This is a genomic window from Ramlibacter sp. 2FC (assembly GCF_005503345.1).
Classification (GTDB): Bacteria; Pseudomonadota; Gammaproteobacteria; order Burkholderiales; family Burkholderiaceae_C; genus SCMQ01.
In genome coordinates, this window is the sequence record NZ_SCMM01000025.1 from 1 (window position 1) to 55034 (window position 55034).

Annotated in this window: 53 protein-coding genes, 2 pseudogenes and 1 riboswitch (1 of these 56 running past the window's edge); of the genes and pseudogenes, 27 read left to right on the top strand and 28 right to left on the bottom strand. The window is 68.4% G+C overall.

The annotated features are described in order from the left end of the window. From FFS10_RS22990 to FFS10_RS12290, 3 genes and pseudogenes are all read left to right on the top strand, one after another. Nucleotides 1–191 (top strand): annotated as a pseudogene (locus tag FFS10_RS22990) (hypothetical protein); the annotation flags it as partial. A 59-nt stretch (nucleotides 192–250) separates the two neighbouring features. Further along, complete coding sequence (locus FFS10_RS12285; RefSeq protein WP_137894762.1) at nucleotides 251–1252, top strand: LLM class flavin-dependent oxidoreductase; 1002 nt, start codon at nucleotides 251–253, stop codon at nucleotides 1250–1252. 43 nt (nucleotides 1253–1295) lie between these two features. Next, complete coding sequence (locus FFS10_RS12290) at nucleotides 1296–2546, top strand: DEAD/DEAH box helicase (protein ID WP_137894763.1); 1251 nt, start codon at nucleotides 1296–1298, stop codon at nucleotides 2544–2546. A 23-nt stretch (nucleotides 2547–2569) separates the two neighbouring features. On the opposite strand, the gene FFS10_RS12295 is transcribed toward FFS10_RS12290, so the two are convergent. Both FFS10_RS12295 and FFS10_RS12300 read right to left on the bottom strand, forming a co-directional pair. Further along, nucleotides 2570–2929 (bottom strand): DUF6172 family protein, encoded by a 360-nt coding sequence (locus FFS10_RS12295; protein ID WP_137894764.1) that lies wholly within the window; start codon nucleotides 2927–2929, stop codon nucleotides 2570–2572. A gap of 99 nt (nucleotides 2930–3028) precedes the next feature. Continuing rightward, nucleotides 3029–3862, bottom strand: a complete 834-nt coding sequence (locus tag FFS10_RS12300; RefSeq protein ID WP_137894765.1) for an NYN domain-containing protein — start codon at nucleotides 3860–3862, stop codon at nucleotides 3029–3031. 127 nt (nucleotides 3863–3989) lie between these two features. Between FFS10_RS12300 and FFS10_RS12305 the strand changes: the two genes are divergently transcribed. Beyond that, entirely contained in the window at nucleotides 3990–4217 is a 228-nt protein-coding gene (locus tag FFS10_RS12305) for a hypothetical protein (RefSeq protein WP_137894766.1), read from the top strand. 20 nt (nucleotides 4218–4237) lie between these two features. Here FFS10_RS12305 and FFS10_RS12310 read toward each other — a convergent pair whose 3' ends face one another. Further along, nucleotides 4238–4492: a hypothetical protein gene (locus FFS10_RS12310; RefSeq protein ID WP_137894819.1), complete on the bottom strand. Its 255-nt coding sequence runs from the start codon at nucleotides 4490–4492 to the stop codon at nucleotides 4238–4240. A 46-nt stretch (nucleotides 4493–4538) separates the two neighbouring features. Between FFS10_RS12310 and FFS10_RS12315 the strand changes: the two genes are divergently transcribed. Further along, nucleotides 4539–4880 carry a toxin-antitoxin system TumE family protein gene (locus tag FFS10_RS12315; protein ID WP_249931269.1) on the top strand — a complete coding sequence of 114 codons (342 nt, stop codon included), beginning with the start codon at nucleotides 4539–4541 and terminating at the stop codon, nucleotides 4878–4880. Nucleotides 4881–4883: 3 nt separating this feature from the next. Further along, nucleotides 4884–5258, top strand: a complete 375-nt coding sequence (locus FFS10_RS12320; RefSeq protein WP_137894767.1) for an HVO_A0114 family putative DNA-binding protein — start codon at nucleotides 4884–4886, stop codon at nucleotides 5256–5258. A gap of 60 nt (nucleotides 5259–5318) precedes the next feature. Here the strand turns inward: FFS10_RS12320 and FFS10_RS12325 are convergent, their stop codons facing one another. Beyond that, nucleotides 5319–5918: a DUF2889 domain-containing protein gene (locus FFS10_RS12325; protein ID WP_137894768.1), complete on the bottom strand. Its 600-nt coding sequence runs from the start codon at nucleotides 5916–5918 to the stop codon at nucleotides 5319–5321. 182 nt (nucleotides 5919–6100) lie between these two features. On the opposite strand from FFS10_RS12325, the gene FFS10_RS12330 reads away from it, so the two are divergent. The 5 genes from FFS10_RS12330 to FFS10_RS12350 all read left to right on the top strand — a co-directional run bounded on the left by FFS10_RS12330 (nucleotide 6101) and on the right by FFS10_RS12350 (nucleotide 9506). Next, a complete protein-coding gene (locus FFS10_RS12330; RefSeq protein WP_137894769.1) occupies nucleotides 6101–6370 on the top strand; it encodes a BrnT family toxin in 270 nt (89 codons plus the stop codon). Beyond that, complete coding sequence (locus FFS10_RS12335) at nucleotides 6354–6635, top strand: BrnA antitoxin family protein (RefSeq protein WP_137894770.1); 282 nt, start codon at nucleotides 6354–6356, stop codon at nucleotides 6633–6635. Before FFS10_RS12330 ends, FFS10_RS12335 begins: the two co-directional genes overlap by 17 nt. Nucleotides 6636–6946: 311 nt before the next feature. Continuing rightward, the gene (locus tag FFS10_RS12340; RefSeq protein ID WP_137894771.1) at nucleotides 6947–8074 is read left to right on the top strand and encodes an IS110 family RNA-guided transposase; all 1128 of its coding nucleotides are present in this window, start codon (nucleotides 6947–6949) and stop codon (nucleotides 8072–8074) included. Between the two features lie 689 nt (nucleotides 8075–8763). Then, the gene (locus FFS10_RS12345) at nucleotides 8764–9108 is read left to right on the top strand and encodes a toxin-antitoxin system TumE family protein (RefSeq protein ID WP_137894772.1); all 345 of its coding nucleotides are present in this window, start codon (nucleotides 8764–8766) and stop codon (nucleotides 9106–9108) included. Then, entirely contained in the window at nucleotides 9105–9506 is a 402-nt protein-coding gene (locus tag FFS10_RS12350) for an HVO_A0114 family putative DNA-binding protein (protein WP_137894773.1), read from the top strand. The genes FFS10_RS12345 and FFS10_RS12350 overlap by 4 nt, the downstream gene beginning before the upstream one ends. A 23-nt stretch (nucleotides 9507–9529) precedes the next feature. On the opposite strand, the gene FFS10_RS23670 is transcribed toward FFS10_RS12350, so the two are convergent. Together FFS10_RS23670 and FFS10_RS12355 are read right to left on the bottom strand one after the other, a co-directional pair. Then, the gene (locus FFS10_RS23670; RefSeq protein ID WP_283957659.1) at nucleotides 9530–9664 is read right to left on the bottom strand and encodes a hypothetical protein; all 135 of its coding nucleotides are present in this window, start codon (nucleotides 9662–9664) and stop codon (nucleotides 9530–9532) included. A 338-nt stretch (nucleotides 9665–10002) separates the two neighbouring features. Then, a complete protein-coding gene (locus FFS10_RS12355) occupies nucleotides 10003–11193 on the bottom strand; it encodes an aminotransferase-like domain-containing protein (RefSeq protein WP_171016155.1) in 1191 nt (396 codons plus the stop codon). 20 nt (nucleotides 11194–11213) lie between these two features. On the opposite strand from FFS10_RS12355, the gene nth reads away from it, so the two are divergent. Both nth and FFS10_RS12365 read left to right on the top strand, forming a co-directional pair. After that, entirely contained in the window at nucleotides 11214–11852 is a 639-nt protein-coding gene (nth, locus tag FFS10_RS12360; protein ID WP_137894775.1) for an endonuclease III, read from the top strand. 152 nt (nucleotides 11853–12004) lie between these two features. Then, nucleotides 12005–13141, top strand: coding sequence for a GGDEF domain-containing protein (locus FFS10_RS12365; protein ID WP_171016153.1), 1137 nt, complete (start codon nucleotides 12005–12007; stop codon nucleotides 13139–13141). A 9-nt stretch (nucleotides 13142–13150) separates the two neighbouring features. Here the strand turns inward: FFS10_RS12365 and cobT are convergent, their stop codons facing one another. From cobT to FFS10_RS12430, 13 genes and pseudogenes are all read right to left on the bottom strand, one after another. Next, the gene (gene cobT, locus FFS10_RS12370) at nucleotides 13151–14194 is read right to left on the bottom strand and encodes a nicotinate-nucleotide--dimethylbenzimidazole phosphoribosyltransferase (protein ID WP_137894777.1); all 1044 of its coding nucleotides are present in this window, start codon (nucleotides 14192–14194) and stop codon (nucleotides 13151–13153) included. A 16-nt stretch (nucleotides 14195–14210) separates the two neighbouring features. Continuing rightward, nucleotides 14211–15686 (bottom strand): cobyric acid synthase, encoded by a 1476-nt coding sequence (locus FFS10_RS12375; protein WP_137894778.1) that lies wholly within the window; start codon nucleotides 15684–15686, stop codon nucleotides 14211–14213. Beyond that, nucleotides 15683–16693 carry an aminotransferase class I/II-fold pyridoxal phosphate-dependent enzyme gene (locus tag FFS10_RS12380; protein ID WP_137894779.1) on the bottom strand — a complete coding sequence of 337 codons (1011 nt, stop codon included), beginning with the start codon at nucleotides 16691–16693 and terminating at the stop codon, nucleotides 15683–15685. The genes FFS10_RS12375 and FFS10_RS12380 overlap by 4 nt, the downstream gene beginning before the upstream one ends. After that, nucleotides 16686–17651 (bottom strand): adenosylcobinamide-phosphate synthase CbiB, encoded by a 966-nt coding sequence (gene cbiB, locus FFS10_RS12385; protein WP_137894780.1) that lies wholly within the window; start codon nucleotides 17649–17651, stop codon nucleotides 16686–16688. Before cbiB ends, FFS10_RS12380 begins: the two co-directional genes overlap by 8 nt. Further along, on the bottom strand, nucleotides 17645–18340 hold the full coding sequence (gene bluB / locus FFS10_RS12390) for a 5,6-dimethylbenzimidazole synthase (RefSeq protein WP_137894781.1): 696 nt from the start codon (nucleotides 18338–18340) through the stop codon (nucleotides 17645–17647). The genes cbiB and bluB overlap by 7 nt, the downstream gene beginning before the upstream one ends. Beyond that, nucleotides 18340–18993 carry a cob(I)yrinic acid a,c-diamide adenosyltransferase gene (gene cobO / locus FFS10_RS12395; protein WP_137894782.1) on the bottom strand — a complete coding sequence of 218 codons (654 nt, stop codon included), beginning with the start codon at nucleotides 18991–18993 and terminating at the stop codon, nucleotides 18340–18342. The genes bluB and cobO overlap by 1 nt, the downstream gene beginning before the upstream one ends. 7 nt (nucleotides 18994–19000) lie before the next feature. Continuing rightward, nucleotides 19001–19696: pseudogene (locus FFS10_RS12400) on the bottom strand (ABC transporter ATP-binding protein); the annotation flags it as partial. Nucleotides 19697–19776: 80 nt separating this feature from the next. After that, nucleotides 19777–20859: a FecCD family ABC transporter permease gene (locus FFS10_RS12405; RefSeq protein ID WP_137894783.1), complete on the bottom strand. Its 1083-nt coding sequence runs from the start codon at nucleotides 20857–20859 to the stop codon at nucleotides 19777–19779. Then, nucleotides 20856–21746 carry an ABC transporter substrate-binding protein gene (locus FFS10_RS12410; protein ID WP_137894784.1) on the bottom strand — a complete coding sequence of 297 codons (891 nt, stop codon included), beginning with the start codon at nucleotides 21744–21746 and terminating at the stop codon, nucleotides 20856–20858. The genes FFS10_RS12405 and FFS10_RS12410 overlap by 4 nt, the downstream gene beginning before the upstream one ends. Beyond that, a complete protein-coding gene (cobU, locus tag FFS10_RS12415; protein ID WP_249931270.1) occupies nucleotides 21743–22309 on the bottom strand; it encodes a bifunctional adenosylcobinamide kinase/adenosylcobinamide-phosphate guanylyltransferase in 567 nt (188 codons plus the stop codon). The genes FFS10_RS12410 and cobU overlap by 4 nt, the downstream gene beginning before the upstream one ends. A gap of 4 nt (nucleotides 22310–22313) precedes the next feature. Further along, nucleotides 22314–23147 (bottom strand): ABC transporter substrate-binding protein, encoded by an 834-nt coding sequence (locus FFS10_RS12420; protein WP_137894786.1) that lies wholly within the window; start codon nucleotides 23145–23147, stop codon nucleotides 22314–22316. After that, complete coding sequence (locus FFS10_RS12425; RefSeq protein ID WP_137894787.1) at nucleotides 23144–24481, bottom strand: cobyrinic acid a,c-diamide synthase CobB; 1338 nt, start codon at nucleotides 24479–24481, stop codon at nucleotides 23144–23146. The genes FFS10_RS12420 and FFS10_RS12425 overlap by 4 nt, the downstream gene beginning before the upstream one ends. 10 nt (nucleotides 24482–24491) lie before the next feature. Beyond that, the gene (locus FFS10_RS12430; protein WP_137894788.1) at nucleotides 24492–26315 is read right to left on the bottom strand and encodes a TonB-dependent receptor domain-containing protein; all 1824 of its coding nucleotides are present in this window, start codon (nucleotides 26313–26315) and stop codon (nucleotides 24492–24494) included. Nucleotides 26316–26390: 75 nt separating this feature from the next. Next, nucleotides 26391–26628, bottom strand: a riboswitch (cobalamin riboswitch). Between the two features lie 50 nt (nucleotides 26629–26678). On the opposite strand from FFS10_RS12430, the gene FFS10_RS12435 reads away from it, so the two are divergent. The 3 genes from FFS10_RS12435 (at nucleotide 26679) to FFS10_RS12445 (ending at nucleotide 28330) form a co-directional block, all read left to right on the top strand. Further along, nucleotides 26679–26909, top strand: coding sequence for a DUF904 domain-containing protein (locus FFS10_RS12435; protein WP_137894789.1), 231 nt, complete (start codon nucleotides 26679–26681; stop codon nucleotides 26907–26909). Beyond that, nucleotides 26906–27232, top strand: a complete 327-nt coding sequence (locus tag FFS10_RS12440; RefSeq protein ID WP_137894790.1) for a cell division protein ZapA — start codon at nucleotides 26906–26908, stop codon at nucleotides 27230–27232. The genes FFS10_RS12435 and FFS10_RS12440 overlap by 4 nt, the downstream gene beginning before the upstream one ends. Before the next feature lie 282 nt (nucleotides 27233–27514). After that, on the top strand, nucleotides 27515–28330 hold the full coding sequence (locus FFS10_RS12445; RefSeq protein WP_137894791.1) for a sulfite exporter TauE/SafE family protein: 816 nt from the start codon (nucleotides 27515–27517) through the stop codon (nucleotides 28328–28330). 18 nt (nucleotides 28331–28348) lie between these two features. Here FFS10_RS12445 and metE read toward each other — a convergent pair whose 3' ends face one another. Continuing rightward, nucleotides 28349–30676 carry a 5-methyltetrahydropteroyltriglutamate--homocysteine S-methyltransferase gene (gene metE, locus FFS10_RS12450; protein ID WP_137894792.1) on the bottom strand — a complete coding sequence of 776 codons (2328 nt, stop codon included), beginning with the start codon at nucleotides 30674–30676 and terminating at the stop codon, nucleotides 28349–28351. Nucleotides 30677–30776: 100 nt separating this feature from the next. On the opposite strand from metE, the gene FFS10_RS12455 reads away from it, so the two are divergent. Beyond that, complete coding sequence (locus FFS10_RS12455; protein ID WP_137894793.1) at nucleotides 30777–31700, top strand: LysR family transcriptional regulator; 924 nt, start codon at nucleotides 30777–30779, stop codon at nucleotides 31698–31700. 36 nt (nucleotides 31701–31736) lie between these two features. Here the strand turns inward: FFS10_RS12455 and FFS10_RS12460 are convergent, their stop codons facing one another. The 6 genes from FFS10_RS12460 to FFS10_RS12485 form a co-directional block, all read right to left on the bottom strand. Beyond that, nucleotides 31737–36605: an NAD-glutamate dehydrogenase gene (locus tag FFS10_RS12460; protein WP_137894794.1), complete on the bottom strand. Its 4869-nt coding sequence runs from the start codon at nucleotides 36603–36605 to the stop codon at nucleotides 31737–31739. Between the two features lie 197 nt (nucleotides 36606–36802). Beyond that, a complete protein-coding gene (gene mmsB, locus FFS10_RS12465; RefSeq protein WP_137894795.1) occupies nucleotides 36803–37690 on the bottom strand; it encodes a 3-hydroxyisobutyrate dehydrogenase in 888 nt (295 codons plus the stop codon). Nucleotides 37691–37708: 18 nt separating this feature from the next. Beyond that, nucleotides 37709–38821 carry an enoyl-CoA hydratase/isomerase family protein gene (locus FFS10_RS12470; RefSeq protein WP_137894796.1) on the bottom strand — a complete coding sequence of 371 codons (1113 nt, stop codon included), beginning with the start codon at nucleotides 38819–38821 and terminating at the stop codon, nucleotides 37709–37711. 10 nt (nucleotides 38822–38831) lie between these two features. Further along, the gene (locus FFS10_RS12475; protein WP_137894797.1) at nucleotides 38832–39617 is read right to left on the bottom strand and encodes an enoyl-CoA hydratase; all 786 of its coding nucleotides are present in this window, start codon (nucleotides 39615–39617) and stop codon (nucleotides 38832–38834) included. Then, the gene (locus tag FFS10_RS12480; RefSeq protein WP_137894798.1) at nucleotides 39614–40774 is read right to left on the bottom strand and encodes an acyl-CoA dehydrogenase family protein; all 1161 of its coding nucleotides are present in this window, start codon (nucleotides 40772–40774) and stop codon (nucleotides 39614–39616) included. The genes FFS10_RS12475 and FFS10_RS12480 overlap by 4 nt, the downstream gene beginning before the upstream one ends. Nucleotides 40775–40788: 14 nt before the next feature. Further along, entirely contained in the window at nucleotides 40789–42294 is a 1506-nt protein-coding gene (locus FFS10_RS12485; RefSeq protein ID WP_137894799.1) for a CoA-acylating methylmalonate-semialdehyde dehydrogenase, read from the bottom strand. A gap of 194 nt (nucleotides 42295–42488) precedes the next feature. Between FFS10_RS12485 and FFS10_RS12490 the strand changes: the two genes are divergently transcribed. Further along, entirely contained in the window at nucleotides 42489–43934 is a 1446-nt protein-coding gene (locus FFS10_RS12490; RefSeq protein ID WP_137894800.1) for a helix-turn-helix domain-containing protein, read from the top strand. A 66-nt stretch (nucleotides 43935–44000) separates the two neighbouring features. Here FFS10_RS12490 and FFS10_RS23510 read toward each other — a convergent pair whose 3' ends face one another. After that, complete coding sequence (locus tag FFS10_RS23510) at nucleotides 44001–44303, bottom strand: DUF6537 domain-containing protein (protein WP_349654585.1); 303 nt, start codon at nucleotides 44301–44303, stop codon at nucleotides 44001–44003. Between FFS10_RS23510 and FFS10_RS23780 the strand changes: the two genes are divergently transcribed. Further along, a complete protein-coding gene (locus tag FFS10_RS23780) occupies nucleotides 44202–44669 on the top strand; it encodes an acyl-CoA dehydrogenase C-terminal domain-containing protein (RefSeq protein ID WP_349654586.1) in 468 nt (155 codons plus the stop codon). The two genes, FFS10_RS23510 and FFS10_RS23780, sit on opposite strands and share 102 nt — an antisense overlap. Before the next feature lie 21 nt (nucleotides 44670–44690). Here FFS10_RS23780 and FFS10_RS12500 read toward each other — a convergent pair whose 3' ends face one another. Further along, nucleotides 44691–45485 carry an IclR family transcriptional regulator gene (locus tag FFS10_RS12500; protein ID WP_137894801.1) on the bottom strand — a complete coding sequence of 265 codons (795 nt, stop codon included), beginning with the start codon at nucleotides 45483–45485 and terminating at the stop codon, nucleotides 44691–44693. A gap of 72 nt (nucleotides 45486–45557) precedes the next feature. Here FFS10_RS12500 and FFS10_RS12505 point away from each other — a divergent pair, with 72 nt between their 5' ends. From FFS10_RS12505 to FFS10_RS12540, 8 genes are all read left to right on the top strand, one after another. Continuing rightward, nucleotides 45558–46487, top strand: coding sequence for an SDR family NAD(P)-dependent oxidoreductase (locus FFS10_RS12505; RefSeq protein ID WP_249931275.1), 930 nt, complete (start codon nucleotides 45558–45560; stop codon nucleotides 46485–46487). Between the two features lie 31 nt (nucleotides 46488–46518). After that, complete coding sequence (locus tag FFS10_RS12510; protein ID WP_137894822.1) at nucleotides 46519–47535, top strand: TRAP transporter substrate-binding protein; 1017 nt, start codon at nucleotides 46519–46521, stop codon at nucleotides 47533–47535. A 15-nt stretch (nucleotides 47536–47550) separates the two neighbouring features. Further along, nucleotides 47551–49443 (top strand): TRAP transporter large permease, encoded by a 1893-nt coding sequence (locus FFS10_RS12515; protein WP_137894803.1) that lies wholly within the window; start codon nucleotides 47551–47553, stop codon nucleotides 49441–49443. Between the two features lie 75 nt (nucleotides 49444–49518). Next, on the top strand, nucleotides 49519–50691 hold the full coding sequence (locus tag FFS10_RS12520; RefSeq protein ID WP_137894804.1) for an acetyl-CoA acetyltransferase: 1173 nt from the start codon (nucleotides 49519–49521) through the stop codon (nucleotides 50689–50691). Further along, nucleotides 50688–52313 (top strand): acyl-CoA synthetase, encoded by a 1626-nt coding sequence (locus FFS10_RS12525; protein ID WP_137894805.1) that lies wholly within the window; start codon nucleotides 50688–50690, stop codon nucleotides 52311–52313. The genes FFS10_RS12520 and FFS10_RS12525 overlap by 4 nt, the downstream gene beginning before the upstream one ends. Further along, on the top strand, nucleotides 52300–53184 hold the full coding sequence (locus FFS10_RS12530; RefSeq protein WP_137894806.1) for a PPC domain-containing DNA-binding protein: 885 nt from the start codon (nucleotides 52300–52302) through the stop codon (nucleotides 53182–53184). The genes FFS10_RS12525 and FFS10_RS12530 overlap by 14 nt, the downstream gene beginning before the upstream one ends. Continuing rightward, a complete protein-coding gene (locus FFS10_RS12535) occupies nucleotides 53181–53708 on the top strand; it encodes a gamma carbonic anhydrase family protein (protein WP_137894807.1) in 528 nt (175 codons plus the stop codon). Before FFS10_RS12530 ends, FFS10_RS12535 begins: the two co-directional genes overlap by 4 nt. Before the next feature lie 106 nt (nucleotides 53709–53814). Next, nucleotides 53815–55034: the 5' portion of a tannase/feruloyl esterase family alpha/beta hydrolase gene (locus tag FFS10_RS12540; RefSeq protein WP_137894808.1), read on the top strand. It continues 469 nt past the right edge of the window; 1220 of the gene's 1689 nt are visible here — the first part of the coding sequence; it begins with the start codon at nucleotides 53815–53817; its stop codon lies off the right edge, out of view.

Below are 55034 nucleotides of genomic sequence, written 5' to 3' on the forward strand. Positions count from 1 at the left end.
CCCCCGAAAGCCCCGCCTCGGCGCCCGAGGAGCTAACGGCCCTGCCGCCCGCCGCGCCGGCATCCGCGCCGCTGGAGCCGCTCACGCCGTTCGAGATCACGCCCCAGAGCCCGCCGCCGGCCGAAGGCCCGGTCGTGCTGCCGCCCGCGCCGGCGCCTGTGACGCCTGCTGCGCCCACCCCGCCGCGCTGAGTAGCCAAAGACAACCCGACGCCAGCGCAAATCGGCGCGGCGCCGCACAATCGGCCCCCATGAAAGCTCTCCAAGACATTGCCTTGTCCATGCTCGACCTGGTCGCCGTGCGCGAGGGCGGCACGGTGGCCGACGCGCTGGCCATCGCGCTGCGCACCGCCCGGCACGCCGAGTCGCTCGGCTTCACCCGCTACTGGCTGGCCGAACACCACAACATGCCCGGCATCGCGAGCTCGGCCACGGCCGTGCTGGTCGGCCATGTGGCAGGCGGCACGCAACGCATCCGCGTGGGCTCGGGCGGCATCATGCTGCCCAACCACGCGCCGCTGGTGGTGGCCGAGGCCTTCGGCACCCTGGCCGAGCTCTACCCGGGCCGCATCGACCTGGGCCTGGGCCGCGCGCCCGGCACCGACCCCCTGACCATGCGCGCCCTGCGCCGCGACCGCGTCGAGACCGAGGACGATTTCCCCAGGGACGTGGCCGAGCTGCAGCAGCTGCTGGCCCCGGCCCGGCCGGGCCAGCGCCTGGTCGCCATGCCCGGCGCCGGCACCGAGGTGCCGATCTGGCTGCTGGGCTCCAGCCTGTTCTCCGCCCGGCTCGCGGCCGAACGCGGCCTGCCCTACGCCTTCGCCTCGCATTTCGCGCCGCGCCTGCTGCTGCCCGCGCTGGAGATCTACCGCAGCCAGTTCCGCCCCTCGGAAAAGCTGGCCCGGCCCCATGTGGTGATAGGCGTGCCGCTGATCGCCGCCCCCAGCGACGAGGAGGCCGACTACCTGGCCAGCAGCACCTACCAGCGCGTGCTGGGCATCGTGACCGGCCGCCGCGGGCGGCTGCAGCCCCCGGTGGAAGGCTTCATGGCGGGCCTTGCGCCGCAGGAGCGCGCCGCCATCGCCGACTTCCTCGCCATGGCCGTGATCGGCGGCCCCGCCAGCGTGCGCGCGGGCCTCACCCGCCTGGCCGAGGCCACGCAGGCGGACGAATTCATGCTGGTGTCCGACGTCTACGACCCGGCCCTGCGCCTGCGCTCGCTGGACATCGCGGCCGCCGCGCGCCAGGGCTGAGTGGCGCGGCCGTTACACTGGCCGCCCCACCGCGCCCAAGAACATGCCCTTCCTCTCCCTAGGCCTCTCCCCCGAGCTCGTGCGCGCCGCCGGCGAGCTGGGCTTTTCAGCGCCCACGCCCATACAGGCCGAAGCCATCCCCGCCATCCTGCGCGGCGCCGACCTGCTGGGCTCGGCCCAGACCGGCTCGGGCAAGACTGCCGCCTTCGCCCTGCCCCTGCTGCAGCAGCTGCTAGCGGCTTCGCCCGAGCAGCCGCCGCGCGGCGCCCGGCGCGTGCGCGCGCTGGTGCTCGTGCCCACGCGCGAGCTGGCCGCGCAGGTGGGCGAGGTGCTGCGCAGCCTGGGCCAGCACCTGGCCCAGCCGCCCAAGGTGGCCGTGGTGTTCGGCGGCGTCTCGATCAACCCGCAGATGATGGGCCTGCGCGGCGGGGCCGACCTGGTGGTCGCCACGCCCGGGCGCCTGCTCGATCTGGTCGAGCACAACGCGCTCAAGCTCGCCGCCGTCCACACCCTGGTGCTGGACGAGGCCGACCGCCTGCTGGACCTGGGCTTTGCCGACGAGCTGGCCCGCGTGCTGGCGCTACTGCCGGCCCGGCGGCAGAACCTGTTCTTCTCGGCCACCTTTCCGCCCGCCGTGCAGGCGCTGGCCGCCGGCCTGCTGCGCGAGCCGGTGCGGGTGGAGGTGGCCGCGCCCGAAGGCAGCGAGGCCACCATCGAGCAGCGCGTGATCGCGGTCGATGCCGGCCGCCGCAGCCCGCTGCTGCGCCACCTGATCCAGGACAACGACTGGGACCGCGTGCTGGTGTTCGTCGCCACCAAGTACGCCGCCGGCCTGGTGGCCGACAAGCTCTACAAGGCCGGCATCTACGCCACCGCCTTCCACGGCGACCTGAGCCAGGGCGCGCGCAAGCAGGTGCTGGCCGACTTCAAGGCGGGCCGCTGGGACGTGCTGGTCACGACCGACCTGGCGGCGCGCGGCATCGACATCGCGCAGCTGGCGGTGGTGGTGAACTACGATCTGCCCCGCTCGGCCGTGGACTACGTGCACCGCATCGGCCGCACCGGCCGCGCGGGCGAGAGCGGCCTGGCCGTGAGCTTCGTGAGCGCGGCCACCGAGGCGCATTTCCGCCTGATCGAGAAGCGCCAGCACCTCGCCCTGCCGCGCGAGCAGGTGCCCGGTTTCGAGCCCACCGAGGTGGCGGCGCCGGCAGCGCCCGGCCCGGGCGGCATCAAGGGCAAGCGCCCGAGCAAGAAGGACAAGCTGCGCGCCGCGGCGGCGGCCCAGGGCCGCTGAATGCCAGCGGCCCGGGAGGAGCTTCAGGACTCGTCGTCGAGGAAGCTGGCGGCCGATTCGGCGGAAGCCGCCTGGGCCGAAGCGCCGGCCGCCCGCTCGGGCCGCGCCTGACGGTGGCCGTGCTTGGCCAGGATCTCGACGTAGAACTGCTCGCCGCCCTCCCGGGCCACCGCGTCGATCAGGCTGATCAGCGTGGCGAGGTGAACCGGCTCGGCGGCTTCCTGCGTGGCGCCGAAGCGGCAGTCGAAATCCCAGTAGTCCACGCCCGCCGGCAGCTCGCGCCGGCGCTCGCGCTTGAGGTATTTGCGGATCTCGTGCTTGACCGCGTCCAGCACGCGGTCGCGCTGCTTGCCTTCGATGTTGAGTTTGAATGTCTTTCTCATGCCTGTCCTTCAATGGGTGCTTGCGCCCAGGATGGACGTGCTGCGAGGGGGGTGATTATGCGGCCTGAGGCTGATCCTGGCATCGGCGGCGGACGTGGATCAGCGCAGACGGACCACCTGGTCCGACTCGCCCTCCTTGACTTCCACCATCGCATCAAACGCCTTGACCATGGCCCGGAAGTTGGCGTGGCCATGTTCCTTGGGGTCAAAGGTGGAATCCAGCCGCTTGATCATGTGCCAGATGGAACCCTTGTTCACCCAGGCATCGCCCTTTGTTTCCGCCAGCAGCCGAATCGCGCGCTTGAAGATTTCGGCCGCTGGATCGGGCCGGGCAGCAGGTTCGGCCGACGGTGGCTGTGCCGCGTCGGCTGGTGCCAGTGCGGGCACCAGTGCTGCCTCAACCTCGCTTTCAATCAGGTTCTCGTAGTAGCGGAACTCGTGGCAACTCTTGGCCCAGTGGCGATTGGTGGCCTTGCGCGCGCCAACACCGATCAGCGTGCGGCCCGCGGCCTTGACTTTTTGCGACACCGGCATGAAGTCGCTGTCACCGCCCACGATGATGACGGTGCCGATGTGGCTGAAGCGGCCGATGTCTTCCATCGCATCCAGACACAGCTTGATGTCGGCCCCGTTCTTGGCAGAGCCTCCGGGTGGAAACAGCTGTATGAGCTCTACCGCGCTTTGCAGCAGAGCGTCGCGGTACCGGCCAAAATACTGCCAGTTGCAATAGGCGCGGTTGATCGCAATCGGACCGAACGATGCGGCCAGTTCAACGACGGCCTGAACGTCGACCAGCGGCTCCTGAACCTTGAATCGATTGTCTTGCTTGCTATAGGAGCCCTCCTGCCTGGACTCGCAAAGGCTTGCGTGCAAGTTCTCGAAGTCCCAATAGAGAGCAACGGACTGTTCTTCTTCGCTGTCGCGCTTGAGCATAGGGCCTCCCGGGCAATGCCGCGATCGTACCGTGCGTCAGCGGTGTGCCCGCACGTCCGTATCGCTCGCGCACCGAGCACAGCCTGTTGTGTACATTCAGGCCTTCGATTCGCAGCGGGTGAAAGCCATGGCAAAAAGCAATGAATGGGCGGGCAAGGTGCTGGCACTGGTCAAGGGCGGCAACCAGGCGGCGGCCATCGCGCAGATCAAGGTGGCGCCCAGCGTGAAGGACCTCAAGGCCTTGCAGACCGCGCTGGCCGCCGCCCAGCTGGCCGGGCGCTGGCGCGAGCTCGACGCGTCCATAGCGGACAACCTCGCCCTGCTGTCGGCGCCGCGCCTGCACCGCTCGCCCTGAGGTGGCGGCGGGCCGCGCCGTCAGTCGGGCACGAAACGCGCCTTGAACTTCGCTTCGTCCGCCGCCAGCTCGAAAGTGACGAGCTGCCCCATCTTCATGTCGGCCAGACGGCAAGCTGCGAACAGGCTGTACTTGCCCTGCAGGTGGAAGCTGGGCAGGTCGATCAGTGCGTAGGGGTGGGGCACGAAGACCTCGTGCTCGAAGATCTCCCGGTGCCGGTTGCGCGGCGAGGGGAAAAGCTTGTAGGTGTCGGTGGTGATCGTCTTTTCGGCCATCGGGGTGCGGGCATTCAAGTCAAAGCTCCGAGCATAGGGCCGAACCATGGATTGCTTGCTCGCCGTATTATTGCATTTATGCAATACATTGCTAAAATGCAATACAAATGCGCGCAGAGCCAATTGCAAGGGCCAAGGAGGTGCGGGACGACGGCTCGGTGGTGGAGAGATCGTCATCTGGCGTTTGCCGCAGCCGCTGCGCCCTTGCACCCATTTCTACAAGTACAGGCTGTACTTCGGAGCAGATGGCCACTGCCGGGTGCGCTATGACAACGAACGCGGCAAGGGCGACCACCGGCACCTGAACGGCACCGAAGAGTCCTACAGCTTCGTATCGTTAACCCAGTTGCTGGACGACTTCCAGCGCGATGTGGAAACCTGGAGCTAAGCCATGAAAGCCGTCATTGAAATCGCCCCGTGCGGCTCGGTGTTCAGCGTGGCACGCAAGCAACTCAAGGCCGCCGAGGCCAGCGCGCGAGGCAACACCCCTTACACCACCGACTACCATTTGAGCTTTGAGTCCGCCCGCGCCCTGTTCTCGGAGCTGACGCCTGCGCGCATCGACCTGCTGGAAGCACTGCGCCAGTGCGGCCCCTGCTCTGTCTACGCGCTGGCCAAGACCGTGGGGCGCAACTACTCCAATGTGCACACCGACACGGCCAAGCTCGAAGAGCACGGCCTGGTGCAGCGCACGCCCGATGACACCGTGTTTGTGCCGTTTGAGTCTGTGGAAATTCACCTGGCGTTGACCAAGAAGGCGGCGTGAAGGCGCGGCTACGCCTGGCGACGGAATGAAAGCTCGGGTGCCTGAGGGACCGGCGACTCCTCAGCCACGGTGGACGTCCGGCTTGCCCTGGCGCTTGAGCGGCTGCCAGCCCGCAAACCTGGGGTAGTGGCGCTGCACCACCGGCCCGTCGAAGTCCCAGGAAATGCACTTGCCCAGGTGGTAGGGCGGCTGCTCGCTTTCGGTCTGCGGCAGCCCGGCCTGGCGGCGCAGGCGCTCGCGGTAGGAGGGAATGGTCTGGTAGGCCGCCGTCGCCATGTTGAACAGCAGCTCGCGCAGGTGGGTGCAGCCCTTGATCCCGCCCAGCGCCCGCTCGATCGCCTGGCGCCAGCCCGGCCCCATGGTGACGCCCACCATCTGCTGCATCGGGTCCCTGCCCTGCTGGCATTCGCCGAAGGGCGTGTGGTCCATGGCGCTGGTGATCTCGCGGATCGTCATGGCGTCGTCCACCGTCACGCGGATCGCCATGCCGTGGATCGGCGTGCCGGGTGGCATGGTGCCGCGCTCGCGTTCCACGGCATAGGTCTTGGTGTCGGACATCTCGGCTTCGATGTCCCAGAGGCCATCCTCGCGGTGGTAGCCGCGGAAGACGACGGCACGGGTGTGCAGGTGGGATCGGGGGGCGGGTGCGGGCAGAGGCATGTGGGGCTTTGCAGGAACGGGTGAGGAGGATTTTCCCAGAATGCCTGTGCCGAGGTTGGGCACGGCCTGCTGATGCTCCCGATGGCCATGGACTTCCACCTCGCCAGCACCCTGCTGGCCCCTGTGCAGTTCGTGCTGGCCGAGCTGGCACAGGCAATTAAATGCACATACAATAAATAAGAATGAACATCACGTTCGACGCCGCGAAAGACGCCGTGAACCTGGCCAAGCATGGCGTCTCCCTCGCAGCGGCGGCGCAGCTGGACTGGGACAACGCACTGGTGTCACAAGACGATCGTCGGGACTACGGTGAGCTGCGGCAGGTGCCCTTGGCACCCATGGACGATCGGCTGTGGGTCGTGGTGTTCACGGACCGGCCCGAGGGCCGCCGCGTGATCAGCCTGCGCAAGGCCAACTTACGGGAGTATCGCCGTTATGAACAAGCGCCCTAAGCTCATTCCGCCCACCCCGGAAGAAGATGCCGCCATCACGGCAGCGGCCCTGAGCGACCCGGACAATCCGCCGCTCACCGATCAGCAACTGGCCCGGATGCAGCCCATGCGCGGCCGCCCCCGGCTCGCCCGCCCCAAGGTCGCACTGACCATGCGCGTGGATGCCGAGGTCATGGACGCACTCAAAAGCAGCGGTCCGGGCTGGCAAACGAGGGTCAACAGCTTGCTGCGCGATGCGCTGGCGCTGAGGGGTGGCAGTCTCTGAATGCTGCGCCTGAGAAACTCCGAATACCCATCTGTGCGGTGCCTGCTGCTAGCACACGGTGCGAATGCGGGGACTGCCGGATTGAAGAGTGAAGCGGCCGTTGCGGTGAAGACCGGACCGTTAATGGGCGAGGCGTGCCCAAAGGCGCCTGTCGCGGCATTCTGGCCGACCGACAGGAGCACCCAGCAAGCTGCCGATCGGCCAACGCTGTGCGGAATCGATGTTCGTAAGCAGATGCTATGTGGGACCACTCAATCGAGACGGGTTGAGCTAGAAAAGTAGATTTCAAACTTCGTTAAAGGAGAACTGAAATGTCTACCGTCCTACAAGGCCAGGAGACGGCGATCCATGCCGACCTGTACATGAGCTTCGAGCTTGGTGACAAGAAGTGGCAGTTGACGTTGAGCGATGGCCGCCGCGGCCCAAGCCGATACACCGTTGACGCCGGTGACACAGTCGCGGTTGCAGCGTGCATCTGCAAAGCCAAGGAGCGCTGCAAGCTCGAGCCGCAGGCCAAGGTGCATTCCTGCTACGAAGCCGGGCGCGACGGCTGGTGGCTGCACCGCTGGCTGACCGAGCAGGGCATCGACAACATCGTGGTCGACTCCGCCAGCATCGAGGTAAACCGGCACGCCAGGCGCGCGAAGACCGACCGGCTCGATGGCGACAAGCTGCTGGCGATGCTGCTGCGTCACCGCGCGGGCGAACGCGTGTGGTCGGTGCTGCATGAGCCGACTCCCGAAGACGAAGACGCGCGGCGCACGCACCGCGAGCTGGCGCGGCTGGCGAAGGAGCGCACCGCACACACCAACCGCATCGGCTCGCTGCTGGTGCTGCACAACCTGCGTCCGCGCATCATCATCGGCGGGCGCGACTGGGCGCGCTGGTGGGGGCGCCATGGCGAGCAGGTACCGCCTGCGTTGCGCGCCGAGATCGAGCGCGAGAGCGCGCGCCTCGCGCTGGTCAAGCAGCAGATCAGGGCGCTGGAGGCCGCGCGGCGCCAGGAGATGGCCGATGGCAAGCAGCTGCTGGTGGTGCAGCTGACCCAGTTGCGCGCGATCGGACCGAAGGGTGCCTGGGTGCTGGTCAAGGAGCTGTTTGGCTGGCGGCGCTTTGCGAACCGGCGCGAGCTCGCCGGCTGCCTGGGGCTGGCACCCACGCCCTACGCCAGCGGCGACAGCCAGATCGAGCAGGGCATCAGCAAGGCCGGCAACAAGCGAGCGCGATCCTTACTGGTGGAGCTGTCGTGGAGCTGGCTGCGCCTGCAGCCCGACAGCGCCTTGACGCAGTGGTTCAACCGGCGCTTCGCGTCAGGGGGTAAGCGCATGCGCCGCGTAGGCATCGTCGCATTGGCGCGAAGGCTGGCTATCGCGCTGTGGCGCTACCTCGAGCACGGCGAGATCCCGGCCGGCGCCACGCTCAAGCCGGCCACCGCCTGAGGCCAGACAGCCGGGATCCAACACTCGGCTTGACATGGAACGCATCATCATGATCAAAGGTCGACGTGCCCGCAACGACCGCGGGTCACAGCACCGTGACCGTCTTAACAGATGGGGCGCGCCGATAACAGGGGTTTGCCAGCGCACTTTGTGCGCATGCTGCATTGGGTGCCGGGTGAGCACACCCGGCACGGATAGAAGTTCGTCCGAGCACTGGCTCGAACGCTCGTCACACCCCGACCTCGGATCAGGATGCATCACAAGAGCGAGTCGTCTTCTGTCGTCAGGCTTGCTGGCCGAAAACACCCGTCCAGCAAGCTCTGCGGCAGCATCGGCGGTGTCGATCGCCTCGTCAAGGCCAAGACCTTGGGGTGGCCTTCGGCCAGCCTTGACCAGCCCCCCGCCACCGCGTGCCTCATGCCCACTGCGTGCGCTTATCAGGGGACCGTGAACCCACCCCCATCGATGCCGTCATCAAAAACGGCTTGACAAAAGAGTCCCCATAGAAGCGGTCGTTTGCGAGGGCCTCGCGTCGGCCGGGATGGGCTCAAAGTCGAACATCAGCTTTCCAGGTGCGGATCTGGCGCGCGCGACCCGGTCCTGCCGTTCGCAAGGACACACAGTTGAGCCAGGGCCTCGCCTCGTCGAGAATGACCGTTCGATTGACAACAGGGTGGATTTGATAGATCATGGCTGCTAAGAAAAAGACGATCCCGAAAAGGCAGGAGATCTACGCGCCGCCGGATGTGCAGATTCCGCGTAGATTCGGCGGCGGTGTGCTGAAGGAGCGGGTGGTTCGGGAGTTGCCTTCAAAGAAGGTCATTCAGTACGCGCTGGCCTACATCAACCCGCTGATCTTCAGCGGAGACAATGGCCGCGTGCTGGGGTACGACAACGCCCATGGCTTCTCGCACAAGCACTTCATGGGCGAGATGACGCGCGAGTCTTTTCCGGGCTATGAGGCGTTGTACGATCGCTTCGACGTGGAGTGGAAAGAGATCGCGATGGAATTCGTGAATGGGAGCTACAAGTGACGACCCGCAAAATTTCCCTGGAAGACTTCGCGAAGGACAAGACCCTGAGCGAGCACAAGCGCAGGAGCAAGGAGGTCGCTCGCGCGCTGGATGCGAAGGCCGACGTCCTGCCCCACGCTCGCTCGTTCACGAGCATTGAGTTCGAGGAGTTTGTGACGGAGCTGACGCCCAAGCGATTCGAACTGCTGCGTCTGGCGATCAAGCGCCGTCGCTCCATCGGAGATCTGGCCACGGCCTCCCACCGCGACCAGAGCGCGGTTTCGAGGGACGTGGCCAAGCTGCAAAAGCTCGGGCTTGTGAAGGTTGAAACCGTGGCAAATCCGGGCCACGGGCAGATGAAGATCGTGACTCCAGTGGCCACCAGGATCGCGATCGACGCCAGCCTCGAGGCAACCTGAGGCTCCCCAAAAAGGGCGTTTGTTCACCGCTGTGAGATCGCCCACGCAAGCGCGTGCAGTTCAAGCCCCGCAGTCGTGATCAACGGCCCGATGTCAGCCGTGATCCGGGCGTAGGGCTCACCGAAGTAGGCGTCGCGCTCTTCGGCGGTCTTGGTCATAAGCATGGCGCTGAATGACCGCTTCGGAGGTTGCGCCACCACGGTCGGTCAAGTGGCTACGTCTGCTGTACCTTGAAACCCGCCGTTCGCGAAGTCATCCTCGGAATAGTTGTGCGACGGCAAGTGGCCGTTCCCGTGCATAGACGAACAGCCGGTCTTCTTGACAGCAAACGGCAGCGCCGGGTCGTATGGCGAGACCTGCAGTCACGTCTCGAAAGTCCGCAGCCCGTTCGAACCCGTCAAACGCTCAACCGACCCGCCGCCCACATGTCCTCCATCTTGGACATCCAGCCTAAGCGGCCGAAGCCTGACCGGCCCCTGCGCGAACCCACCGACGCTCACACCGCCTGCGCCAACCTTCCAATCCCCTCCTCGATCTTCGCCACGTCCGCCGTGGCGAAGCTCAGGCGCAGGGTAGCGGGATCGGGGTTGGCGCAGTAGAACGGCGCGCCGGGCACGAAGGCCACGCCCTTCTCGATCGCGCGCCTCGCGAGCTCGTTGCCGTCCTTGACCTTGCCACCGGCACCGGTGAGGCGGGCCCAGACGAACAGGCCGCCCTGGGGCTGGACGAAGGCTATGGCGTCGCCGAGCTGCTGGCGCAGCGCGTTGCCCATGGCCTGGGCGCGCTCGGCGTAAACCTGGCGCACATGGGCGAGGGTGGCGGGCATGCGGCCGGCCTTGAGGTATTGCGCGGCCGTGGCCTGGGCGAAGGTGCTGGTGTGGGCGTCGCTGAACTGCTTGCACATGGTGGCCTTGGCCAGCAGCTCGGCCGGGCCGATCATCCAGCCCACGCGCAGGCCGGGGCTCAGCACCTTGGAGAGCGACCCGCAGTGCACCAGCAGCTCGCGGCTGCCGGGCACCTGGTGGCTGAGCGCCAGCAGCGAGGGCGGCGGCGCGGCGCCGAAGTAGAGGTCGCCGTAAGGGTCGTCCTCGACGATCAGGGTCTGGTGCTTCACCGCCGCCTCGAGCACGCGCCTGCGGCGCTCGGCGCTCAGCAGGGCGCCGGTGGGGTTGCCGAAGGTGGGGATGAGGTAGACGAATTTGGGCTTGTGCTCGGCAATCAGCGCCTCGAGCGCATCGGGCTGCACGCCCTCGCCGTCCACCGGCGCGCCGATCAGCTGCGCGCCGTAGAGGCGGAAGCACTGGATAGTGGCCAGGAAGGTCGGCGCCTCGACGATCACCTTGTCGCCGGGCGAGATCAGCGTCTTGCCTATCAGGTCCAGCGCCTGCTGGCTGCCGGTGGTGACGATCAGGCCCTCGGGCGCCAGGCCCGGCACGCCCTTGCCCGCCATGAAGGCGGCCAGCTGTTCGCGCAGCGGGTTGTAGCCTTCGGTGGCGCCGTACTGCAGCGCCCCGCCCGGCTCTTCGGCCAGGGCCTGGTTGGCGGCGGCGCGTATGCCGTCCACATCGAACATGGCGCTGTCTGGGAAGCCGCCGGCGAAGCTGATGATGCCGGGCTTGCCCAGCAGCTTGAAGAGTTCGCGGATGGCCGAGGTTTCGACGTTGTTGAGGCGATCGGCGAAAGACAGGGGCATGGGAGAATTCGCGGATGAAGAAGGAACACATCGAGCCGTTTTTCGCCGCGCTCAAGGCGGCCAATCCCCAGCCCAATACCGAGCTGGAGTATACGAGCGTGTTCGAGCTGCTCACGGCCGTGCTGCTGTCGGCCCAGGCCACCGACGTGGGGGTGAACAAGGCCACGCGCAAGCTGTTTCCCGTGGCCCATACGCCGCAGCAGATCCTGGACTTAGGGCTAGAAGGCCTGGAGAGCTACATCAAGACCATAGGTCTGTACCGCAGCAAGGCCAGGCATCTGATGGAGACCTGCCGCATCCTGGTCGAGCGGCATGGCGGCGAGGTGCCGCGCACGCGCGAGGCCCTGGAGGCGCTGCCCGGCGTGGGCCGCAAGACCGCCAACGTGGTGCTCAACGTGGCCTTCGGCCAGCCCACCATGGCGGTGGACACGCATATCTTCCGCGTCGGCAACCGCACCGGCCTGGCGCCGGGCAAAAACCCTTACGAGGTCGAGATGCAGCTGATGAAGCGTGTGCCGCCGGCCTACCTGGTGGACTCGCACCACTGGCTGATCCTGCTCGGCCGCTATGTCTGCCAGGCGCGCAAGCCGCGCTGCTGGGAATGCCGCGTCGCGCCCTGGTGCGACTACCAGCCCAAGACGCTGGCTCCCTGAGCGGCGGCGGTCCGCGCCGTCTGGCTATACTGCGGCACAAGGAAACAAAAGTTTCAATTGTCCGGCGCCTCCACGGCCTGGGCAGGGGGACGGGGCGATGCTGCGCGTGGCGCCCCCGGCAAGTGGTCTGTGGATGGAGTTGGGCACGCAGGATGTCGTTCGACCCGCGTTATCTGGTCGTGATGGCCGGTTTCATGAGCTTGGTGATGTCGGTGGTGCTGTTCGCCATGTGGCGCAGCTACCCGCGCTCCATCGCCGGCCTGGCCGAATGGTCGGCCGCGCCGCTGCTCTGGTGCGTGGCCATCGCGCTGTTCACGGGACGCGGCACGCTGCCCGAGCTGCTAACCGTCATCGCCGCCAACGGCCTGTTGCTTTCCGGGGCCCTGCTGTTCTACCTGGGCTCGCGGCGCCATTTCGGCGTCGAGGTGCTGGCGCCCTGGCCGGTCTGGGCGGCCCTGGTGCTGGCCGTCATGGGGGCGCTGAGCTGGTTCACCCATGTCGCGCCCAGCTTCGGCGCGCGCGTGGGCACCATGGCCCTGGCCATAAGCGCCGTGATCCTGGCTCACCTGCACCTGCTGCTGCGCCAGCCGAGGCGCGGCTTCGCGGTCTGGCTGACCCTGCTGGTGCTGGGCGTGCAGCTGCTGCTCTGGGCCCTGCGCTTCGCGGGCGTGCAGCTGGGTTTCGCCAGCGGCAGCCTGTTCGCCCCCTCGCCGCTGCAGCTGTTCTTCGTCGGCGCGGCCGCCGTGTCCGTGCCCCTGATCACCATAGCCTGCGTGCTCGTGGCCAGCGACAAGCTGCACCTGGAGCTCGAGCAGATGAGCCGCCACGACATGCTGACGCGGGCCCTGACGCGGCGCGCCGTCATGCAGGCGGGCGAGGAGGAGATCGAGCGCAGCCGCCGGCACGGCCGCCCGCTGTCCCTGCTGATGCTGGACCTGGACAACTTCAAGGCCGTCAACGACAGGCATGGCCACCAGCATGGCGACAGGATTCTGGCCGACTTTGCGACGCGCACGGCCGCGCAGCTGCGCCCCAGCGACCGGCTGGGCCGCTACGGCGGCGAGGAATTCATGCTTCTGCTGCCCGACACCGACCGGGGCGCAGCCCAGCGGGTCGCCCGGCGCATCCATGCGGCCAGCAGCCGGAACGACGCACTGACTTGGACGGTGAGCATAGGCCTGACCGACTGGACAGGCGAAGCGGACACCCTGCCCGCCATGCTGGCGCGCGCCGACGCGGCGCTCTACCAGGCCAAGAGCGGCGGGCGCAACTGCACCCAGGTGGCCTGAAGCCGAGACTCAGCGGCCATCGGCCTGCGACACCCCCGCCGACTCGAAGCTCGCCATCTCGCGCAGGATGGCGCAGGCCGAGGCCAGCAGCGGCCAGGCCAGCGCGGCGCCCGAGCCTTCGCCCAGGCGCAGGCCCAGGTCCAGCAGCGGATGCGCCTGCAGTTGCGCCAGCATCAGGGCGTGGCCGCGCTCGCCCGAGCGGTGGGCGAACACACAGCGCTGGGTCACATGCGGCCGCAGTTTCTGCGCCACCAGCACGGCCGCGCTGGTGATGAAGCCGTCGACCACGATCACGCGGCGCTCGCTAGCGGCCTGCAGCACGGCGCCGACCATGGTCGCGATCTCGAAGCCACCCAGGGCCGCCAGCGCGGCCAGTGGTTCGCTCACGCCCTCGTGGCGCAGCAGCACCTCGCGCAGCACCTCGGTCTTGCGCGCGACCGCGGCCTCGTCGAGACCGGTGCCGGCGCCGGTGCAGTCGGCGATCTCGAGACCGGCGAGGCGCGCCAGCAACAGCGAGGCCGCCGAGGTATTGCCTATGCCCATCTCGCCGAGCAGCAGCACCTTGCCGGGCAGTTCCCTGACCAAGGCCGCGCCGTTGGCCAAGGCCTGGGCGCATTGCGCCGCGCTCATCGCCGGGCCGGCAGCCGCGTCGGCCGTGCCGGGCGCGAGCTTGCAGTCGCGCAGCCCGGGCCGCGGGCCGAAGTCGTGCCGCACGCCGCAGTCGACCACCGTGAGCGCGATGCCGTGCTGGCGCGCCAGCACGCTCACGGCCGCGCCGCCGGCGAGGAAGTTCTCCACCATCTGCCAGGTCACATCGCTCGGGTAGGCCGAGACGCCGCGCGCGGCCAGGCCGTGGTCGCCGGCGAACACCACGAGCTGCGGCGCCGTGAGCGCGGGCGACTCGGTGCCCAGGATCAGGCCCAGCTGCAGGGCCAGGGCCTCCAGCCGCCCTAGCGAGCCCAGGGGCTTGGTCTTCTGGTCGATCTTGTGCTGCAGGGCCAGCGCCAGCTCGGGCTGGGACAGTTCGGGAATCTCGGGAAGCGCGAAGTTCATGGTCGTGTCGAAAGGTTCAGGAAATCAGCTCCGACAATGCGCCGGGCGCGAAATGGCGGTCAATGTAGTCGGCCAGGCCGTCGAACACCTGGTCCAGCGTGGCCGCCTGCGCGCCGAACAGGGCATGCAGCACGGCCGGGTCCTCGAACAGGCCGTGCAGGTACAGGCCAAGCACGTTGCCGGCCGGGTTCTGCCAGCCCAGGGCCTGGCCCCGGGCATCGCTCAGCGCCAGGCGCGCGACATCGCCCTGGGCGGCCATGGCCGGGTGCTGCGCGGTCTGGCCGTGATGGATCTCGTAGCCCTGCACGCCCACGCCGGAGAGCGGCGCCCAGGGCCCAGCCAGCGCCTCGAAACGCGCGGGCGTGTGCTGCACGGTCTTGGCCGGCTCGAACAGGGTGACCAGGGGCAGCAGGCCCAGGCCAGCCGCGTTGCCGTCTATGCCATGCGGATCGACCAGGGCCTCGCCCAGCATCTGCAGGCCGCCGCAGACACCCAGCACCATGCCGCCGCGGCCCGCATGCTCGGCAATGGCGCGGTCCAGGCCCTGGGCGCGCAGCCAGGCCAGGTCGGCCGCCGTGGCCTTGGAGCCCGGCAGCACGACCCAGGCGGCACCGGCCAGCTCGGCCGGGCTGCGCGCCCAGACCAGGCGCAGGCCGGCAATGTTCTTCAGGGGCTGGAATTCGTCGAGGTTGCTGATGCGCGGGTAGGCGATCACGGCGACCGTGCGCGTCACCGCGCCGGCCGCAGTGGATCTGTCATCGAAGACCCCATCTTCCTCGGGCAGGCCGTGATGCCACCACATCGGCAGCGTGGCCACCGTGGGCACGCCGGTCAGGGCTTCGAGCTGCTCGGGCGCGGGCGCGAGCAGGGCCGCATCGCCGCGGAACTTGTTGAGCACGAAGCCACGGATCAGCGCGCGCTCGTCCTCGGGCAGCAAGGCCCAGGTGCCATAGAGGTGGGCAAAGGCGCCGCCGCGGTCGATGTCGGTGACCAGCAGGCAGCGCGCGCCGGCATGCCGGGCCACGCGCATGTTGACCACGTCGCTGGCGTGCAGGTTGATCTCGGCCGGCGAGCCCGCGCCCTCGATCACCACCACGTCGTTCTCGGCGCGCAGCGCGTCGAGGGCGGCGGCGATCTGCGGCCAGACACGTTCGCTGCGGCCGCGCCAGGGCAGCGCCGAAAGCTCGGCCTGCACCTCGCCGAGCAGCACCACCTGGCTGCGCGTGTCGGCCTCGGGCTTGAGCAGCAGCGGGTTCATGCGCACCTCGGGCAGGGCGCGCGCGGCCAGCGCCTGGAAATACTGGGCCGAACCGATCTCGCCCCAGCCGCCGGCCGGCGTGGCGACCACGCGCGCGTTGTTGCTCATGTTCTGCGCCTTGAACGGCGCGACCTTCAAGCCTTGGCGCGCGTACCAGCGGCACAGGGCCGTGGTCAGCCAGCTCTTGCCGGCGCCGCTGGTGGTGCCCAGCACCATCACGCATTTGGCTGTCATTGGGGTTGCTCCTTGATCTCTTGCCAGGCCGCGACCAGCGCGTCCTGCGCGGGCGGCGCCAGCACGCCCAGCCGCACCTGGCCAGGCAGGCCGAACGAGGCCGTGTCGCGCAGCTTGACGCCCCGCGCGCGCAGGCGCCGCAGGTCGGCGGCCAGATCGGCGCTGTCCGGGCGGGCGCAGAAGAAATTGGCGACGCCGGGCAGGACCTGCCAGCCCAGCGACTCGCACACGTGGACCTGGCGCAGCTTCCATTCGCGCAGCCGCTCCAGGCTCCGGGCCAGCCAGTCCTGCACGGTCGGCCGCGTCCAGGCCTGCAGCAGGGCCACGCCGTGCGCGCCGAGCGGCCAGGAAGGTGCGAGCGCCGCCAGCCGCGCCGCCGGCGCCTCGGCGCCGCGCGGCGCGATCGCGTAGGCCGCGCGCACGCCCGTCAGGCCCAGGGCCTTGTTCGGCGTCCAAAGCTGCCAGACGCGCTCGCACTGGCTCACATCGAGCGCCAGCGCGCCTTCGAGGCGCAGCGGCTCGTAGGCGAGGTCGAGCACGCAGAGCTGGCCGCTCGACAGCCCGTCCACCAGTTCGGCCAGGCCCTCGTGCGGCGTGGCCAACGGGCTCGCCGGATCGCAGGCCCAGAGCAGCTGCGCCTTGGCCGGATCGCCCACTGCAGCCAGGCCCCAGCCCTGGGCCGCGCGCGCGTAGTCGCCGTAGCCATGGGCCGGCAACCAGACGCTGCCGCCCTGCCCTGCCACCAGGGCCGAGATGCGGAAGATGAATTCGCTGGCGCTCGCCGCGGGCACGATGCGCGCGGGCGCGACGCCATGCCGGTCCGCCAGCTGCGCGCGCAGCACGGCATAGCCGGGATCGGGGTAGCGCGCGGCGTCGGCCGACTGCACGGCGGCCAGCGCCTCGGGACAGGGCCCGCAGGCGTTGGCATTGGTCGAGAAGTCGTGGCGCGGCACGCCCAGCGCATCGGGGCCGCCGTGCACGGGTCCGCTCGCCAGGGTGTCAGCCATGCGCGCCCCCGGCGGCCAAGACGAGCAGCACCAGCGCCGCCAAGCCCACCAGCAGGGCCAGGCTGTGGCCGGCCAGGGCGCAGGCGCGCGCCGTGTCCGGCCCCTGCGGCGGGCGCCCCGCTTCGTTGAGCACATAGACACCGGGCTTGGCCAGGCGCAGGCCCAGCGCCAGCGCCATCGCGGCCATGGGCCAGCCACTATTGGGTGAAGGCGTGCGTGCTGCCTCGCGGCGCAGCGCGCGCCAAGACAGGCCGCCCGCGGGCAGCGCGAGCAGCAGCGCGGTCAGGCGCGCCGGCAGCCAGGACAGCGCGTCGTCGGCGCGCGCCGCCCATTTGCCGGCCCATTCCCAGACCCGGCCCTCGCGCTCGCCGCGGTAGCCCCACATCGCGTCCGCGGTGTTGGCGAAGCGGTACAGCGCTGCGCCGGGCAGGCCCGCGATGGCGAACCAGAACAGCGGCGCGATCACCGAGTCGTTGAGGTTCTCGGCCAGCGACTCGATCGCGCTCTCGCGCACCGCGTTCTCGCTCAGCGCCGTCACGTCGCGGCTGACCAGCCAGGACAGGCGTTCGCGGCCGGCTTCCAAGGACAGGGCGAGCGCGGCCTCCACGGCCTGCACCTCGCCGCGCAGCATGCGCCAGGCCAGCAGGGGTTTGAGCAGCAGGCCGAGCACGAGCGCGGCGAGCCAAGCCGGCGCCTGCACCAGCAGCAGCTGCAGGCCTGCCGCCAGGGCGAGCACGCAGGCCGCACCTGCGCACCAGGCCAGGCTGCCGCGCAGCAGGCTCGCACCGTCGAGCGCGGCCGCCTGCGCACCGGCCGGCGGCGCGACGCGACGCCCGGCCCAGCCCAGGAAATGTCCAATCCAGACCACGGGATGCCAGCGCGCCGGCGGCTCGCCGAGCCAGCGGTCGAGCGCGAGCGCGACCAGCACGGCTGCGCTCAGGACCTCGGCGCTCAGCATGGAGCGGCCCCCTCCCCGCCGGGCTCGAACAAGGCCGAGGGCCGGCCCCAGCGCTCGTCGAACACCAGGTCAGCGAGCGGCGCGCGGCGCGCCCAGCGCTGCTGCTCGAGCATGGGCTGGTCGTAGAAGGCCTGCACCGGCCCCAGGCACAGCAACGCGATAGCCTCGGCGCCCGCGGGCAGGCCCAGCAGGGCCGCGAGCTCGGCCGGCTCGAACAGCGAGACCCAGCCCAGGCCCAGGCCTTCGGCGCGCGCCGCGAGCCAGAGGTTCTGGATCGCGCAGGCGGCCGAGGCCAGGTCCATCTGCGGCAGGGTACGGCGTCCGAACACGTGCTTCTCGCGGCCGTCGGCCAGGGCCACGGCCAGCACCTCGGCCGCCTCGAGCAGGCCCTGGACCTTGAGCCGCATGAATTCCTGCTCGCGCTCGCCGAGGGCGCGCGCGGTCTGCACCCGCTCGCGCTCGACCAGCTCGTGCAGGCGCTGGCGCAGCGCCGGATCGCTCACGCGGATGAAGCGCCAGGGCTGCATGAAGCCTACGCTGGGCCCATGGTGGGCCGCCTCGAGCAGGCGGCGCAGCTGCTCGGGCGGCACCCGGCCACCCGCGAAATGGCGCATGTCGCGCCGCTCGAAGATCGCGCGGTAGACCGCCCGCTGCGCCTCGGGCTCGAAGGCATGGGGCGACGGCTCCATCAGTCCTCGATGCCGCGCTGCGCGGGGATGCCGGCGTTGAAGGCATGCTTGACCTTGACCATCTCGGTCACGGTGTCGGCAAGCTCGACGAGCTCGGGCGGGCAGCGCCGTCCGGTCAGGCAGACATGGACCCCCTTCGGGCGATCGCGCAGGGTCTGCAGCACATCCGCCAGCGGCAGCCAGCCGTAGATCAGCGGGTAGGTGATCTCGTCGAGCACGACCAGGAAATGCGCGCCGGCCAGGATCGTGGCCTTGGCCCTTTCCCAGCCCTCGCGCGCGAGCTGGGCCGAGCGCTCGAGGTCCTGGCTCTTCCAGGAAAAGCCGTCGCCCAGGCCTTCGATCATGGGCCCCCACGCTCGGCACTGCGTGTCCTCGCTGCCCCCCGAGGGGGCCGCGTCCGGCTTGGGGCGGCCCGGCGCCGGACGGAATGCCTCAAGCTGCTCGAACGCGCGGTGCTCGCCGAAGCGCGCACTCGGCACCTTCATGAACTGGTAGATCTTGACGGCCTTGCCGCGCCCATGGGCGCGCAGCGCCAGGCCGAAGGCGGCCGTGCTCTTGCCCTTGCCGTCGCCGGTGTTGACGATGACGAGGCCGCGGCGCTCGCCTTCGGGTTTCTCGTAGGGCTTGTCGGTCGGAGGGGTTTCGATCTGCATGGGGTTCTCAGGGCATGGGCAGCGCCACCCATTGCCCGGCCAGGGCATGGATGGCGATGCGGTGTTCGAACACCTGCTCCAGCGCCCGGTGCGAGCGCGGCTCGGCGCAGGCGCCGTGGTGCAGGATGCGGCCCTGCTGCATCACGACCAGGTCGTCGGCATGCAGGGCCATGGAGATTTCGTGCAGCACGCTGACCACGGTCTTGCCGACCGCGACGAGCCCGCGCACCAGGGCCAGCCAGTCGGCCTGGTGCGGCGGATCGAGGTTGGCCAGCGGCTCGTCCATCAGCAGCACCTCGGCCTGCACCGCGAGCGCGCGCGCCAGCAGCACGCGCTGGCGCTCGCCGCCCGAGAGCTGGCCCAGCGGGCGCTCGCGCCAGTCCCAGGCCTGGGTGGCGCGCAGCGCCTGCTCGACGGCCGCATGGTCGGCCGCGCTGGCCGGCGCCATCCAGGCCTGGTGCGGCAGGCGCCCCAGCATGGCCACGTCGTAAGCCGTCAGGTCCTCGGCCGCGCCCTCGTTCTGGCCCAGCCAGGACAGCTTGCGCGCGCGCTCGCGGCGCGGCCAGTCCGCAAGCGGCCGGCCCAGCAGCTCGACGCGGCCCTCGGCCCTGAGCAGGCCGGCCAGCACCCTGAGCAGCGTGGACTTGCCGGCGCCGTTGGGGCCCACGATGCTGGTCCAGCGGCCCGCGGCCAGCGTCAGACTCAGTCCGTCGAGCACGGGCTGGTCGCCCAGGCCCGCACGCACCGAGACCGCCTGCAGGGCGGTCGAAATCGCAGCCGCCGTCACAGCATGGCCCCCGCCGTCATGCCGCGCGTGCGGCGGTGCATCAGCCACAGCAGGTAGCCGCCACCGAGCACGGCCGTCAGCACGCCGACCGGCAGCTCCTGCGGCGCGATCAGGCCGCGCGCCAGCAGGTCGGCCGCAGCCAGCAGCACCGCGCCCATCAGGCTGGCCAGTCCCATGAGCCGGCCATGCGGCACCTTGACCGCGGCGCGCACCAGGTGCGGCGCGGCCAGGCCGACGAAGGCGATCAGCCCGGTCTGCGCCACGGCCGTGCCCGTGGCCAAGGCCAGCACCGCGACCAGGGCCGCGCGCAGCGGCGCCAGCGGCAGGCCCAGGCTTTGCGCGGTGGCCTCGCCCAGGCTCAAGCCATCGAGCACGCGCGCGAGCACCCAGGCCGCGACCAGGCACAGGGCCCAGACCACGGCCATCAGGCCGCAGGCGGTCCAACCGACGAAGCCGGTCGAACCCAGCATGAAAGCCTGCATGGCCTGCAGCGAATCGGGCGAGAACAGCAGCACCAGCGAGGTCATGGCGCCCAGCACCACGCCGACGATCACGCCGGCCAGCAGCAGGCGCAGCGTGTGCTGCACGCCGCGCGCCAGCACCAGGGTCAGCAGCACGGCCAGCACCGCGCCGCAGAAGGCCGCCCCGGTCAGGCCCAGCCGCACCCAGAGGCTGCTGGAGAACATGCTGACCGTGGCCGCGCCGTTCATCATGTTGCCGCCCAGCATGCCGGCCGCTCCGCCCAGCGCGACCAGGGCCAGGGCCACGCCCAGCGAGGCCCCGGAGGCGCTGCCGAGCAGGTAGGGATCGGCCAGCGGGTTGCGGAACAGGCCCTGGGCCACGGCCCCGGCCAAGCCCAGCAGGGCGCCGGCCATCCAGGCCCCGAGCGTGCGCGGCAGGCGGATCTCCCAGACGATCTGGCGCGCCATCGCGGCCTGGGCCGGGTCCTGCTCCGGGTTCAGCAGCGGGCCCAGCAGGTTCTCGAAACCGGCGCTGCCTATGCAGAAGCCGAGCGCGACCAGCCCCAGGCTCAGAAGCCCCAGAGACCAGGCCAGCAGCGAGGCATGGCGCAGGTTCACTGGCGCGCTCCGGCGAGCGCGGCCGCCTGCGCCCTGGGCGCCTTGTCGGCCAGGCAGCGCGCCATCAGGCGCGCGGCGTCGGCCATGCGCGGCCCGGGCCGCACCAGCACGTCGGCCTCGTCGGGTTCGAACACGCAGATGCGCTGCTCGCGCAGGGCCCTGATGGTCTGCCAGCCGGGGCGCTGGCCCAGGCCTTCGGCATTGCGCGCGCCGATCATGATCAGGTCGGGGTTGGCGCGCACTATGTATTCGGGGTTGAGCTTGGGGAAGGGCCCGAGGCTGGCCGGCAGGATGTTCTTCGCGCCCAGCCGCGCCAGGGTCTCGCCGATGAACGAGGCCTCGCCCGCGCCATAGGGGCCGCGGTTGACCTCGAAATAGACCCGGGTGCCGCGCACGCCGGCCGGCAGCGACTGCGCGGCCGCCGACACGCCGGCGTCGATCGCGCGCCAGACCTTCTGCGCGTCGGCGACGCCCAGCATCAGGCCGATCTTGTCGAGCACGCGCCGCACGTCGGCATGGGTCTTGGGCTCCAGCGCCACCACCTTGATGCCCAGCGCGCGCAGCCGGTCGCTGGCGCGCGAGGAGGTGGCCGCGAGCACCAGGTCGGGCCGCAGGGCCACGATGGCCTCGATGTTGGGATCGAGCCCGCCGCCGACCTGGGGCAGCCGGCGCACGCTCTCGGGCCAGGTCGAGTAGCGGTCCACGCCGACCAGGCGATGGCACTGGTCGAGCTGGCAGACGGTCTCGGTCAGCGAGGGCAGCAGGCTCACGATGCGCTGCGGCGGCTTGTCCAGCGTGACCGTCACGCCGCGGTCGTCGCTGAGCTGCACGGCCGAGGCGCTGCCGCACAGGCTCAGCACGACGAACAACAGGGACCAGAACTTCATGCGTCTTCCTTCAGGGTCAGAGGCAGGCCGGCAGCCATCAGCGTGACCCGGGCGCAGGCCTGGGCCAGGTCCTGGTTCAGCCGGCCGAGTGCATCGACGAAGGCGCGCAGCTCGCGCCCGAGCGGGATCACGCCGAGGCCGATCTCGTTGCCGACCAGCACCACGGGGCCGGGCGCTGCACGCAGCGCCTCGAGCAGCTCGGCCACCAGCGGTTCGGACGGCTGCGCCCTCCCCTCGGCCGGCATCAGCAGATTGGTCAGCCACAGCGTGAGGCAATCGACCACGACCAGGGTGTCGGGCCGGCTCAGGCGCGCGAGGGCCTGGGCCAGCTGCAGCGGCTCCTCGACCGTCGCCAGGCCCGGCACGCGCTCGGCGCGGTCGCGCTGGTGGCGCGCGATGCGCCCCTGCATCTCCTCGTCGAAGGCCTGGCCGGTCGCGACCAGCACGGCGCGGTGCGCGGGCGCGGCTTGCAGCCACTGGCGCGCCAGCAGCTCGGCACGGCGCGACTTGCCGCTCTTCTGGCCACCCAGGACCAGCTCGCTGCGCGCAATCGGGATCGACATCGGCTCACCCATGGCGCGCCGCCCAGTCGAGAACGATGCGGTGCAGCTGCGCCACGCCGTCGGTCAGCGCGGCCGGGCCGGGCTGCAGGATGTCGGCCGACTTGATCTCGAACAGCTGGCTGTCGCGCACGGCATTGACGTTCTCCCAGCCTGGGCGCGCGGCGACCTTCTCGGGGCGGAACTTCTTGCCGCACCAGGAGCCGATGACGATGTCGGGGTTGCGGCGCACGATCTCGGCGCCGTCGGCGATGATGCGCTGCTTGCCCAGGCGCTGGGTCGCGAGCTCGGGGAAGCAGTCGTCGCCGCCGGCGATGCCCATGAGCTCGGACACCCAGCGGATGGCGCTGATGTGCGGCTCGTCCCATTCCTCGAAGAAGATGCGCGGGCGGCGCGGCAGCGCCGCGGCCGCCTGCTCGATGGCCAGCAGCTGCGCGCGCATCTGAGCCAGCAGTTCCAGCCCCTGCTGCGCGCAGCCGACCATGGCCGCGACCTGGTAGAGCATGGCGAAAATCTCGGCCACGCTGCGCTGGTTGAACACCGTCACCTGCACGCCATGACGCACCAGCGCCGACGCGATGTCGGCCTGCAGGTCGGAGAAGCCGAACACGGCGTCGGGCTGCAACTCGAGGATCTTCTCGATCTTGGCGCTGAGGAAGGCGCTGACCTTGGGTTTTTCCTCGCGCGCGCGGCGCGGCCGCACCGTGTAGCCCGAGATGCCGACGATGCGCGCCTCCTGGCCCAGCAGGTAGAGCCATTCGGTGGTCTCCTCGGTCAGGCAGCAGATGCGCTGCGGGCCCAGGGCGGTGCCGCTGGTATCGGGGTCGCGCCAGTCGCTCATGGCAGGTCTCCGGTCAGGAACAGGCGCGCGGTGGCCTCGGGGCTGGAGGCAAACCAGGCATGGAAGTAGCTCGCGCGCACCGGGCCCTGCCGGTACAGCGCCTCGCCGGCCTCGGGCGCGGGCGCGCTGCCGGGGCGCGCGGTGCGCGCCACCGGTGCGAGCGGCGTGGCGCAGGTCGAGTAGTGGAAGGTGTGGCCGCGCAGCACTTGGTCGCCCAGCGCGAGCTGCTGCGGCCCGAGCGCGGCCAGGCGCTTTTGCATGCTCACGCGGCCCGGCAGCAGGCCCCAGGCCGGCGTGCTCTCGCCCTCGGCCGAAACGAGCTCTTCGAACAGCGCCATCATGCCGCCGCATTCGGCCCAGATGGGCCGGCCCGCCGCCACATGCGCGGCCAGGCTCTCAGCCATGGCGCGGTTGGCCGCGATCGCGGCCGCATGCAGCTCGGGGTAGCCGCCCGGCAGCCAGAGCGCGTCGCAGCGCGGCAGGGCCGCGTCGGCCAGCGGCGAGAAGAAGGCCAGCTCGGCGCCCAGCGCGCGCAAGGTGTCGAGATTGGCCTCGTAGATGAAGCAGAAGGCCGCATCGCGCGCCACGGCCACGGTGCGGCCGGCCAGCAGCGCGGGCCAGGCCCGCGCCGGGTCCGGCACGGGAAAGTCCACGGCCCAGCGCTGCAGCGCGGCCGCGTCCATCTGCCCCAGCGGCGTGCCGGCCAGCGCATCGGCCGCCGCATCCAGGCGCTGCATCGCGTCGCCGAGCTCGCTGGCCAGCGTGAGGCCCAGGTGCCGCTCGGGCAGGGCGAGGGCCGGGTTGCGCAGCAGCGCACCTAGCCAATGCTCGGGCTCGCGCAGGGATTCACGCAGCATCTGGGCATGGCGCTCGCCCGCGACGCGGTTGGCCAGCACGCCGGCCCAGGGCAGGCCCGCGCGGTAATGCTGCAGGCCATGGGCCAGCGCGCCGAAGGTGCCGGCCATGGCCGAGGCGTCGATCACCGCCAGCACCGGCAGGCCGAAGCGCTGCGCGAGGTCGGCCGCGCTGGGCTCGCCGTCGAACAGGCCCATCACGCCTTCGACCAGGATCAGGTCGGCCTGCTGCGCCGCCTGGTGCAGGCGCGCGCGGCAGTCGGCCTCGCCGGTCATCCAGAGGTCCATCTGGTGCACCGGCGCGCCGCTGGCAAGCTGCAGCCAGCCCGGGTCGATGAAGTCGGGCCCGCACTTGAACACGCGCACGCGCCGCCCCTGGCGCGCATGCAGGCGCGCCAGCGCGGCCGTGACCGTGGTCTTGCCCTGGCCCGAGGCGGGGGCGGCGATCAGGACCGCGGGACAGCGGGCGGCGGTGCTCATCGCGTCGAGCTTACTTGGGCTGGTAGCGCAGCGTCAGATAGACCGCGCGGCCGGGCTGGTTGAAGCCCCTGGCCGTCTCGTACTGCTTGTCAGCCAGGTTGTTCAGGCGCGCCTGCAGGGTCCAGTCGCGCGACAGGGCGCGATCGGCGTGCAGGTCCATCGTGGCAAAGCCGCCCAAACTTACCGTGTTTCCGTTCGAGTCCACGTCAAAGCGCTTCGATACGGCCAACAGCGTACCGCCCAGTTTCCAGGCCCCCGTCGCATAGTCGAGCGAGGCCGTCAGCTGCTCGTCGGCGCGGCGCCGCAGCTTGCTGCCATCCCGCGCGTTGCGAGCGTCAAGCAGGTCGAGCGCGGCGTGCAGGCCCCAGGCGCCGAGCTGGGCGTCGTAGCCCAGGGTCCAGCCCTCGATGCGCGCACGGTCTATGTTGACTGCACGATATGTCGGGGGAACGAAGTCAATCAGGTCGCGTACACGGTTGTCGAAACGCACGAGCTTGAATTCGTGCAGCCCCATCGCATAGGACATGCCCAGCTCGGTGTTGCGGCCGCGCTCGGGCCTCAGGTCCGGATTGCCGATGCCAAACGGAAAGTAAAGGGCATTGAACGAGGGCGCCTTGAACGAGGTGCCGTAGGCGCCGTGCAGGCGCAGCCGGGGCGTGAAGCGGTAGCCGTAGCCCAGCAGGCCAGTGCTGGCGCCGCCGAACTGCGAATCGTCGTCGTGGCGCGCATTGAGCTGCCAGCCGTGGGGGCCGGCTTCGCCGACCAGGCCCACGAAGGCCGAATCGGTACTGCGCCGGGTCACCGCATAGGCGGTCGTGCTGTCCACCTTCTGGACCAGGCGCTCGAGGCCCGCCAGGACCTTGCCCGCGCGCGTGCCGACCTCGTTCGTCCAGGCCCATTGCTCCTGGGTCGTATCGAAGCGAGCCGGTGAACCGCCGTTAAAGTTGGTCGAATCGTCGGCGCTCGAGGCGTAGCTCAGGCGCGACTTCCAGTCCGCGAGAATGCGGCCCTCGACGCCGACCGCCCCGACCCTGGAGACCAGGTCGGTCCGGGTGTCGGTGCTGCCCGATCCGCTGTCGTAGCGGTTTTTGGCATCGGAATGGAGCAGGCGCGCATCGGCCTTCCAGCCCGGCGCGAAGCGCCAGGCCAGCGAGGCGTTGACACTTTGCTGGGAGAAGCCGTCGCGGTCAGGGTTGAAGAAGAAGCCGGCTGCGGGATTGGTGGCGGAAATGCCCTTCTCGCGCAGAGTCTGCGCGGCCAGGCTGTACGAGACTTCGCCGCGACCGCCGCTCAGGCCGGCCGTCGCTTCGCGCCGTCCTTCGCTGCCCAGCGTGACGCTGGCATGGGGGTGCAGGCCCTCGCGGCCCTGGCGCGTGAAGATCTGGATCACGCCGCCGATGGCGTCGCTGCCGTAGAGCGCCGACGCCGGGCCCTTGAGCACCTCGATGCGCTCGATACTTTCGAGCGGGATATTGTCGAAGTTGGCCTGCCCCGTCGTAGCCGAGCCCACACGCACGCCGTCAACCAGCAGCAGTACATGGCGGCTTTCCGTGCCGCGGATGAAGACGCTGGAGTTTTTGCCCAGGCCGCCGTTGGCGGCCATCTGCACCCCGGCTATGCGCGCCAGCAACTCGGGGACGGTGCGGCCGGTGCTGTTCTCGATCGCCTCGCGGTCGATCACCGTGACGTCGCTGAGCACGGCAGAGGCGCGCGATTCGAAGCGGGTGGCCGTCACCACCGTGTCGGACAGCGAGGTTTGTGAATGGGCGGGGAATGCGGCGGCCAGGGCCAGGGTAAGCGCCAGGGGGCGCACGCGGCGGATGCGGTAGGTCATCGGATGAATGAATCAAGCAAAAAGTCCTCACCGGCTTCCCCGCCAGTGCATGGACGTCACGGCAGCGCCCGGGCAGGCGCCGCCACCTTGTTGGCCGGTATCCGGGCTGGCGGAACGACTTCCATCGCCTTCCCAAGCGCCTGTTTCAGGGCATTCAGTGGCTGTGTGATGGAAACGGAATCTGGCGATTCGTCCGCTTACCGTTGCGGGGGCAGCGCAGGTTGGGACGGCCCGGGTCGGGCCCTCTCTCCTGCTTCCCGTTGAACCGCGGCATGCGAACCACACCGCGAGCACCAACAATTAATAATTATAGATGCCGTGCCGGGCGAAACCCTACAATCCCCCCGATCAACCCGAGGTGCCATGGCGAACCCGACCCAAATCGACCAGATTGCCGAACGCGTCGAGCGCCTGCTCGTGCGGCACGAAGAGCTGCAGCGCACCAACGCGCTGCTGACGCAGCAGGTGGCGGCGCTGACCCAGGAGCGCGATGCGCTGAAGTCGCGCCTGAACGCCGCGCGCGCCCGCGTCGACGCCCTGCTCGAGCGTCTGCCCCCATCCGCCGAAGCCCCCGCGCAGAAGGAGCCCACATGAAGCAGCTGGAAGTCCAGATCATGGGCCAGGGCTATCTGCTGGGCTGCCCCGAGGGCGGCCAGTCGCGCCTGCTGGAGGCCGTCGAGCGCGTGGACACGGCCATGTGCAAGATCCGCGACGCGGGCAAGATCAAGGCGCGCGACCGCATCGCCGTGCTGGCCGCACTGAACCTGGCTTTCGAGCTGGCCGACCGCGGCCCGGCACCGGCCTTGGCGCGGCCCGCGCCGACGGCCTTGCAGACCGATGCCGACGAGGACGCCCGCCTGGGCGCGGTGCTGGCGCGGCTGGACCGCGTGCTGGCCGAGGACGGCCGTCTGTTGTGACGAACGGGCAAGGCACAGGCCCTGCCCAGGGCCTACAATAGCCTTGTCTGCGGTGCGCGCCGGGCTTTATATTTCCTTGAACCAATGCTCATACGAGCCCGGGCTTGGTATATCGGCTGGTGAGCGTGATCGTCTCGCGTCAGATGAACCCAACGCCAGTCTGCCCTCGCCCACCTGAACCCCCGCGTTCAGGATGACGGTCCGGTGGCATTCGCAGACACCTATTCCCATCGCCAGCCCCTGCGGCTGGCGATTGTCTTTCTGACGCCCTGTACTGACGCCATGATGCTCGAACCGCTGCTGATCGCCGAACTCGCCGTGCTGGGCCTGGGCAGCGGTTTTCTAGCCGGCCTGCTGGGCATAGGCGGCGGCATGCTGATGGTGCCCTTCATCACGATCATCCTCGGCCAGCGCGGCGTAGCGCCGGACCTCGCGGTCAAGATGGCGATCGCCACCTCGATGGCGACCATCCTGTTCACCTCGGTGTCCAGCGTGCGCGCCCACCATCGGCGCGGGGCCGTGCGCTGGGACCTGGTCAAGGGCCTGGCCCCCGGCATAGCTCTCGGCGGCGCCATCGCCAGCCTGGGCGTGTTCGCGCTGCTCAAGGGCGCCTGGCTCGCGCTGTTCTTCGCGGGCTTCGTCGGCTTCTCGGCCACGCAGATGTTCCTCCACAAGCAGCCCAAGCCCACGCGCCAGGTGCCGGGCACGGGCGGCCTGTTCGGCGCCGGCGGCGTGATCGGCTTTCTCTCGGGCCTGGTCGGCGCGGGCGGCGGCTTCGTCAGCGTGCCCTTCATGACCTGGTGCAACGTGGCCATCCACAACGCGGTCGCCACCAGCGCCGCCCTGGGCTTTCCGATCGCGCTGGCCAACGTGGCCGGCTACGCGATCAGCGGCCAGGGCCTGCAGGACCTGCCGCCCTACTCGCTGGGCTACATCTGGCTGCCCGCCCTGGTGGTGATCGCCTCGTGCAGCGTGCTGATGGCGCCGCAGGGCGCCCGGGCCGCGCACGGCCTGCCGGTCAAGCCGCTCAAGCGCGTGTTCGCCAGCGTGCTCTACCTGCTGGCGAGCTACATGCTCTGGCGCGGCCTGAGCGCCTGAGCCGCTGCGCCGCAGGCGCTACGCCAGCCTGGCCCGAAGCGCCCGCGCCGCGGCTACCATGTTGCTCAGGGCCGCCTCGGTTTCGGGCCAGCCGCGGGTCTTGAGCCCGCAGTCCGGGTTGACCCAGAGCTGCCCAGGCGCGATCACGCTGGCGGCTTTTTCCAACTGGGCAAGCATTTCCGATACCGAGGGCACCCTCGGTGAATGGATGTCGTAGACGCCGGGGCCGATCTCGCCCGGATAGCGGAAGTCGCCGAAGTCGCGCAACAGCGCCATGTCGGAGCGGCTGGTTTCGATGGTGATCACGTCGGCATCCATCGCGGCGATCCCGGGGAGGATGTCGTTGAATTCCGAATAGCACATATGGGTGTGGATCTGGGTTTCGTCGCGCACGCCGCAGGCAGCGATGCGAAACGCCTGGGTGGCCCACTCCAGGTAAGGCTGCCAGCCCGAGCGCCGCAGCGGCAGGCCTTCGCGGATGGCGGGCTCATCGATCTGGATGATGGCTATGCCGGCGCGCTCCAGGTCCACCACCTCGTCGCGGATCGCCCAGGCGATTTGCCGGGCCGTGGTACTGCGCGGCTGGTCGTCGCGCACGAACGACCATTGCAGCATGGTGATCGGCCCGGTGAGCATGCCCTTCATGGGCTTGGGGCTGAGACTCTGTGCGTACACCGTCCAGTCCACCGTCATGGGCTTGGTCCGGGCCACGTCGCCATAGATGAGCGGAGGTTTGACGCAGCGCGAGCCGTAGGACTGGACCCAGCCGTTCGCCGTGAAAGCGAAGCCCTCGAGCTGCTCGCCGAAGTACTCCACCATGTCGTTGCGCTCGGCTTCGCCGTGCACCAGCACGTCCAGGCCCAGCGCCTCCTGTTTGCGCACGGCCAGCGCGATTTCGGCCTGCATCTTCCGGCGGTACTGCGCCTCATCGAGCTGTCCGCGCTTGAAGGCCGCACGGGCAGCGCGGATGTCCGCCGTCTGCGGGAACGAGCCGATGGTGGTGGTGGGCAAAGGCGGCAGGGCCAGGCGCCGTCGCTGCAAGGGCTGGCGCACGGCGAAACCGGAGGCACGCCGGTCGGCATGCGGCGCAGCCTGGCCCATGCGCGCGGCCACGGCCTCGCGATGCACGCGCGGACTGCTGCGGCGCGAGGCGATCGCGGCCCGGGAGGCGGACAGCTCGGCCTGCACCGAGGCTTCTTCGCCGCGCAGCACAGTCCTGAGGACGCGCAACTCGGACAGTTTCTCGACCGCAAAAGCCAGCCAGGACTTGAGTTCGGCGTCGAGCGCGTTTTCGGTCTGCAGGCTGTAAGGCACATGCAGCAGCGAGCACGAAGGGGCCAGCCACAGTTCGCCCCGGTGCTTGTCGGCCACCGGGCGAAGCCTGGCCAGCGCGGCGTCGACATCGGTTCGCCAGATGTTGCGGCCATCGACGATACCCACCGACAGCACCTTGTGGCTGGGCAGCCAGTCGAGCACGCCCGTCAGGTCCTCGGCCGCGCGCACCGCGTCCACGTGCAGGCCGGCCACCGGCAGCTGGCAAGCCAGGCGCAGCTTGTCCGACAGCGGCGAGAAATAGGTGGCGAGCATCAGCTTCACGCCGCTTCTCGCGAGTTGCCAGTAGGCGGCCTCGAATGCATGGCGCCAGCGGTCGGGCAGGTCGAGGCCGAGGATGGGCTCGTCGACCTGAACCCACTCGACCCCCAGGGCTTTCAGGCGGTCCAGGATTTGCGCGTAGACCGGCAGCAGCTTCTCGAGCAGGCTGAAGCGGTCGAAACCCGCTTCCTTCTCCTTGCCCAGCCACAGGAAGCTCAAGGGACCGAGCAGCACCGCCTTGACCTTGTGGCCCGCCAGCATGGCCTGGGCGACCTCATCGAACAGCCGTTGCGAGGCCAGGTGAAACTCGGTATCGGCGCGAAACTCGGGCACCAGGTAGTGGTAGTTGGTGTCGAACCACTTGGTCATTTCCAGCGCGAAGCGGCCGCCTGCGGCGTTCTCCTTGGCGCAGCCGCAACCGGCACCATGGCCCGAGTGGTCGGCGCCTGCGCCGCGCGCCATGCTGAAATAGCGCGCCAGCTCCGGCTCCTCGCCCGTGAAGCCAAAGCGTGCGGGCTCGCAGCCGAGCAGCTGGATGTGGTTGGCCACATGATCGTAGAAGGCGAAGTCGCCCACCGTCACGAAGTCCAGGCCGGCGGCCTGCTGCACGGCCCAGTGCTGCGCGCGCAAGTCAGCCCCCTCGGCCTCAAGCGCAGCGGCGTCGATGTCGCCGCGCCAGTACTGCTCCAGCGCGAATTTCAGTTCCCGGTGCGCGCCCATGCGCGGAAAACCCAGGGTGTGTGTGCGGACCATGCTCCATCCTTTTCATGTTTGCGGTTGAAGCCGTCGATGGTCGGGGGATTTGGAATATTATTCAAACGAAAGATATTGTTATTCAAGTTGAAAAATATTAATGATTCAGTCCGTCCTTGAAATCCGCCATCTGCGCACGCTCGTCGCCCTGCGCGACAGCGGCAGCCTGGTGCGCGCGGCGCAGTTGCTCAACCTCACGCAGTCGGCGCTGTCGCACCAGGTCAAGCTGCTGGAGGACCGCTACGGCGCGGCGCTGTTCGAGCGCAAGTCCGTGCCGCCGCAATTCAGTACCACCGGCCTGCGCCTGCTGGCCCTGGCCGACGCGGTGTTGCCGCAGCTCGAGGAGGCCGAGCGCGACGTGGCACGCCTGGCTCTGGGCCGCGCCGGCCAGCTGCGCATCGCGGTGGAGTGCCACACCTGCTTCGACTGGCTGATGCCGGCGATGGACGCCTTCCGCACCCGCTGGCCCGAGGTGGAGCTCGACATCGTCTCGGGCTTTCACCCGGACCCGATTGCCCTGGTGCTGCAGGACCGCGCCGACATCGCCATCGTGTCCGAGCAGGAGGCAGGCGAGACGGTGGACTTCCACCCGCTGTTCAGCTTCGAGATCGTCGCCTTGCTGGCCAACAATCACCCCTTGGTGGCCAAGCCCTACCTGGCGGCGAAGGACTTCGCCCAGCAAACCTTGATCACCTACCCGGTGCCCGATGAGATGCTGGACCTGGTGCGCCAGGTGCTCGAGCCCGCCGGCATCAAGCCGGCGCGCCGCACCACCGAGTTGACGGTGGCGATGCTGCAGCTCGTGGCCAGCGGCCGGGGCGTGGCCACCCTGCCCGTTTGGGCGGTGCAAAACTACCTGGATCGCGGCTATGTCACGGCGCGGCCCGTAGGGCGCAAGGGCCTGACCGGCCACCTCTATGTCGCCTGTACCAGCCTCACGTCCAGCCGCCCCTGGCTGGCGGACTTCGTCGCGATCACGCGCGAAAGCAGCTTTCTCAGCTTGAGTGAGATCGAGCTTCTTTGACAGGAAGCCGCTCCCGAAGCCCGCTTACGCCGCGCCTCAGGTCCCCTCGACCATCCGCATCTCCCGCATCGCCACCGACAGCATCGCCAGGTCCACCGCGCTCGCCGCCTGCTGGTCGGCCAGGAGGCGCCGGTAGCGCTCCAGCGCTACCTGGTTGTGCGCCTGCCAGGCGGCGATCAGCGCCTCGGACGTCTCCAGCGCCGGCGAGAGCCGGATCACGCTGGTCGTCAGCGCCCGCTTGAGCGCGGCCAGGTCGTCGAGCAGCGCGGCGCGCGCCAGCATCTGCCAGTGGGTGTCGGCCGGCAGCGCGCCCACGCGTTCGCGTATCCAGCCGTGGTTCAGATGCAGGTCGAGCGCGAAATACAGGCTGGCGACCAATTCGAGGTTGCGCTCGCAGGCCGCTGCGACTTCCGCGATGTCAAGCACGGCGGCGATGCTGTCCGCGCTCGCGACGCGCCGTGCGAGTTCGGTCGGCACCCCGGCCTGCACCAGCTCATCGCGCCGGGCGCCCAGGGCCGCCGCGTCGGTGGGCGCGAGCAGGGATGCGAGTTGCGGCCCGACCTGATCGGCCGCCGCGCGAAAGCGCGCGACCATCTGGTCGATCGCTGTGCGATCGGTTCGATGGCGCAGGAACCACAGGCTCGCTCGCTCGATCAAGCGGCCGGTGTCGATCAGCATCTGCGCCTGCAGCGCATCCGGCACCTGGTTGTCGAGCGCGTCGATGTCGCGCCAGATGTCCTCCAGCCCGAACACCGCCCGCGCGATGATGAAGGCGCGCACGATCTCGGCCGGGGCCGCATCGGTTTTCTCCGCGAGCTGGTGCACCCAGGTCGCACCGACGCGGTTGGTCAGCGTGTTGGCCAGATAGGTCGCGACGATCTCGCGCTTGAGCGGATGACGCTGCATCGCGTCGCCGTAGCGCTCGCGCAGCGGCTGCGGGAAGTAGTCGGCCAGCACATGGGCGACAAACGGGTCTTCCGGCAGGTCGGACGCGAGCAGCCCGTCGTACAGCCACATCTTGCTATAGGCGAGCAACACCGCGCGCTCGGGCGAGGTGAGCCCCTGTTGCGCGGCCTTGCGCTCGTCGATTTCCTCGTCGCTAGGCAGGAACTCGATCTTGCGCTTGAGCCGCCCGGCGCGCTCGAGATGGCGGATCAACCTGGCCTCGGCCTCCAGCAGCGCGGCCGCGCGCCGGTTGGCGACCGACAGCGCCTGGGTCTGGTAATAGTTGTCACTCAGCACCAGTTGGCCGACCTCGTCGGTCATATCGGCGAGCAGCTTGTTGCGCTGTTTCCCGGTCATCTCGCCGTCGGCGACCACCAGGCCCAGCAGGATCTTGATGTTGACCTCATGGTCCGAGCAGTCGACGCCGCCCGAGTTGTCGATCGCGTCGGTATGGATGCGCCCGCCGTGCTGCGCGTACTCGATGCGGCCGAGCTGGGTGCAGCCGAGGTTGCCGCCCTCGGCGACCACCTTGCAGCGCAGCTCGGCGCCGTTGACGCGGATCGCGTCGTTCGCGCGGTCGCCGACTTGGGGCTGGGTCTCGCGGCCGGCCTTCACATAGGTGCCTATGCCTCCGTTGTAGAACAGGTCGACCGGCGCCTTGAGGATCGCGCGTATCAGGTCGCTCGGCGTGATCTCGTCGCCTTCCAGCTCGAGCGCCGCGCGTACTTGCGAGCTGAGCGCAATCGCCTTGGCGCTGCGCGGGAACACGCCGCCGCCGGCCGAGATCAGCGCGCTGTCGTAATCGGCCCAGCTCGAGCGCGGCAGCGCGAACAGGCGCTCGCGCTCGCGAAAGCTCGTCTGCGTATCGGGATTCGGGTCGAGAAAGATGTGGCGGTGGTCAAACGCCGCGAGCAGCCGGATGTGGCGCGACAGCAGCATGCCGTTGCCGAACACGTCGCCCGACATGTCGCCGATGCCGACCACCGAGAAGTCGGTGGTCTGGGTGTCGACGCCCATTTCGCGGAAATGCCGCTTGACCGACTCCCAGGCGCCGCGCGCGGTGATCGCCATTTTCTTGTGGTCGTAGCCGACCGAGCCGCCCGAGGCGAACGCGTCGCCCAGCCAGAAGCCGTAGTCGGCCGAGATCGCGTTCGCGTAGTCGGAGAAGCTTGCCGTGCCCTTGTCAGCGGCGACCACCAGGTAGGGATCGTCCGGGTCGTGGCGCACCAGGTCCGCGGGTGGCACCACCTGGGCGCCGACCCGGTTGTCGGTGAGGTCGAGCAGCCCGCGCAGAAAGGTCTGGTAGCAGGCGACGCCTTCCTTCAGGTACGCGTCGCGATCGGTCATGGGCGGCGGATTCTTCACGACGAAGCCGCCCTTGGAGCCGACCGGCACGATCACCGTGTTCTTCACCATCTGCGCCTTGACCAGCCCCAGCACCTCGGTGCGGAAGTCCTCGCGCCGATCGGACCAGCGCAGCCCACCGCGCGCGACGCGACCGCCGCGCAGATGCACGCCCTCGACGCGCGGCGCATAGACCCAGATCTCGAACATCGGCTTGGGCTCGGGCAGGCCGGGCACGCGCGCCGGGTCTAGCTTGAACGACAAATAGGGTTTGGGAGCGCCGTCGGCCGCACGCTGGAAGTAGTTGGTGCGCGTGGTCGCCTCGATCACGCCGAGGAACTGGCGCAGGATGCGGTCCTCGTCGAGGTTGGGTACCTGGTCCAGCGCGTTCTCGATGTCGTTTCGCAGCGCCGGCACGCGCGCGCCGCGCCCCTCGCCTTGCGCGGGATCGAAGCGCGCGAGAAACAGCTCGACCAGCTTGCGCGCGATCGCCGGGTTGCCGGTCAGCGCGCGCTCGACATAGGCGTCGCTGAACGTCGATCCGGCCTGGCGCAGGTAGCGCGCATAGGCGCGCAGGATCGCGACTTCGCGCCAGTTCAGTTGCGCCCGCAGCACCAGCCGGTTGAAGTCGTCGTTCTCGACCTCGCCCGACCAGGCGCGCGCAAACGCGTCCTCGAACAAGGCCTTGATGCGGTCGATCTCGACCTCGACATCGTCGGTGAGCTCCATTCCGAAGTCGTGCACCCACACGGCTTGCGCGTCCTGCGGCTCGATGCAATAGGGGCGCTCCTCGTTGACCCGCACGCCCAGGTGCTCGAGCATGGGCAGGCTCTGCGACAGCGCGACCGGCCGCCCGGCACGGTAGACCTTGAAGCGCAGCGACCCCGGTGCCGCCTCGATCGGCCGGTAAAGATTCATCGCCAGCGCCGCCTGCCCGTCATCGGACAGGCCGCCCTGCACGCTTTCCATCAGCTCGATGTCGCGCATCGCGGTGCGCGCCGCATAGTCCTCGCGAAAGCCGGCCGGGAACGAGTCGCCCCAGCGGCGCAGCAGCCGGTTGCCGCGCTCCTCGCCGCAGCCTTCGAGCAGCGCCTGGGCCAGCTCATCCTGCCAGCGGCGCGTGGTCTCGACGATTCGCGCTTCCAGCTCACGCACATCGACCTCGGGAACATTGCCCGGCTGGGTGCGCACCATGATGTAGATGCGCGCGAGCATGGATTCCGACAGCTGCGGCGTGAACTCGGCGCTCACGCCGCGAAAGGCATCGAGCAGCAGCTTCTGGATACGCAGGCGCAGGTCGGTGTTGAACTTCTCGCGCGGCACGAACACCACGCATGACACGAAGCGGTCGAAGCGGTCGCGGCGCACGAACAGCCGGGTGCGCTGCCTCTCCTGCAAGCGCAGAATGCCCAGCGCAATCTCGTAGAGCTCGCTGTCGTCGATCTGGAACAGCTCGTCGCGCGGGTACTGCTCCAGTATCGTGGCCAGCGATTTGGCGAGATGGCCCTTGGACAGGAAGCCGGCGCGGCTCATGACATTGGCGACCTTGCGCCGCACCAGCGGGATCTCGCCGGTCGCGACCCTGTAGACGATCGACGTGTACAGGCCAATGAAGCGGCGTTCGCCAAACAGCTGGCCCTCGGCGTCGAACAGCTTGACGCCGACATAGTCGAGGTAGCCAGGCCGGTGCACGGTCGCGCGCGAATTGGCCTTGGTCAGGAAGATCGGCGACGGGGAGTCCACGATGTGCTGCACGCCGGCCGGCAGCCGGGTCAGGTCGGGCGTGGCAGGATCGCGCAAGGCCTCGCGCAGGATGCCCTTGCCCGAGCCCACGACGCCCTGCAGATAGTAGGCGCCGTCCTTCTCGAACGACTGATAGTCGCGGCAGCCGAGGAAGGTGAAATGCTCGTCGGCCATCCACTCGAGGAAGGCCCGAGCCTCCGCGACTTCCGCCTGCGCCGCGCCGGCTGCCTGCTCGCGCGCGGCCAGGTCGGCGATCGTGCGCTGGGTCGTCTCCTGCATCTGAGGCCAGTCCTCGACCGCCGCCCGCACGTCGCCCAGCACCTTGATCAGACCGGCCGTCAGCTCATCCAGGCTCTTTGCCTCGGTACGACGGTCCACCTCGAGGTGGATATAGGACTCCAGCCGCGAACCATCGGGCTCCTCATCGCGCTGCTCGCTGGCCGCCCGTACATTCGCGATCTGGCCGCCGACCTCGCGTCGGACGCGGAACACCGGGTGCATCGCCGCATGCAGCGTGAGGCCGAGCCGGTTGACTTCCATCGTCACCGAATCGACCAGGAACGGCATGTCGTCGTTCACGATCTCGATCACCGTGTGGTCCGAATACCAGCCGTGCTGCTCCAGGCCCGGGTTGTACACGCGCACGAGCACGCTGCCCGGTGAGAACTTGCGCGCAAACTGCCAGTGCGCCATCGCTGCGCCATACAGGTCGGCGATGCTGCGGCTCAGCACGTCTTCCGCATCGGCCTGTCCGTAGTAGTGGCGCAGGAACGGCTCGAACGCCGCAAACGCCGCATCGAGCAGACGCTCGCGCGCGAGCGCCACGACGTCATCGAACAAGCGCGTAACTCTGTCCTCGGTTCTGACTAGCATGATGTCCCCTCCAGTCCCAGGGTTGACCGGCCGGATCGGCAAACGCCATCTTGCGCCAGCTACAGGCTCTCAGAATAGTCGATCGGACGAACGGTCAGCGGCGCCGCAGAACAAGCCCGCAGGGGCTGCCGCGACGCGTTCGCTACTGAATTTATAGCGCCCAGCAACCATCCCACGAGGGCCGGAACCCTCAAGACTCAGGAACCCGGCTGAAACAGCCGGATCACGCTGGAAAAATCCAGCGCGCCGCTGCCGCCCAGGCTGTGCGCGGCGTACAGGCTGCGGGCCAGGCCGCCGAGCGGCGTGGCGGCGCGCACGGCGCTGGCGTTTTCCTGCGCCAGGCCCAGGTCCTTGAGCATCAGGTCGGTGCCGAAGCCGCCCGCATAGTCCCTGGACGCCGGGACGCCGTCCATCACGCCGGGCATAGGGTTGTATTTCTCCAGCGCCCAGTTGCCGCCCGAGCTGCGGCGCATGATCTCCGACAGCACCTTGGGGTCGAGCCCGTTGGCCGTGCCCAGGGCCAAGGCTTCGGAGGTGCCGACCATCAGAATGCCCAGCAGCATGTTGTTGCAGATCTTGGCGGCCTGCCCTGCGCCATGTGCGCCGGCATGAAAAATGTTTGACCCCATGGCCTGGAGCAGCGGCCTGGCCCGTTCCAGATCGGCCGCCTCGCCGCCGACCATGAAGGTCAGGGTGCCGGCCGCCGCCCCGGCCGTGCCGCCGGACACCGGGGCATCGAGACACGGCAGCTGGCGGGCCTGGGCGGCCTGCGCGACCTTGCGCGCGCTGGTGGCGGCGATGGTGCTGCAGTCGATGACCAGGGTGCCGGCCGGCAACTGCGCCAGCACACCGACCTCGCCCAGGTACAGCGCCTCGACATGCTGGCTGGCCGGCAGCATGCTGATCACGGCCTCGGCGCCCTGGACCGCGGCGCTGGCCGAAGCCGCCATCGCCACGCCCTCGGCGGCCAGCCGGGCGCGGGCCGCATCCGACAGGTCGAAGGCCAACACCTGGTGGCCGGCGCGGTGCAGGTTCAGCGCCATGGGCCCGCCCATGTGGCCCAGGCCCAGAAATGCGATCTTCATGTCTCTCTCCTTTGCTTGTCAGTCGAGCGCGGCCAGCGGGTGCGGTCCCGCGTGGCGCGCCTGGAAATGGTCTTCGACCCACTCGGGCGTCACCTGCTCCAGTGCGGCAGGCCTCCACTGCGGGTTGCGGTCCTTGTCGACCAGCAGCGCCCTGATGCCCTCGGCAAAGTCGGGATGGGCGCAGCAGCCCAGCGAGACCTGGTACTCGAGGCGGAACACCTCGGCCAGCGACAGCCGGGCCACGCGCTGCCAGAGCGCGAAGGCCAGCGCCGCCGAGCTCGGCGAGCCCTTGGCAAAGTTCGCGGCCGCGGCCGACAGCCAGGCATCGTCGCTGCGCAGTTCGCGCAGGCGCGCGGCGATCTCGAGCAGGTCCTCGCCCGCCATCAGCTCGTTGATGGTGTCGAAGTGCATGCGCAGCTTCGATGCCAGCGGCTTGTCGCCACCGGCGTGGCGCTGCAGCAGCTTGGACAGCTCGATGCGGTTGGGCTGCGCCTTGTCGCTCCATTGCGCGGCGGCAATGGCCGCCAGCAGCTCGGCCTTGCGCTCGTGGCCAAGGTGGAAGTCCGCCAGGCCGCAAAACAGCGCATCGGCGGCGTTGAGCGGGGCCCCGGTCAGCGCGAGGAACAGGCCCAGGCGCCCCGGCATGCGGCGCAGGAACCAGCTGCCGCCGACATCGGGGTACAGGCCTATGCCGATTTCGGGCATGGCCAGGCGGCTGGAGGCAGTCACGACGCGGTGCGAGGCGCCGGCCATCAGGCCGATGCCGCCGCCCATCACGATGCCGTGGCCCCAGCACAGCAAGGGCTTGGGATAGCCGTGGATCAGGTGGTCGAGCTGGTATTCCTGCGCGAAGAAGCCCTGGGCATAGGAGTTGGGCCCGGCGCCGCAGCGGCGCATGGACTGGTAGAGCTCGCGCAGGTCGCCGCCGGCGCAGAAAGCCTTGTCGCCCGCGGCCTGCAGGATCACGCCGGCCACGCCGGGGTCCGCCGCCCATTGGCGCAGCGCCGGCGTCAGCGCCTGGACCATGGGCAGCGACAGGGCGTTGAGCGAGGCCTCTGCATTGAGCGTGGCCAGGCCGAAGCGCCGGCCGCAGGCGGTGGGAAGTTCGTCGAGCAGGATCAGGTCGGACATCGCTTCCCCCTCAGGCATTGCGCCAGACCGGCGCGCGCTTGGCCAGGAAGGCCGTGACGCCTTCGCGCTGGTCCTGCGTGTCGAACAGGTCGACGAAGGCCTCGCGCTCGGCCACCAGCTGGGCCATCGGCGACTGGCTGCGCGCGCCATGGATCAGGCGCTTGCAGGCGGCGACGCTGCCGGGGCTTTGGCGGGCCACGCCCTGGGCCAGGGCTAGCGCGCGCGCCAGCGCGCCGCCGCGCGGCGTGAGCTCCTCGACCAGGCCGATGCGCAGCGCCGTGGCAGCGTCGACCCGCTCACCGCACAGGATCATGCGCTTGGCCCAGCCCTCGCCCACCAGCCAGGACAGCCACTGCGTGCCGCCCGCACAGGGCAGCAGGCCTACGGCGGCCTCGGGCAGGGCCATGACGGCATGCTCATCGGCGATGCGCAGGTCGCAGGCCAGCGCGCATTCGAGCCCGCCGCCCATCGCATAGCCGTTGATCGCGGCAATCGAGACGCCGCGAAAGCCCGCCAGCGCCTCGAAGGCCTCGCCGAACCGGCGCGCCATCTCCCGCGCCACGGCCTTGTCGCCCTCGGCGAACAGCTTGAGCTCGGCGCCGGCCGAGAAGAACTTCTCGCCCTGGCCGGTGATGACCAGGCTGTAGACCTCGTCATTGGTGTTGAGGTCGCGCACCAGCCGCGTGAGCGCGGCCAGGCTTTGCGCAGTCCAGGTATGGGCCGGCGGGTTGTCCAGCGTGGCGATCGCTGCGTGGCCCTGAAATTCGAGCCTGATGCCTTCGTAAACGCTTGTCATCGGATGTCCTCTGTGGTGTCGGTTTCAAGCATGCGGCGCGCGACGATGACGCGCATGATCTCGTTCGTGCCTTCCAGGATCTGGTGCACGCGCGCATCGCGCAGGTAGCGCTCCAGCGGGTATTCGCGCGTGTAGCCGTAGCCGCCGTGGATCTGCAAGGCTTCGTTGCAGACGCGAAAGCCGATGTCGGTGGCCAGCTGCTTGGCCATGGCGCAGTAGACCGTGGCCTGGGGCGAGCCGGCGTCGAGCTTGGCGGCGGCCAGCCTCACCATCTGCCGCGCCGCGACCAGCTCGGTCGCCATGTCGGCGATCTTGAATTGCAGGGCCTGGAAGGCGCTGAGCTTGGCGCCGAACTGGCTGCGCTCATGCATGTAGCGCCGCGCCGCATCGAGCGCGCCCTGGGCTGCGCCGACCGAGCAGGTCGCGATGTTGATGCGCCCGCCGTCCAGCCCCTTCATCGCGATGCGAAAGCCCTGGCCCTCCTCGCCGAGCAGATGGCTGGCCGGCACGCGCACCTGGTCGAAGGTGATCGCGCGGGTGGGCTGGCTGTTCCAGCCCATCTTCTCTTCCTTGCGGCCGTAGGCAATGCCCGCGCTGTCGGCCGGCACCAGCAACGCGGAAATGCCGGCCGAGCCGCCGCCGCCGGTGCGCGCCATCACGACCAGGGCGTCGGTCGCGCCGGCACCCGAGATGAAGGCCTTGGCGCCGCTCAGCAGATAGTGGTCGCCGTCGAGGCTGGCCGTGGTGCGCAGCGAGGCGGCGTCCGAGCCGGCGCCGGGCTCGGTCAGGCAGTAGGAGGCCAGCCGCTCGCCCGAGGTCAGCTTCGGCGCCCATTGCGCCGCGACCTCGGGCCGGGCCCAGCGCGCGACCATCCAGGTCGCCATGTTGTGTATGCTCAGGTAGGCCGTGGTCGAGGGGCAGGCCGCGGCCAGCTCCTCGAACACCAGGGTGGCGTCCAGCCGCGGCAGGCCCAGGCCGCCGTAGCGCTCGTCCGCATACAGGCCGCAGAATCCCAGCTGGCCGGCTGCGGCGATGACTTCGCGCGGGAAGATGCCCTCGGCATCCCAGCGCGCGGCGTGCGGCGCGAACTCGCCGGCGGCGAACTCGCGCGCGCTGTGCTGGAACGCGCGCTGCTCGTCGGACAGTTCGAAGTCCATGGCAGGCTTCGCTGTCAGCGCAGGCTGATGGTGGTGTTGACGCCCGTCGACACGGTGCTGTCGTCGAACCAGCGCTCGGTGACGGTCTTGGTCTGGGTGTAGAACAGCACGACCTGCTTGCCATAGGGGCCGAGGTCTCCGAGCTTGGAGGCGCGCGAGCCGGTGAACGAGAACAGCGGCACGGGCACCGGAATCGGCACGTTGATGCCGACCTGGCCCACGTCGATCTCCTCCTGGAAGCGGCGCGCTGCCGCCCCCGACTGGGTGAAGATCGTCGTGCCGTTGCCGTTCGGGTTCGCATTGATCAGCGCAATCGCTTCATCGAGGCTGCTGGCGCCCGCAATGCACAGCACCGGACCGAAGATCTCCTGATCGTAGATGGCCATGCCGGGCTTGACGCCCGAGAAGATCGTCGGGCCCACGAAATTGCCTTCGCGCAAGCCGCCGTCGAGCGGGGGCAGGCGGCCGTCGAGTTCCAGCACCGCGCCTTCGGCCAGCCCTCTAGCGATCAGGCTTTCCACGCGTTCCTTGGCGGCGCAGGAGATCACGGGCCCCACGTCGGTGCCGGCCACGGCCCCATCGCCCACGACCAGCTTCTGCGCGCGCTCGACCAGTTCGGGAATCCACTGCTGCGCCTCGCCCACCAGCACGGCGACCGAGACCGCCATGCAGCGCTGGCCGGCGGCGCCGAAGGCCGCGCCGATCAGGGCATTGAGGGTCTGCTCCTTGTGCGCATCGGGCAGGACGATGGCGTGGTTCTTGGCGCCCATCATGCACTGCACGCGCTTGCCGGCCAGGCTCGCGCGGTTGTAGACATGGGTGCCGACCCGGGTCGATCCCACGAAAGACAGGGCCTTGATGTCCCGGTGGTCGCAGATCGCGTTGACGACCTCCTCGCCGCCATGGACCACGTTGAGCACGCCAGGCGGGATGCCGGCCTCGATGGCCAGCTCGACCAGGCGCATGGTGCTCATCGGGTCCTGCTCGGAGGGCTTGAGCACGAAGCTGTTGCCGCAGGCGATCGCCATCGGGAACATCCACAGCGGGATCATGGCCGGGAAGTTGAACGGCGTGATGCCCGCGCACACGCCCAGCGGCTGCTGCAGCGTGTAGGTGTCGACGCCGCTGGCCACGTTGTTGGCCAGCTCGCCCATTTGCAGGTTGCCGATGCTGGCCGCGTGCTCGACGACCTCCAGGCCGCGGAAGATGTCGCCTTCGGCGTCGGCCAGGGTCTTGCCCTGCTCGGCCGTCAGGATGGCCGCCACTTCCTTGATGTGCTCGCGGATCAGCTGCTGGTACTTGAGGAAGATGCGCGCGCGCACGCCGATCGGCGTGTGGCGCCAGGTCTTGAAGGCCTTCTGCGCCGCGGCGACGGCGGCGCCGACCTCGTCGCGCGTGGCCATGGGCACGCGGGCCAGCCGCTGCTGGGTGGCCGGGTTGACCACGTCGCGCCACTCGGTCGTGCGTGATTCGACAAACTCGCCGGCTATGAGCAGACGAACATTGGGAACAGGTTTCATGGAATGCCTCGTGTGAATGATGGAGATCGGCAACCGGGCTCCTCTGCAGAATCCCGATCAATTTGCAGCGATGTTATTTACAGACTTCGCAAACATCAATAAGCTATTGATTTGAAAAGGAATATCTGAAAACAACTTCACAACACGATTCGCAATTTTGTGAATCTTGTGAAACATCGAGACCCGGAGAAAGCATGGCAGGCAAACTGTTCGTCGGCGCCCAACTGCGGCGTCTGCGCGAGAAACACAGGCTTCATCAGTCGGCGATGGCCGAGCGGCTGGGCCTGTCGCTCAGCTATGTCTGCCAGCTCGAGAACAACCAGCGCCCGGTCACGGCCGCGGTCCTGCTCAAGCTGAACGAGGCCTTCGACTTCGATCTGGCGGAGTTCTCGGAGGAGCAGAACAAGCGCCTGCTGTCGGAGCTGCGCAGCCTGTTTCGCGACCGCACGGTCAGCGAGACCGACGTGTCGCTGACCGAGATCGACCGCCTGGTGCAGCAGGTGCCGGCCGCGGCCGACGTGGTGGTCGCGCTCTACCGCAAGCATCTGCACCTGCATGAGGAATACCGCCAGCTGATCGAGCGCTTCTACGGCGACCAGCACCACCCGCATCTGGCGCCGCTGCCGCACGAGGCGGTGCGCGATTTCTTCAACCGCCGCAACAACCATTTCGAGCGGCTCGACAGCGCCGCCGAGGCGCTGGCCCAGCAGTGGCAGCTGCAGCCGGGCCAGCGCGCGCCGGTCCTGTGCCGGCTCATGAAGGAGCAGCACGGGGTCGAGGTGGTCAGCGACAGCGCCTCGGCCGAAGGGCCCGAGGGCTTCGAACTGCGCCACTACGAGGCGCGCCGGCGCCTGCTGCGCGTCTCGCCCGACCTGTCAGACGCCCAGCAGGCGTTCCAGATCGCGACCCAGCTCGTCCTGCTGGCCTACGGCGAACTGGTGGACGGCGAGATCGAGGGCGGCGCCCTGGCCGACCAGCAGTCGCGCCAGCTCGCGCGCCAGGGCCTGGCGCATTACTTCGCCGGCGCCCTGCTGATGCCCTACGGCCCGTTTCTGGAGGCGGCGCGGCAGCTGCGCTACGACATCGAAGCCTTGCAGCAGCGCTTCCAGGTCGGCTTCGAGTCGGTCTGCCACCGGCTCAGCACGCTGCAGCGCAGCGGCGCGCGCGGCGTGCCCTTCTACCTGGTGCGCGTGGACCAGGCCGGCAACATCTCCAAGCGCCAGAGCGCGACGGCCTTCCATTTCGCGAGCCAGGGCGGCGGCTGCCCGCTCTGGCATGTGCACATGGCCTTCTCGAGCCCGGGCCGCATCATCACCCAGGTCGCCGAAATGCCCGACGGCACGCGCTTCTTCGGCATGGCACGCACCGTCGAGCGCGGCGGCGGCGCCTTCTTCGCGCAGCGCAAGCTGTTCGCGATCGGCCTGGGCTGCGAGCTGCGCCATGCGCGCGAGCTGGTCTACGCCGACGGCATAGACCTCTCATCCGAACGCCGGGTCGTGCCCATAGGCCCGGGCTGCCGCGTCTGCCCGCGCGACAACTGCGCCCAGCGCGCCTTCCCGCCGGCCGGTAAGGCCCTGGTCACCGAGCTGCACCGCGAGACCCTGGCCTCCTATCGCTTCGTCGACACCGAAGGCCGCTGAGGCGCCCACCGAACGTGTAAAAAAAGGCCGCTTTCGCGGCCCAGGCGGAGCAAGTGGCAGCCGACGCTACGCGGCGTGTCGCTGCGGCATGGCATCTCCGGTGTCGTGACCGTGCGCTCCCGCCGTTTCGCCCTGCAGTTTCGACCACTCGCGTCGCGCCGCCTCGATGTTCGCGTGCTTCACATGGCCGAATCCTCGGATCTTTTCCGGAATCCGCGCCACAGCCAAGGCGCGGTCCAGGGTATCGGCACTCAGGGTTACCAGCTCGTGCCGGATGCGCGCCCGGTATTCCGTAATCAGGGCACGTTCGGTGCGGCGTTCCTCCGTGCGTCCGAAGACGTCGAACGCCGTTCCACGCAGGCCCGTCATTCGCGCGAGTACCTGGAACGCCATACCCATCCAGGGGCCGAAGCGGCGCTTCCGCAGGCATCATCGCCCAGCGCCGCTGCGTCACATTCGTCGTGGAGCGCTATTCCGGCGAAGCCAAGGTTGGCTGGTGCCGTGCCACTCCTCGAGCTGTTCGGGATCGTTGCGGGCGGATGGCAGATGGCACGGGCCGCACTCATTGCGCGCGAGCGGCTGGCACAAAGCGCAGGCGACGCGGCGTTCCTGTGGGCGAAGCTGCTGACGGCTCGGTTCTATGCCGACCACGTGCTGGCACAAGCGCCCGGCCTAGCGGAAACGGTCGTGAGTGGTGCGGCCGCCGTGCTCGCGTATGCGGCCGACCCGTTCTGAGGCTGGCCGGCGGCAGTGGGTTCATTCCTCGCTTGGCGTCGACATCAACTCCCGACTGAGTCTCTGCAGTCGGGCAGCAATGACCGCCTGACGCGCGTCGCTCAATCTGCTGGTCAGGGCGTTCAGGACGACGGCTGCAACGGGTTTTCCGTCTGGCCGCAGCACGGCCACGCCTATGCCCCAGAAGCCTGGAGCAAGGATGCCCGGTATGACGGCATATCCCTGCGCGCGCGTCTCTTCCAGCATTTTCCGGACCGTGTCCAACGTCATGTGCGGATACCTCTGGGCGATCGCAGGGGCATTGATCTCGAGCACCGCCTCCGCTTCGTCCTTTGGCATGGCGGCGAGGATTGCCAGCCCGCCCGCACCCAGCCCCAGAGGGTGTCGATCACCAACACGCAAAGATGCCTGCGGGTAAGGGAGGTCGCCGCTGTCGCGAGACAGGCAGACGACCTCCAGGCCATGCCGCACCGAAAAAAACACGAAGTCACCGGTCTCAAGGGCCACCGCGCGCAGGGCCGGCGCCGCGATGCGCTGAAGCGCGTAATTGGGCTCGGCCGCCAAGCCCACCGCGAACGATTCCGGGCCCAGTTCGTAGCGCCGCGTTGCGGTGTCCTGCGCCACGAATTGCTCGTCCATCAGCGTACGCGTGAGCCTGACGGTGGTGGCCTTGCTCAGCTCCAGCTTGCGCGCGATCTCGCTCACGCCAAGGCCGCCGTTGACCTGGTAGCGCGCGAGCAGTTTGAGGATGCTCAAGCCGCGCCTCAGGGTTTGCGCGCCTGGCGTTTCGCGATCGTTTTCGGACTTCTCTGGCATCGGGTTAACCCTGCATGAATGATCCAATATGTGGACCGAATCCTGCGACTGTAGCGCAGTTATCACTTGAAAGTGGGCCTTGCGTGCAACAAAATCAAAGCCTGTTATCCACATAGTGGACCGACCGGACAAACCCAGCGCCCCGCCCTCAACCCCTTTGCCGAACTGCCGCAAATGACCCATCAAACCCTCTCTCGTGTCGCACTCGTCACCGGCGCCGGCAGCGGGATCGGCCGCTGTGTGGCCGAAAGCCTGGCGCTGGTTCACAGCGCGCGCGTGTACGTGCTCGACAAGGACGCCGAATCGGCGGCCGCGGTGGTGCGCGGGATCACCGCAGCCGGCGGCCGGGCGAAGGTCTGTGTTGTGGACCTCGCCGATGGCCCGGCGCTGCGCCAGGCTCTGCCGTCATTGACCGCTGAGTTCGGCGCGCCCGACATCCTCATCAACAACGCCGGCATAGCGGCCATGGTTCCCGCGGTGGACTGCTCGCTGGACCATTGGCAGACCACGATGGCCGTCAACGTCACGGCCCCAATGCTGCTGATGCAGCACGCGCTGCCGCACATGCGGCAGGCGGGCTGGGGCCGCATCGTCAACGTCGCATCCATCAGCGGGCTGCGCGCCGGCACCGGCCGCATGGCTTACGGCACTTCGAAGGCGGCCTTGATCGCGATGACGGCTCAGTTCGCCGTGGAGGTGGCCGATTGGGGCGTCACGGTCAACGCGATCGCCCCGGGCCCGGTGGACACGCCGCTGGTGCAGGCCAACCACAGTGCTGCCACCCGCTCCACCTATGGCGACATGGTTCCCATGCACCGCTACGGCACGGCCCAGGAGATCGCCAACGGCATCCTGTTCCTGGCGTCGGACCAGGCCAGCTACATCACCGGACAGACGCTTGCGATCGATGGCGGTTTCACTGCCGCAGGCGTGCTGGTGTCCGACCTGTTCACCAAGACCTCGACTGCGGCGCCTGCTGCAGCCGTGCCCGCAGCGCGTTAGTTCCCACATCGACTCAAACTGGAGACACATGATGACCTTCACCCGTCGCAAGCTCATTCAAGGCACCGCCATCGCCGCCGCAACCTCCATCGCACCAATGAAAGTGGTGTTTGGACAGACGGCCGAATTCAGCTACAAGTTCGCCAACAACGTTCCTTTGACGCACCCATTGAACGTGCGTGCGAAGGCAGCCGCTGACGCCATCCGCAACGAAACCAACGGGCGCCTCGACATCCAGATCTTCCCGAGCAACCAGTTGGGATCGGACACCGACACGCTGAGCCAGGTGCGCTCCGGTGGAGTGGAGTTCTTCTCTCTTTCGGGACTGATTCTCTCGACGCTGGTCCCGGCGGCCGCCATCAATGGCATGGGTTTCGCCTTCCCCGACTACGCCGCCGTCTGGCGCGCCATGGACGGCGACCTGGGCGCCTACGTACGTGGTCAGATCGCCAAGTCCAACCTCGTGGCCATGGACAAGATCTGGGACAACGGCTTCCGCCAGACCACGACGTCCAACAAGCCCATCAACGGGGCCGATGACCTGCGTGGCCTGAAGATCCGCGTTCCTGTGTCTCCGATGTGGACATCCATGTTCAAGGCTTTCGAAGCCTCCCCTGCTTCGATCAATGCGTCCGAGATGTACACGGCGCTCCAGACGAAGGTGGTCGACGCACAGGAGAACCCGCTCTCGGTCGTCTCGCTGTTCAAGCTCAATGAAGTGCAGAAATACTGCTCACTGACGAATCACATGTGGGATGGATTCTGGTTCCTCGCCAATCGCCGCGCCTGGGAGCGTCTGCCGGCGAATCTGCGGGAAATTGTGGCAAAGCACCTCAACGCGGCAGCCGTCTTGCAGCGCGCCGACATGGCCGCGCTCAATGGCGGCCTGCAGCAGGAACTGACCTCCAAGGGGATGGTGTTCAACGCGACGAAACCCGACTCGTTCCGGAACAAATTGCGGACTGCCGGTTATTACCAGGAATGGAAGGCGAAATTCGGTGAAGAGGCCTGGGCGACACTCGAAAAATACACCGGCAAGCTGGGTTGACGCGAAGGATCGGCCATGGACCACACAACCTCGTTGGCGGAAAACGCCGGGCATGAACCTATCGTGCCTTTGACACCAGATGCCTCGGGAGATCAAGCAGCGCATACGCCCTGGTGGATGCATCCGCTCGAAGCAATCGCCGCCGCGCTTGTTGCGTCGATTGCCGTGCTGCTGCTCTTGGGCGTCGTGTCCCGCTACGTTGTCGGCAATTCGATCATCTGGCTGGACGAGGTTGTTTCCCTGCAGTTCATCTGGGCGGTAATGATCGGCGCAACCATTGCCGTCTACCGCAACGAACACCTGCGGCTCAACGTGGTCGTCGACATGCTGCCCGAGTGGCTGCGTGAGTACGTCCATGCCTTTGCGCTGACGGCAATGGCCGCAGTCCTGATCGCACTGATCGGTCCCGCCGTGACCTACGTGGAGGAGGAGTGGGCCATCCTGACGCCGGCGCTGAACATCCCCAACGCATTCCGCGTGTCCGCCATTGCTTTTGGTGTCTTGGCGATGCTGGCGCTCGTGGTGCTGTATGCGGGCCGCACGGTACGCATGGCTCCTCTGGTTACCGGCGCGGTGATGGTCGCTGCAGTGGCAGCGCTGTGCTGGGTGCTGTCGCCCCAGTTGAGTCGGCTGGGCGGCATCAATATCGTGGTCTTTCTCGTCGGCTTCGTCGCGGTGTGCCTGGCAGCAGGTGTGCCGATCGCTTTCTGCTTCGCGGCTGGCGCCGTGAGCTACCTGGCGTTCGCGACCCACGTTCCCTTGTTGGTCGTTGTCGGCCGGATGGACGAAGGCATTTCGAGCCTCGTGCTGGTGTCGGTGCCGATCTTCGTTCTGCTTGGCTGCGTGCTCGATGCGACGGGTATGGGCAAGGCCATCGTCGATTTCCTGGCTTCTCTGCTGGGCCATGTCAAGGCGGGTATGTCGTATGTCCTGCTGGGGGCGCTCTTCATCGTCTCCGGCATTTCGGGCTCGAAAGTTTCCGACATGGCCACGGTGGCGCCAGCGCTGTTCCCTGAGATGAAGCAGCGTGGGCACAAAGGCCCCGACATGGTGGCGCTGCTGGCGACAGGCGCGGCGATGGCCGATACGGTCCCGCCGAGCATCGTGCTGATCGTTCTCGGTGCGGTCGCGGGCGTCTCGATCGCTGGGCTTTTCCAGAGTGGCTTCGTCGTTGCGATGGTGCTGCTGCTTGCCCTGTTGATCCTCGCCCGTTGGAAGGCGCGCCATGAAGACATGAGTGGCACCCGTCGGGCGCCGGTGCGAGTCGTCGGCAAGTTGCTCCTTCTGGCCGGGCCGGCGCTGGTGCTCCCGTTCCTCATTCGCGGCCTGGTGGGCGAAGGCGTCGCCACCGCCACCGAAGTGTCGACCGTTGCTGTGGCCTACGCCATGCTGATCGGGCACCTGATGTACGGCGGCCTTGGTATGCGCAGGGTGTACTCCATGCTCGTCGAGACCGCCGCGCTCTCCGGGGCCGTGCTTCTCGTTCTCGGCGCCGCCTCCGCAATGGCCTGGTCGATCACCCAAAGCGGTGTCGTGCAGCAACTGTCGTCGCTGCTCACGACATTGCCAGGTGGGTCGATCACTTTCATGGCCGTCACCATCGTGGTCTTTGTCGTGCTGGGCTGCCTTCTCGAAGGCTTGCCTGCCGTGCTTTTGCTCGCGCCGATCATGTTCCCGATCGCGAAGCAGCTCGGCATACATGACATCCAGTATTCGATGGTGATCGTCTGCGCCATGAATGTCGGGTTGATGCTCCCCCCCGTGGGCGTCGGGTTCTACATCGCCTGCAAGATCGGCGGCGAAAAGCCCGACGAAGTAATGGTCGCGATCTGGCCGTACCTAATAGCCCTTCTTGGCGGTGTGATCGTGATCGCCGCAGTCCCATGGATTTCGACAGTGGCTTTGTAGCCAGACATCGCATCAGTTCGTTCAATGCGTCGGGGCCGCGCCCCGACATCCTCATCCATTTAAGGAGAAATCCCCATGACCCAACGTGCTTGCATCATCGGCTGGTCGCACTCACCCTTCGGCAAACTGGACCTGCCGGATGTCGAAAGTCTGATCACCAGTGTGGCCCGCCCAGCACTCGATCACGCCGGCGTCGCGCCGAAGGACGTCGACTTCGTTTCTGTGGGCGTCTTCAACAACGGCCTGACGCCGCAAGGCTTCGAAGGGGGCCTGGTGTCCCTGGGTGAGCCTGGCCTGCGCTTCACGCCGGCCGTGCACGTCGAGAACGCTTGCGCCACCGGCACCGCAGCCCTGCACACGGCTTTGGACTTCATCGAAAGCGGTCGAGGCCGCATCGCGCTCGTTGTCGGCGCCGAAAAGATGACGGCTTTGCCTTCGCGGCTAATGGGAGACGTCCTGCTGAGCGGCAGCTATCGCAAGGAAGAGGCCAATCCGCAAGGATTCGCCGGCATCTTCGGCCGGATCGCCGAAGCGTATTTCGAGCGCCACGGCGACCACCGGGAAGAACTGGCGATGATCGCTGCGAAGAATCACGCCAACGCGGTGCATAACCCCTATGCGCATGTGCGCAAGGCGTTCGACGTGGAGTTCTGCAACACGGTGTCGGACCGCAACCCGCTGGTGGCGGGGCCGCTGCGTCGAACGGATTGCTCGATGGTGTCCGACGGCGCCGCTGCGCTGGTGGTGGCGGACGAAGAAACGGCCGCGGCCCTGGGGCGGCGCGCCATCCGCTTTCGCGCGCGGACGCACGTGAACGATTTCCTGCCGTTGTCGCAGCGCGATCCGATTGCCTTCGAAGGTGCGCACCGAGCCTGGGACAAGGCCCGGGCCCAGGCCGGCATCTCTCTCGATGACCTGAGCCTGGTCGAGACGCACGACTGCTTCACGGTGGCCGAGATGATCGAGTACGAGGCCATGGGGCTGGTCCCGCGCGGCGAAGGCTGGCGGGCGATCCGCGAAGGGCTCACGCAGCGCAACGGCAAGCTCCCGGTCAATGTTTCCGGCGGACTGAAGGCCCGCGGCCACCCGCTCGGCGCCACCGGCGTGTCGCAGCACGTGATGGCGGCCATGCAGCTGGCCGGCGAGGCCGGCGAGATGCAGTTGCCGTCCGTGGAACTTGCCGGCGTCTTCAACATGGGAGGCGCCGCCGTCACCAACTACGTCTCGATCCTGGAGCGTGCAAAATGAAGATCATTCATCAGCCGCCGGTCTCGCGGGCCGCGATGAACCTTGCGTACCTGGTCACGCAGAATGCGCGGCGCTTCCCGGAGCGTACCGCACTGGTCTGGCGTGACATGTCCTGGACGTGGCGCGAGCTCGACGCGCGGGTGTCGGCCCTGGCCGCTGCGCTGCTCGAACTGGGAATCCAGCCCGGCGAGGCGGTGCTGGCGCACAGCAAGAACAGCAACGAGATGCTGGAGTCGATGCTGGCGACCTTCCGCATCGGGGCCGTCTGGGTGCCGACCAACTTCCGGCTGCTGTCGGACGAAGTGGCCTACATGGCGGAAGTCACCCAGCCGCGCGTCTTCCTGTGCCAGACCGACTTCCCTGAATATGCCGACCGGGTGAGCCGCGCCATCCCGGGCATCCGGCGCGTGTGGCTCACCGGTGATGCGCGGGCGCAAGGCGACGGGCCAAGCGTCGCGGCGCTGATCGACGCCCAGGCCGGGCGCGCGGTGCCGAATGCCCAGGTGCAATGGGACAGCGCCTGCTGGCTGTTCTTCACGTCCGGCACGACCGGCCGGCCAAAGGCCGCGGTACTGACGCACGGGCAAATGGGTTTCGTCATCACCAACCACCTGTGCGACCTGATGCCGGGTGCGACCGAGTTCGACGGCTCGCTGGTGCTGGCGCCCCTGTCTCATGGGGCCGGCGTTCACCAGCTGAACATGATCGCCCGCGGTGGCAAGACCGTGTTGATGCCCTCGGACAAGTTCGACGCGCAGACAGCCTTCTCGCTCATCGAGAAGCACAGCCTGACGAACCTGTTCACCGTGCCGACGATCCTGAAGATGATGGTCGAGGACCCGAGTGTGGACCGCTACGACCACTCGAGCCTGCGCTTCGTCGTCTATGCGGGAGCGCCGATGTACCGCCAGGACCAGAAGCTCGCCTTGCAGAAACTGGGACCGGTGCTGGTCCAGTACTACGGCCTGGCCGAGGCAACAGGAAACATCACGGTATTGCCCGGCCGTGAACACGATGCCGCCGAGCAAGAGCGGCGGCCCGGCACCTGCGGCTTCGAACGCACGGGCATGCAGGTGTCGGTCCAGGACGAGGCCGGCAACGAACTGGAGCCCGGCCAGACCGGAGAGATCTGCGTCATCGGGCCTGCCGTGTTCGCCGGGTACTTCGAGAACCCCGAGGCGAATGCCAAGTCGTTTCGCAATGGCTGGTTCCGCACGGGGGACCTGGGCTACCGCGACCGGGAGGGCTACATCTACCTGACCGGACGCTCTTCGGACATGTACATTTCCGGCGGCTCCAACATCTACCCCCGCGAGATCGAGGAAAAGCTGCTCACGCACGAAGCCGTCGGCGAGGTGGCTGTCGTCGGCGTGCCCGACCCCAAGTGGGGCGAGGTGGGCGTGGCGGTGTGCGTGCTGCGCGAGGGCGCGCAGCTGGACGAGGCCGCCATGCTCGAATGGATGGCGAGCCGGGTCGCGCGCTACAAGTTGCCCAAGCGGGTGTTCTTCTGGGAGGCGTTGCCGAAGTCCGGCTACGGCAAGGTCCCGAAGAACCTGGTGAAGGACGAATTGAGGCGCCGGGGCCTGCTGACGACTTCCGGGGAACTCTGTGCGCAGCATTGAACATCCCGGCCCGGTTCATCCGACGCGCGTGCAATGCGTTCCCGCACGCGTGCACGCGGTCGATGTCGAGCTGCCCAGTGGCGTGACGCTGCTGCAGGGCCTGGCCGATGCGGTCCGGCAGCAGGGGACGACCAGCGCGGTGTTCTCCCTTCAGGACCTGACGCTGGCACCCCTGGCCTTCGTCATGCCCGCGCTGTCGGACTCCCCGAAGCACGTCGCCTATTTCAGCCAGCGCTACGAGGCGAGTGGCGTGGCGCGCATCGAATCCGGCAGCATCACCTACGGCCTGCGCGATGGACAACCCTCGTTGCATTGCCATGCGACCTGGACCGAGGCGGATGGACAGCGCCGCAGCGGCCACGTGCTGGCGGCGGAATCCCTGGTCGAGCGGCCGGCGCGGATCGATGCGTGGATGCTCGATGGCGCGGCTTTCGAGGTGCAGCCGGACGCGGAGACGAACTTCGGCCTGCTCCAGGTGACGCCCACAGCGGCGGCCCGGCCAGGCGGCCTTGAAGCCCTGGTGGTGCGGGTGCGTCCGAACCAGGACATTTGCCTGGCGCTGGAGGCGCTCTGCGCCGAGCGCAACGTCCGCCGGGGCCGGATCCGCGGCGGCGTGGGAAGCCTGATCGGCACGGTCTTCGACGACGGGCGCACGGTCGAGCCCTTCGTCACCGAGGTCTTCATTCGCCGTGGCGTGATCGAGCCCGGTGCCGACGGCGCGCTGCGGGCGGACTTGGACGTTGGCCTCGTGGCGCATACCGGCGAGATCGCCGAAGGCCGGCTCGCGCGCGGGCAGAACCCGGTGCTCATCACGTTCGAGCTGGTGATCGAAGTTCAGGAAGTGGCGCCCGGCGCCGGGAGCGAATCATGACGATTTTTGCGTTGGGCGAGGACACGCCCACCCTTCACGACAGTGCTTACGTGGCCGAAGGTGCGACGATCATCGGCAAGGTGATCCTGGCCAAGGACGCGAGCGTCTGGCCGCAGGCCGTGCTGCGTGGTGACAACGGCGAGACGATCGAAGTGGGCGAGCGCAGCAACATCCAGGACGGCGCCATCCTGCACACCGACCCGGGCTACACGCTCAGCATCGGCGAGGACGTCAGCGTAGGTCACCAGGCGATGCTGCATGGCTGCTCCATCGGCGGCGGGACGCTGATCGGCGTCCAGGCGGTCATCCTCAACGGCGCGTCGATCGGAAAGAACTGCCTGGTTGGCGCCGGCGCAGTGGTCACCGAACGCAAGGTCTTCCCGGACAACTCGTTGATCGTCGGCGCGCCTGCGAAGGTGATGCGCGAACTCACTGAGGGCGAGATAGCGGGATTGCGGCGCAACGCCACCGACTATGTCGAACGTGGCCGCCGCTACCGCGCCGGGCTCAAGCGCATCGGCTGAGCGAACCGGCAGGGATTTGGAATCAGGGTTTGGGGGCCCGCGCAAGCGTGCCCCCGACGGCGACACGGGCCGATGCTGGCCTCTTTATCAAGTAGGAGACATGACAATGAAATACATTGATCGAAGCAGTCTGCCCTTCGGGCGAAGCATATTTGGCGTAGCCGTTGCGGCTACCCTCGCTGCCTGCGGCGGCAGTGACGGCGGTTCCGATTCAACCGTCAGTTCGGCACAAATTCCGTGCGAATCGCTCATCGGGAAAACACTCGACGGCGGCGGCGTGGTGAATACTGCCGAGGAAATTCCCGCCGGTTCCTACACACCACCCAACCTGGCACCCTACGAACCGTCCCCCCTGACTTCTCTACCCGCGTTCTGCCGCGTTACCGTGACCAAGCAGACGAGCCCCGACTCGAGCGTCGACGTAGAAGTGTGGCTGCCGAAAGCCAATTGGAATGGTCGCTTTCTTGGGACCGGCAATGGTGGGCCAGCCGGAGCTATCACCTACTACACCGGATTGCGGGAAGGCCTGATTCGGGGATTCGCGGTGGCAAACAGCGACCTGGGGACCGCGCGCGACATCACCACAAGGGAGGGGCACCCCGAGAAGTGGAAAGATTTCGGATACCGCGCAACTCGCGAAATGACCCTGGCGGGAAAGTCGATCGTCAACGCGTATTACCAGACCTCGCCGCGATACTCGTACTTCCAAGGTTGCTCGACCGGCGGACAAGAAGCTCTGACCCACGCGCAGCGATACCCCACCGACTACAACGGCATCATCGTTGGCGCGCCGGGCAACAACCGCACACACCTGAACATGTCGTTCATTTGGAACCACAAGGCCTTGACAGCGCCAGGCGCCACGCTGACCCCTGGCAAGGCAAAAATGGTGCAGAGCAAATCGGTGGCGGCGTGCGTCGGCAAGGATGGTGGCAGTCCCACCGATACGTTCCTGACCGACCCGCGACAGTGCAACTTCGATCCCAAAACCTTGCCCGTTTGCGCCCCGGGTGCTGACGGCGATGACTGCCTCACGGCGCCCCAACTGGCTGCGGTGGAGAAGTGGTATGCGGGCCCCACCAACCCGAGGACAGGCGAGAGGATTCTCAGCGGCGTGCCGTTTGGATCCGAGGCTTTGCTGTATGGCCTGGCCGACCAATCTGCTTCGTGGTGGCCGGCGCAGCAGTTCTACCCGTTCTACTGGATCTTCGGCAAACCCTATGACCACAACACCTTCGACTTCGATCAAGACGTCGAGAGGATCGACGATGCGCTCGCACCCATTCTCAATGCAAACAATCCCGATCTGAGCGCCTTCAAGGCCAA

Coding starts and splice junctions, on each gene's coding strand:
- FFS10_RS12285 (WP_137894762.1), top strand. CDS start 251: ATGAAAGCTCTCCAAGACATTGCCTTGTCCATGCTCGACCTGGTCGCC.
- FFS10_RS12290 (WP_137894763.1), top strand. CDS start 1,296: ATGCCCTTCCTCTCCCTAGGCCTCTCCCCCGAGCTCGTGCGCGCCGCC.
- FFS10_RS12295 (WP_137894764.1), bottom strand. CDS start 2,929: ATGAGAAAGACATTCAAACTCAACATCGAAGGCAAGCAGCGCGACCGC.
- FFS10_RS12300 (WP_137894765.1), bottom strand. CDS start 3,862: ATGCTCAAGCGCGACAGCGAAGAAGAACAGTCCGTTGCTCTCTATTGG.
- FFS10_RS12305 (WP_137894766.1), top strand. CDS start 3,990: ATGGCAAAAAGCAATGAATGGGCGGGCAAGGTGCTGGCACTGGTCAAG.
- FFS10_RS12310 (WP_137894819.1), bottom strand. CDS start 4,492: ATGGCCGAAAAGACGATCACCACCGACACCTACAAGCTTTTCCCCTCG.
- FFS10_RS12315 (WP_249931269.1), top strand. CDS start 4,539: ATGGATTGCTTGCTCGCCGTATTATTGCATTTATGCAATACATTGCTA.
- FFS10_RS12320 (WP_137894767.1), top strand. CDS start 4,884: ATGAAAGCCGTCATTGAAATCGCCCCGTGCGGCTCGGTGTTCAGCGTG.
- FFS10_RS12325 (WP_137894768.1), bottom strand. CDS start 5,918: ATGCCTCTGCCCGCACCCGCCCCCCGATCCCACCTGCACACCCGTGCC.
- FFS10_RS12330 (WP_137894769.1), top strand. CDS start 6,101: ATGAACATCACGTTCGACGCCGCGAAAGACGCCGTGAACCTGGCCAAG.
- FFS10_RS12335 (WP_137894770.1), top strand. CDS start 6,354: ATGAACAAGCGCCCTAAGCTCATTCCGCCCACCCCGGAAGAAGATGCC.
- FFS10_RS12340 (WP_137894771.1), top strand. CDS start 6,947: ATGTCTACCGTCCTACAAGGCCAGGAGACGGCGATCCATGCCGACCTG.
- FFS10_RS12345 (WP_137894772.1), top strand. CDS start 8,764: ATGGCTGCTAAGAAAAAGACGATCCCGAAAAGGCAGGAGATCTACGCG.
- FFS10_RS23670 (WP_283957659.1), bottom strand. CDS start 9,664: ATGACCAAGACCGCCGAAGAGCGCGACGCCTACTTCGGTGAGCCCTAC.
- nth (WP_137894775.1), top strand. CDS start 11,214: ATGAAGAAGGAACACATCGAGCCGTTTTTCGCCGCGCTCAAGGCGGCC.
- FFS10_RS12365 (WP_171016153.1), top strand. CDS start 12,005: ATGTCGTTCGACCCGCGTTATCTGGTCGTGATGGCCGGTTTCATGAGC.
- cobT (WP_137894777.1), bottom strand. CDS start 14,194: ATGAACTTCGCGCTTCCCGAGATTCCCGAACTGTCCCAGCCCGAGCTG.
- FFS10_RS12375 (WP_137894778.1), bottom strand. CDS start 15,686: ATGACAGCCAAATGCGTGATGGTGCTGGGCACCACCAGCGGCGCCGGC.
- FFS10_RS12380 (WP_137894779.1), bottom strand. CDS start 16,693: ATGGCTGACACCCTGGCGAGCGGACCCGTGCACGGCGGCCCCGATGCG.
- cbiB (WP_137894780.1), bottom strand. CDS start 17,651: ATGCTGAGCGCCGAGGTCCTGAGCGCAGCCGTGCTGGTCGCGCTCGCG.
- bluB (WP_137894781.1), bottom strand. CDS start 18,340: ATGGAGCCGTCGCCCCATGCCTTCGAGCCCGAGGCGCAGCGGGCGGTC.
- cobO (WP_137894782.1), bottom strand. CDS start 18,993: ATGCAGATCGAAACCCCTCCGACCGACAAGCCCTACGAGAAACCCGAA.
- FFS10_RS12410 (WP_137894784.1), bottom strand. CDS start 21,746: ATGAAGTTCTGGTCCCTGTTGTTCGTCGTGCTGAGCCTGTGCGGCAGC.
- cobU (WP_249931270.1), bottom strand. CDS start 22,309: ATGTCGATCCCGATTGCGCGCAGCGAGCTGGTCCTGGGTGGCCAGAAG.
- FFS10_RS12420 (WP_137894786.1), bottom strand. CDS start 23,147: ATGAGCGACTGGCGCGACCCCGATACCAGCGGCACCGCCCTGGGCCCG.
- FFS10_RS12425 (WP_137894787.1), bottom strand. CDS start 24,481: ATGAGCACCGCCGCCCGCTGTCCCGCGGTCCTGATCGCCGCCCCCGCC.
- FFS10_RS12430 (WP_137894788.1), bottom strand. CDS start 26,315: ATGACCTACCGCATCCGCCGCGTGCGCCCCCTGGCGCTTACCCTGGCC.
- FFS10_RS12435 (WP_137894789.1), top strand. CDS start 26,679: ATGGCGAACCCGACCCAAATCGACCAGATTGCCGAACGCGTCGAGCGC.
- FFS10_RS12440 (WP_137894790.1), top strand. CDS start 26,906: ATGAAGCAGCTGGAAGTCCAGATCATGGGCCAGGGCTATCTGCTGGGC.
- FFS10_RS12445 (WP_137894791.1), top strand. CDS start 27,515: ATGATGCTCGAACCGCTGCTGATCGCCGAACTCGCCGTGCTGGGCCTG.
- metE (WP_137894792.1), bottom strand. CDS start 30,676: ATGGTCCGCACACACACCCTGGGTTTTCCGCGCATGGGCGCGCACCGG.
- FFS10_RS12455 (WP_137894793.1), top strand. CDS start 30,777: ATGATTCAGTCCGTCCTTGAAATCCGCCATCTGCGCACGCTCGTCGCC.
- FFS10_RS12460 (WP_137894794.1), bottom strand. CDS start 36,605: ATGCTAGTCAGAACCGAGGACAGAGTTACGCGCTTGTTCGATGACGTC.
- mmsB (WP_137894795.1), bottom strand. CDS start 37,690: ATGAAGATCGCATTTCTGGGCCTGGGCCACATGGGCGGGCCCATGGCG.
- FFS10_RS12470 (WP_137894796.1), bottom strand. CDS start 38,821: ATGTCCGACCTGATCCTGCTCGACGAACTTCCCACCGCCTGCGGCCGG.
- FFS10_RS12475 (WP_137894797.1), bottom strand. CDS start 39,617: ATGACAAGCGTTTACGAAGGCATCAGGCTCGAATTTCAGGGCCACGCA.
- FFS10_RS12480 (WP_137894798.1), bottom strand. CDS start 40,774: ATGGACTTCGAACTGTCCGACGAGCAGCGCGCGTTCCAGCACAGCGCG.
- FFS10_RS12485 (WP_137894799.1), bottom strand. CDS start 42,294: ATGAAACCTGTTCCCAATGTTCGTCTGCTCATAGCCGGCGAGTTTGTC.
- FFS10_RS12490 (WP_137894800.1), top strand. CDS start 42,489: ATGGCAGGCAAACTGTTCGTCGGCGCCCAACTGCGGCGTCTGCGCGAG.
- FFS10_RS23510 (WP_349654585.1), bottom strand. CDS start 44,303: ATGACGGGCCTGCGTGGAACGGCGTTCGACGTCTTCGGACGCACGGAG.
- FFS10_RS12500 (WP_137894801.1), bottom strand. CDS start 45,485: ATGCCAGAGAAGTCCGAAAACGATCGCGAAACGCCAGGCGCGCAAACC.
- FFS10_RS12510 (WP_137894822.1), top strand. CDS start 46,519: ATGACCTTCACCCGTCGCAAGCTCATTCAAGGCACCGCCATCGCCGCC.
- FFS10_RS12515 (WP_137894803.1), top strand. CDS start 47,551: ATGGACCACACAACCTCGTTGGCGGAAAACGCCGGGCATGAACCTATC.
- FFS10_RS12520 (WP_137894804.1), top strand. CDS start 49,519: ATGACCCAACGTGCTTGCATCATCGGCTGGTCGCACTCACCCTTCGGC.
- FFS10_RS12525 (WP_137894805.1), top strand. CDS start 50,688: ATGAAGATCATTCATCAGCCGCCGGTCTCGCGGGCCGCGATGAACCTT.
- FFS10_RS12535 (WP_137894807.1), top strand. CDS start 53,181: ATGACGATTTTTGCGTTGGGCGAGGACACGCCCACCCTTCACGACAGT.